The organism is Fictibacillus barbaricus, assembly GCF_014635025.1.
GTDB lineage: Bacteria > Bacillota > Bacilli > Bacillales > Fictibacillaceae > Fictibacillus > Fictibacillus barbaricus.
Genome location: NZ_BMCE01000001.1, coordinates 1,613,936 through 1,671,606 on the forward strand (window position 1 = coordinate 1,613,936; position 57,671 = coordinate 1,671,606).

62 protein-coding genes and 1 other annotated feature (2 of these 63 running past the window's edge) are annotated in these 57,671 nt (G+C 40.4%); of the genes, 47 read left to right on the forward strand and 15 right to left on the reverse strand.

The window, feature by feature from the left end:
- The 6 genes from dxs to spo0A all read left to right on the forward strand — a co-directional run.
- A protein-coding gene (gene dxs, locus IEV52_RS07985) for a 1-deoxy-D-xylulose-5-phosphate synthase (protein WP_188402299.1) crosses the window boundary here: on the forward strand, nt 1-423 show its 3' portion. 1,476 nt of this gene lie to the left of the window's left edge; only the last 423 of its 1,899 coding nucleotides appear in the window; its start codon lies off the left edge, out of view; its stop codon occupies nt 421-423.
- Nucleotides 420-1,238 (forward strand): TlyA family RNA methyltransferase, encoded by an 819-nt coding sequence (locus IEV52_RS07990; RefSeq protein WP_188401920.1) that lies wholly within the window; start codon nt 420-422, stop codon nt 1,236-1,238. Before dxs ends, IEV52_RS07990 begins: the two co-directional genes overlap by 4 nt.
- A 105-nt stretch (nt 1,239-1,343) precedes the next feature.
- Nucleotides 1,344-1,793, forward strand: coding sequence for a transcriptional regulator AhrC/ArgR (gene ahrC / locus IEV52_RS07995; RefSeq protein ID WP_188401921.1), 450 nt, complete (start codon nt 1,344-1,346; stop codon nt 1,791-1,793).
- Between the two features lie 23 nt (nt 1,794-1,816).
- A complete protein-coding gene (gene recN / locus IEV52_RS08000) occupies nt 1,817-3,508 on the forward strand; it encodes a DNA repair protein RecN (RefSeq protein ID WP_188401922.1) in 1,692 nt (563 codons plus the stop codon).
- Between the two features lie 133 nt (nt 3,509-3,641).
- Nucleotides 3,642-4,928: a SpoIVB peptidase gene (gene spoIVB / locus IEV52_RS08005; protein WP_188401923.1), complete on the forward strand. Its 1,287-nt coding sequence runs from the start codon at nt 3,642-3,644 to the stop codon at nt 4,926-4,928.
- Nucleotides 4,929-5,203: 275 nt separating this feature from the next.
- Nucleotides 5,204-6,007 (forward strand): sporulation transcription factor Spo0A, encoded by an 804-nt coding sequence (gene spo0A, locus IEV52_RS08010; RefSeq protein WP_188401924.1) that lies wholly within the window; start codon nt 5,204-5,206, stop codon nt 6,005-6,007.
- A gap of 350 nt (nt 6,008-6,357) precedes the next feature.
- Here the strand turns inward: spo0A and IEV52_RS08015 are convergent, their stop codons facing one another.
- Entirely contained in the window at nt 6,358-6,594 is a 237-nt protein-coding gene (locus IEV52_RS08015) for a DUF2627 domain-containing protein (RefSeq protein ID WP_188401925.1), read from the reverse strand.
- A gap of 154 nt (nt 6,595-6,748) precedes the next feature.
- Here IEV52_RS08015 and IEV52_RS08020 point away from each other — a divergent pair, with 154 nt between their 5' ends.
- From IEV52_RS08020 to IEV52_RS08060, 9 genes are all read left to right on the forward strand, one after another.
- Nucleotides 6,749-8,812, forward strand: a complete 2,064-nt coding sequence (locus IEV52_RS08020; protein WP_229754215.1) for a sigma-54 interaction domain-containing protein — start codon at nt 6,749-6,751, stop codon at nt 8,810-8,812.
- Between the two features lie 130 nt (nt 8,813-8,942).
- Entirely contained in the window at nt 8,943-9,854 is a 912-nt protein-coding gene (gene yqiS / locus IEV52_RS08025) for a phosphate butyryltransferase (protein WP_188401927.1), read from the forward strand.
- A 13-nt stretch (nt 9,855-9,867) separates the two neighbouring features.
- Entirely contained in the window at nt 9,868-10,968 is a 1,101-nt protein-coding gene (gene bcd / locus IEV52_RS08030; RefSeq protein ID WP_188401928.1) for a branched-chain amino acid dehydrogenase, read from the forward strand.
- A 28-nt stretch (nt 10,969-10,996) separates the two neighbouring features.
- Nucleotides 10,997-12,109 (forward strand): butyrate kinase, encoded by a 1,113-nt coding sequence (buk, locus tag IEV52_RS08035; protein WP_188401929.1) that lies wholly within the window; start codon nt 10,997-10,999, stop codon nt 12,107-12,109.
- A 21-nt stretch (nt 12,110-12,130) separates the two neighbouring features.
- The gene (gene lpdA, locus IEV52_RS08040) at nt 12,131-13,552 is read left to right on the forward strand and encodes a dihydrolipoyl dehydrogenase (protein ID WP_188401930.1); all 1,422 of its coding nucleotides are present in this window, start codon (nt 12,131-12,133) and stop codon (nt 13,550-13,552) included.
- 14 nt (nt 13,553-13,566) lie between these two features.
- Complete coding sequence (locus IEV52_RS08045; RefSeq protein ID WP_188401931.1) at nt 13,567-14,559, forward strand: thiamine pyrophosphate-dependent dehydrogenase E1 component subunit alpha; 993 nt, start codon at nt 13,567-13,569, stop codon at nt 14,557-14,559.
- Nucleotides 14,560-14,573: 14 nt separating this feature from the next.
- On the forward strand, nt 14,574-15,557 hold the full coding sequence (locus IEV52_RS08050) for an alpha-ketoacid dehydrogenase subunit beta (RefSeq protein WP_188401932.1): 984 nt from the start codon (nt 14,574-14,576) through the stop codon (nt 15,555-15,557).
- Between the two features lie 18 nt (nt 15,558-15,575).
- Complete coding sequence (locus IEV52_RS08055) at nt 15,576-16,904, forward strand: dihydrolipoamide acetyltransferase family protein (RefSeq protein WP_188401933.1); 1,329 nt, start codon at nt 15,576-15,578, stop codon at nt 16,902-16,904.
- 166 nt (nt 16,905-17,070) lie between these two features.
- Entirely contained in the window at nt 17,071-17,508 is a 438-nt protein-coding gene (locus IEV52_RS08060) for a BrxA/BrxB family bacilliredoxin (RefSeq protein WP_188401934.1), read from the forward strand.
- 170 nt (nt 17,509-17,678) lie between these two features.
- Here the strand turns inward: IEV52_RS08060 and IEV52_RS08065 are convergent, their stop codons facing one another.
- Complete coding sequence (locus IEV52_RS08065; protein WP_188401935.1) at nt 17,679-18,110, reverse strand: NUDIX domain-containing protein; 432 nt, start codon at nt 18,108-18,110, stop codon at nt 17,679-17,681.
- A 127-nt stretch (nt 18,111-18,237) separates the two neighbouring features.
- Between IEV52_RS08065 and IEV52_RS08070 the strand changes: the two genes are divergently transcribed.
- The 5 genes from IEV52_RS08070 to IEV52_RS08090 all read left to right on the forward strand — a co-directional run bounded on the left by IEV52_RS08070 (nt 18,238) and on the right by IEV52_RS08090 (nt 22,039).
- Nucleotides 18,238-19,026: a transporter substrate-binding domain-containing protein gene (locus IEV52_RS08070; RefSeq protein ID WP_188401936.1), complete on the forward strand. Its 789-nt coding sequence runs from the start codon at nt 18,238-18,240 to the stop codon at nt 19,024-19,026.
- Nucleotides 19,027-19,044: 18 nt separating this feature from the next.
- Nucleotides 19,045-19,704, forward strand: a complete 660-nt coding sequence (locus IEV52_RS08075) for an amino acid ABC transporter permease (protein ID WP_188401937.1) — start codon at nt 19,045-19,047, stop codon at nt 19,702-19,704.
- Nucleotides 19,697-20,410, forward strand: coding sequence for an amino acid ABC transporter ATP-binding protein (locus IEV52_RS08080; RefSeq protein WP_188401938.1), 714 nt, complete (start codon nt 19,697-19,699; stop codon nt 20,408-20,410). Before IEV52_RS08075 ends, IEV52_RS08080 begins: the two co-directional genes overlap by 8 nt.
- Before the next feature lie 117 nt (nt 20,411-20,527).
- Nucleotides 20,528-21,475: an aromatic acid exporter family protein gene (locus IEV52_RS08085; protein ID WP_188401939.1), complete on the forward strand. Its 948-nt coding sequence runs from the start codon at nt 20,528-20,530 to the stop codon at nt 21,473-21,475.
- Nucleotides 21,476-21,541: 66 nt separating this feature from the next.
- Complete coding sequence (locus IEV52_RS08090; protein WP_188401940.1) at nt 21,542-22,039, forward strand: L,D-transpeptidase; 498 nt, start codon at nt 21,542-21,544, stop codon at nt 22,037-22,039.
- A gap of 44 nt (nt 22,040-22,083) precedes the next feature.
- Here the strand turns inward: IEV52_RS08090 and prli42 are convergent, their stop codons facing one another.
- Complete coding sequence (gene prli42, locus IEV52_RS08095; protein ID WP_188401941.1) at nt 22,084-22,176, reverse strand: stressosome-associated protein Prli42; 93 nt, start codon at nt 22,174-22,176, stop codon at nt 22,084-22,086.
- Nucleotides 22,177-22,358: 182 nt separating this feature from the next.
- Between prli42 and IEV52_RS08100 the strand changes: the two genes are divergently transcribed.
- The 7 genes from IEV52_RS08100 (at nt 22,359) to IEV52_RS08130 (ending at nt 30,189) form a co-directional block, all read left to right on the forward strand.
- On the forward strand, nt 22,359-23,999 hold the full coding sequence (locus IEV52_RS08100) for an acyl-CoA mutase large subunit family protein (RefSeq protein WP_188401942.1): 1,641 nt from the start codon (nt 22,359-22,361) through the stop codon (nt 23,997-23,999).
- Between the two features lie 22 nt (nt 24,000-24,021).
- Nucleotides 24,022-24,861, forward strand: a complete 840-nt coding sequence (mce, locus tag IEV52_RS08105) for a methylmalonyl-CoA epimerase (RefSeq protein WP_188401943.1) — start codon at nt 24,022-24,024, stop codon at nt 24,859-24,861.
- Nucleotides 24,862-24,864: 3 nt separating this feature from the next.
- A complete protein-coding gene (locus IEV52_RS08110) occupies nt 24,865-26,412 on the forward strand; it encodes an acyl-CoA carboxylase subunit beta (protein WP_188401944.1) in 1,548 nt (515 codons plus the stop codon).
- An 18-nt stretch (nt 26,413-26,430) separates the two neighbouring features.
- Nucleotides 26,431-27,561 (forward strand): M20/M25/M40 family metallo-hydrolase, encoded by a 1,131-nt coding sequence (locus IEV52_RS08115; RefSeq protein WP_188401945.1) that lies wholly within the window; start codon nt 26,431-26,433, stop codon nt 27,559-27,561.
- A 197-nt stretch (nt 27,562-27,758) separates the two neighbouring features.
- The gene (locus IEV52_RS08120; protein ID WP_188401946.1) at nt 27,759-28,256 is read left to right on the forward strand and encodes a MarR family transcriptional regulator; all 498 of its coding nucleotides are present in this window, start codon (nt 27,759-27,761) and stop codon (nt 28,254-28,256) included.
- 82 nt (nt 28,257-28,338) lie between these two features.
- Nucleotides 28,339-29,514, forward strand: coding sequence for a DNA polymerase IV (locus IEV52_RS08125; protein ID WP_188401947.1), 1,176 nt, complete (start codon nt 28,339-28,341; stop codon nt 29,512-29,514).
- Between the two features lie 18 nt (nt 29,515-29,532).
- Nucleotides 29,533-30,189: a phosphatase PAP2 family protein gene (locus IEV52_RS08130; protein WP_188401948.1), complete on the forward strand. Its 657-nt coding sequence runs from the start codon at nt 29,533-29,535 to the stop codon at nt 30,187-30,189.
- Nucleotides 30,190-30,628: 439 nt separating this feature from the next.
- Here IEV52_RS08130 and namA read toward each other — a convergent pair whose 3' ends face one another.
- The 3 genes from namA to IEV52_RS08145 form a co-directional block, all read right to left on the reverse strand.
- Nucleotides 30,629-31,654, reverse strand: a complete 1,026-nt coding sequence (gene namA / locus IEV52_RS08135) for an NADPH dehydrogenase NamA (protein WP_240460880.1) — start codon at nt 31,652-31,654, stop codon at nt 30,629-30,631.
- 53 nt (nt 31,655-31,707) lie between these two features.
- Nucleotides 31,708-32,472 (reverse strand): glycerophosphodiester phosphodiesterase, encoded by a 765-nt coding sequence (locus tag IEV52_RS08140; RefSeq protein ID WP_188401949.1) that lies wholly within the window; start codon nt 32,470-32,472, stop codon nt 31,708-31,710.
- Nucleotides 32,473-32,577: 105 nt separating this feature from the next.
- On the reverse strand, nt 32,578-32,757 hold the full coding sequence (locus IEV52_RS08145; RefSeq protein ID WP_188401950.1) for a hypothetical protein: 180 nt from the start codon (nt 32,755-32,757) through the stop codon (nt 32,578-32,580).
- Between the two features lie 137 nt (nt 32,758-32,894).
- Between IEV52_RS08145 and IEV52_RS08150 the strand changes: the two genes are divergently transcribed.
- Nucleotides 32,895-33,239: a DUF3889 domain-containing protein gene (locus tag IEV52_RS08150; protein WP_188401951.1), complete on the forward strand. Its 345-nt coding sequence runs from the start codon at nt 32,895-32,897 to the stop codon at nt 33,237-33,239.
- On the opposite strand, the gene proC is transcribed toward IEV52_RS08150, so the two are convergent.
- On the reverse strand, nt 33,236-34,057 hold the full coding sequence (gene proC, locus IEV52_RS08155; RefSeq protein WP_188402301.1) for a pyrroline-5-carboxylate reductase: 822 nt from the start codon (nt 34,055-34,057) through the stop codon (nt 33,236-33,238). The genes IEV52_RS08150 and proC overlap by 4 nt on opposite strands.
- Before the next feature lie 51 nt (nt 34,058-34,108).
- Nucleotides 34,109-34,322, reverse strand: a binding site (T-box leader).
- Between the two features lie 93 nt (nt 34,323-34,415).
- Between proC and IEV52_RS08160 the strand changes: the two genes are divergently transcribed.
- Nucleotides 34,416-35,393 (forward strand): MBL fold metallo-hydrolase, encoded by a 978-nt coding sequence (locus IEV52_RS08160; RefSeq protein WP_188401952.1) that lies wholly within the window; start codon nt 34,416-34,418, stop codon nt 35,391-35,393.
- Nucleotides 35,390-36,181 (forward strand): SDR family NAD(P)-dependent oxidoreductase, encoded by a 792-nt coding sequence (locus tag IEV52_RS08165; protein WP_188401953.1) that lies wholly within the window; start codon nt 35,390-35,392, stop codon nt 36,179-36,181. Before IEV52_RS08160 ends, IEV52_RS08165 begins: the two co-directional genes overlap by 4 nt.
- Before the next feature lie 69 nt (nt 36,182-36,250).
- On the opposite strand, the gene IEV52_RS08170 is transcribed toward IEV52_RS08165, so the two are convergent.
- Nucleotides 36,251-36,451 carry a YqzH family protein gene (locus IEV52_RS08170; RefSeq protein ID WP_188401954.1) on the reverse strand — a complete coding sequence of 67 codons (201 nt, stop codon included), beginning with the start codon at nt 36,449-36,451 and terminating at the stop codon, nt 36,251-36,253.
- A 165-nt stretch (nt 36,452-36,616) separates the two neighbouring features.
- Here IEV52_RS08170 and IEV52_RS08175 point away from each other — a divergent pair, with 165 nt between their 5' ends.
- Nucleotides 36,617-37,873 (forward strand): Y-family DNA polymerase, encoded by a 1,257-nt coding sequence (locus IEV52_RS08175; protein WP_188401955.1) that lies wholly within the window; start codon nt 36,617-36,619, stop codon nt 37,871-37,873.
- 15 nt (nt 37,874-37,888) lie between these two features.
- Nucleotides 37,889-38,218, forward strand: a complete 330-nt coding sequence (locus IEV52_RS08180; protein WP_188401956.1) for a YolD-like family protein — start codon at nt 37,889-37,891, stop codon at nt 38,216-38,218.
- Nucleotides 38,219-38,382: 164 nt separating this feature from the next.
- Here the strand turns inward: IEV52_RS08180 and IEV52_RS08185 are convergent, their stop codons facing one another.
- Nucleotides 38,383-39,114: a ZIP family metal transporter gene (locus IEV52_RS08185; protein ID WP_188401957.1), complete on the reverse strand. Its 732-nt coding sequence runs from the start codon at nt 39,112-39,114 to the stop codon at nt 38,383-38,385.
- Nucleotides 39,115-39,253: 139 nt separating this feature from the next.
- Here IEV52_RS08185 and IEV52_RS08190 point away from each other — a divergent pair, with 139 nt between their 5' ends.
- On the forward strand, nt 39,254-40,648 hold the full coding sequence (locus IEV52_RS08190; RefSeq protein WP_229754217.1) for an N-acetylmuramoyl-L-alanine amidase: 1,395 nt from the start codon (nt 39,254-39,256) through the stop codon (nt 40,646-40,648).
- Between the two features lie 90 nt (nt 40,649-40,738).
- On the opposite strand, the gene IEV52_RS08195 is transcribed toward IEV52_RS08190, so the two are convergent.
- Entirely contained in the window at nt 40,739-40,987 is a 249-nt protein-coding gene (locus IEV52_RS08195) for an HPr family phosphocarrier protein (protein ID WP_188401958.1), read from the reverse strand.
- Nucleotides 40,988-41,080: 93 nt separating this feature from the next.
- Here IEV52_RS08195 and IEV52_RS08200 point away from each other — a divergent pair, with 93 nt between their 5' ends.
- Nucleotides 41,081-41,734, forward strand: a complete 654-nt coding sequence (locus IEV52_RS08200; protein ID WP_188401959.1) for a TVP38/TMEM64 family protein — start codon at nt 41,081-41,083, stop codon at nt 41,732-41,734.
- 3 nt (nt 41,735-41,737) lie between these two features.
- Here IEV52_RS08200 and IEV52_RS08205 read toward each other — a convergent pair whose 3' ends face one another.
- The gene (locus IEV52_RS08205; RefSeq protein ID WP_188401960.1) at nt 41,738-41,998 is read right to left on the reverse strand and encodes an HPr family phosphocarrier protein; all 261 of its coding nucleotides are present in this window, start codon (nt 41,996-41,998) and stop codon (nt 41,738-41,740) included.
- Between the two features lie 174 nt (nt 41,999-42,172).
- Entirely contained in the window at nt 42,173-45,319 is a 3,147-nt protein-coding gene (locus IEV52_RS08210; protein WP_188401961.1) for an efflux RND transporter permease subunit, read from the reverse strand.
- A gap of 148 nt (nt 45,320-45,467) precedes the next feature.
- On the opposite strand from IEV52_RS08210, the gene IEV52_RS08215 reads away from it, so the two are divergent.
- Complete coding sequence (locus tag IEV52_RS08215) at nt 45,468-46,013, forward strand: PadR family transcriptional regulator (RefSeq protein WP_188401962.1); 546 nt, start codon at nt 45,468-45,470, stop codon at nt 46,011-46,013.
- 7 nt (nt 46,014-46,020) lie between these two features.
- Complete coding sequence (locus IEV52_RS08220) at nt 46,021-46,359, forward strand: iron-sulfur cluster biosynthesis family protein (RefSeq protein WP_188401963.1); 339 nt, start codon at nt 46,021-46,023, stop codon at nt 46,357-46,359.
- An 11-nt stretch (nt 46,360-46,370) separates the two neighbouring features.
- Here IEV52_RS08220 and IEV52_RS08225 read toward each other — a convergent pair whose 3' ends face one another.
- Nucleotides 46,371-47,276 carry a hydroxymethylglutaryl-CoA lyase gene (locus IEV52_RS08225; protein WP_188401964.1) on the reverse strand — a complete coding sequence of 302 codons (906 nt, stop codon included), beginning with the start codon at nt 47,274-47,276 and terminating at the stop codon, nt 46,371-46,373.
- 145 nt (nt 47,277-47,421) lie between these two features.
- Between IEV52_RS08225 and IEV52_RS08230 the strand changes: the two genes are divergently transcribed.
- The 4 genes from IEV52_RS08230 to IEV52_RS08245 are packed head-to-tail and all read left to right on the forward strand — an operon-like array spanning nt 47,422 to nt 51,213.
- Nucleotides 47,422-48,621: an acetyl-CoA C-acetyltransferase gene (locus tag IEV52_RS08230; RefSeq protein WP_188401965.1), complete on the forward strand. Its 1,200-nt coding sequence runs from the start codon at nt 47,422-47,424 to the stop codon at nt 48,619-48,621.
- A 14-nt stretch (nt 48,622-48,635) separates the two neighbouring features.
- The gene (locus tag IEV52_RS08235; protein WP_188401966.1) at nt 48,636-49,328 is read left to right on the forward strand and encodes a CoA transferase subunit A; all 693 of its coding nucleotides are present in this window, start codon (nt 48,636-48,638) and stop codon (nt 49,326-49,328) included.
- Between the two features lie 16 nt (nt 49,329-49,344).
- Entirely contained in the window at nt 49,345-49,998 is a 654-nt protein-coding gene (locus IEV52_RS08240) for a CoA transferase subunit B (protein ID WP_188401967.1), read from the forward strand.
- A gap of 42 nt (nt 49,999-50,040) precedes the next feature.
- Complete coding sequence (locus IEV52_RS08245) at nt 50,041-51,213, forward strand: thiolase family protein (protein ID WP_188401968.1); 1,173 nt, start codon at nt 50,041-50,043, stop codon at nt 51,211-51,213.
- 46 nt (nt 51,214-51,259) lie between these two features.
- Here the strand turns inward: IEV52_RS08245 and IEV52_RS08250 are convergent, their stop codons facing one another.
- A complete protein-coding gene (locus IEV52_RS08250; protein WP_188401969.1) occupies nt 51,260-52,171 on the reverse strand; it encodes an aldo/keto reductase in 912 nt (303 codons plus the stop codon).
- A gap of 159 nt (nt 52,172-52,330) precedes the next feature.
- Complete coding sequence (mciZ, locus tag IEV52_RS08255) at nt 52,331-52,465, reverse strand: Z-ring formation inhibitor MciZ (RefSeq protein ID WP_188401970.1); 135 nt, start codon at nt 52,463-52,465, stop codon at nt 52,331-52,333.
- Between the two features lie 97 nt (nt 52,466-52,562).
- On the opposite strand from mciZ, the gene IEV52_RS08260 reads away from it, so the two are divergent.
- The 7 genes from IEV52_RS08260 to deoB form a co-directional block, all read left to right on the forward strand.
- Entirely contained in the window at nt 52,563-53,111 is a 549-nt protein-coding gene (locus IEV52_RS08260; protein ID WP_188401971.1) for an NUDIX hydrolase, read from the forward strand.
- Nucleotides 53,095-54,294, forward strand: a complete 1,200-nt coding sequence (locus IEV52_RS08265; protein ID WP_308464566.1) for an endonuclease Q family protein — start codon at nt 53,095-53,097, stop codon at nt 54,292-54,294. Before IEV52_RS08260 ends, IEV52_RS08265 begins: the two co-directional genes overlap by 17 nt.
- A 70-nt stretch (nt 54,295-54,364) precedes the next feature.
- On the forward strand, nt 54,365-55,003 hold the full coding sequence (gene spoIIM, locus IEV52_RS08270; RefSeq protein ID WP_188401972.1) for a stage II sporulation protein M: 639 nt from the start codon (nt 54,365-54,367) through the stop codon (nt 55,001-55,003).
- A gap of 120 nt (nt 55,004-55,123) precedes the next feature.
- Nucleotides 55,124-55,594 carry a ferric iron uptake transcriptional regulator gene (gene fur / locus IEV52_RS08275; RefSeq protein ID WP_188401973.1) on the forward strand — a complete coding sequence of 157 codons (471 nt, stop codon included), beginning with the start codon at nt 55,124-55,126 and terminating at the stop codon, nt 55,592-55,594.
- Nucleotides 55,595-55,757: 163 nt separating this feature from the next.
- Complete coding sequence (locus tag IEV52_RS08280; protein ID WP_188401974.1) at nt 55,758-55,985, forward strand: YqzK family protein; 228 nt, start codon at nt 55,758-55,760, stop codon at nt 55,983-55,985.
- 11 nt (nt 55,986-55,996) lie between these two features.
- Entirely contained in the window at nt 55,997-56,887 is an 891-nt protein-coding gene (gene xerD, locus IEV52_RS08285) for a site-specific tyrosine recombinase XerD (protein WP_188401975.1), read from the forward strand.
- Between the two features lie 113 nt (nt 56,888-57,000).
- Nucleotides 57,001-57,671: the 5' portion of a phosphopentomutase gene (deoB, locus tag IEV52_RS08290; RefSeq protein WP_188401976.1), read on the forward strand. 514 nt of this gene lie beyond the right edge of the window; 671 of the gene's 1,185 nt are visible here — the first part of the coding sequence; the start codon lies at nt 57,001-57,003; its stop codon lies off the right edge, out of view.

Below are 57,671 nucleotides of genomic sequence, written 5' to 3' on the forward strand. Positions count from 1 at the left end.
GGTTCTTGGGAAGTTCTGAAAGAAGGCGATGATGTTGTGATCCTTACCTTCGGAACGACGATACCTATGGCCCTTGAAGCTTGGGAAATCCTTGCAAAATCAGGAATCTCTGCACGTGTTATCAATGCTCGGTTTATTAAACCGCTTGATTCTAAGATGCTAAATCAGCTATATGCGGAAAATATGCCGATTCTAACACTAGAAGAAGCGGTTTTACAAGGTGGGTTTGGGAGTGCGGTCTTAGAACATGCTGCTGACAGCCATGCAAACGTAATGATCGATCGAATGGGAATCCCAGATTGTTTTATTGAGCATGGAAGTGTAACAAAGCTTTTAGAAGAGATCGGCTTAACAACACCTGATCTTGTTAACCGTGTGAAAGAGCTGGTTAAGAGAAAGACAGAAAAGGGTCTTCTTACATGAAAAAAGAACGAGTAGATGTTTTACTGGTTAACCGGGGATTATGTGAAACGAGAGAAAAAGCAAAAAGGTCTGTTATGGCAGGTCTTGTATATTCAGGTACGACCCGGATGGACAAACCAGGAGAAAAGATAGAACAGGATGCACCCTTACACGTTAAAGGTGATGTCATTCCTTATGTAGGAAGAGGCGGTCTGAAGCTTGAAAAAGCATTACAGGTCTTTTCTTTTGATGTAAAAGAGAAAATCGGGATGGATATAGGAGCTTCAACGGGTGGATTTACAGATTGTGCCCTTCAAAATGGTGCCAAATTTATTTATGCTATTGATGTTGGCTATAATCAGCTAGCCTGGAAGCTTAGAAACGACCCAAGAGTATCTGTAATGGAGAGAACGAACTTCCGATATGTAACGCCTGATCAATTGAAGGAAGGCGTTCCTGACTTTGCGACGATTGATGTATCGTTTATTTCCCTTCGAATCATTCTTCCTGTCATGGCACAACTGATGCCAAAAGGAGAAGTTATTGCTCTCATCAAACCTCAGTTTGAGGCTGGAAGAGAAGAGGTTGGCAAAAAAGGAATCGTCAGAGATCCGAAAGTACATGAAAGAGTCATTGAGGAAATAACTGATTTTGCTCGTAAAACAGGTATAAGCCCTGTCGGCTTATCTTTTTCACCAATTACTGGCGGAGACGGGAACATTGAGTTTTTGTTGCATGGAAAAGTGAAAACAAGCGAATCCTCATCAGTGACTGCTGAGAAAATTACTGAAGTTGTAAAGGAAGCGCATGAAACCTTAAAGAAAGAGCGGGAATAATTTCTCCGCTCTTTTATTGTTCTCATAATGAAAAATTTACATCCTATGCACAATAGTATAAGATAAAGGCAGAATGTGACAGTGTAAATTGAGGTGGAATTTCTAGTGAATAAAGGACAACGACATATTAAAATTCGTGAAATGATCAGCAATCATGATATTGAAACACAAGATGACTTAGTAGAATTATTGAAAAAAGCAAATTTTAATGTAACTCAAGCGACAGTCTCCCGTGATATCAAAGAGCTGCATCTTGTTAAAGTTCCAATGAACGATGGACGGTACAAATACAGTCTTCCGGCTGATCAGAGGTTTAACCCTCTGCAAAAATTAAAAAGAACACTTACAGACAGCTTTATAAGCATAGATTATGCAGATCATTTGATCATCATGAAGACCCTTCCTGGTAATGCAAATGCAATTGGCGCGTTAATTGATAAGCTGGACTGGGAAGATTTAATGGGAACGATTTGTGGCGATGATACGATTTTAATTATTTGTCGTTCTAAAGATGTAAGTTCAGATGTTTCGCAGCGCTTTTTAGATATGCTGTAATTTTTATATAAGGTGTGATGTAATTGCTGGCAGAATTAAGTATCCGTAATTTTGCTATTATAGATTCCTTAAGTGTTTCTTTTAAAAAAGGACTTACCGTCTTAACGGGTGAAACAGGTGCAGGGAAGTCCATCATCATCGATGCGATCGGGCTTTTGATCGGAGGCCGCGGATCTACTGAATTTGTTCGTTACGGTACACAGAAAGCTGAGATTGAAGGATTGTTTCATATCCATACCGGACATCGCGTTTATGATAAATGTGAAGAGGTAGGAATTACGATTTCAGATGAGATGGTCGTACTTAAAAGAGATATAACGGAAAACGGTAAAAGCATTTGCAGGGTTAACGGCAAGCTTGTAACACTTTCTGTTCTAAAAGAGATCGGACAAGCATTGGTTGATATTCATGGACAGCATGAGACTCAATATTTAATGCAGCCTGATAAACATCTTTTTCTCTTAGACAGTTTCGGAGATAAGGTTTTCAAGAAAGAATTGTTTACTTATGAAGAGACGTTTAAAGAGTTTAAAGAGATCCAAAAGCAGCTCTCCGAACTTTCAAAAAACGAACAGGAAATCGCTCAAAGAATTGATCTATTGGATTACCAGTATGAAGAGATCTCCGGTGCTAACCTGATTCCAGATGAAGACATCAGACTTGAAGAAGAAAAGAGGATGTTAGGTAATTTTGAGAAGATCCACGGGTCTCTTCAAGATGCTTATCACAATTTATATGGAGAAGGAAAAGGGCTTGAACTAATTTCAAGTGCTTTAGCTGATTTTTCCCAAGTAGCAGCACTAGATGAGTCTTTGAAAACTGATGAAGAGCAATTTGGAAACAGTTTTTATGTTCTAGAAGAACTTACATATAAAATACGTGATATGTTGGATTCTTTAGAATATAACCCCGAAAGACTTAACAGTATTGAATTGCGCCTTGATGAAATAAGCAAGCTCAAGCGGAAATACGGTTCTTCGGTCAAAGAGATAATCGACTATGGCGAAAAGATTAAAAATGAACTGGAGCTTATACAAAACAAGGATAACCATATTGAAGAACTAAAGAAGAAGCAAGCGAAGGTCGTATCAAAGCTTGAGAACTCCGGAAAAAAACTTACGAAAAAAAGGACAGAAACAGCAAAAACATTAAAAACAGAAATCCAGCAGCAGCTTAAAGAGCTTTATATGGAAAAAACTAAATTTGAAGTGATCGTAAAGCAAAACAATGATTACCAATTCTTAAAAACAGGAATGGACACGGTAGAATTCTTTATTTCCCCGAACCCAGGAGAACCATTGAAACCTTTATCAAAAGTAGCTTCTGGCGGAGAATTATCAAGAATCATCTTAGCTTTAAAAACCATTTTCTCTGAAAACCAGGGAATCACTGCTATTATTTTTGATGAAGTGGATACCGGTGTATCAGGCCGTGTGGCTCAAGCGATAGCAGAAAAGATCTATCGTGTTTCTATCGGTTCACAAGTACTTTGTATCAGTCACCTTCCACAGGTAGCTGCTATGTCAGATACACATCTTCATATTTCTAAAGATACTTATCATGGCAGGACAGTTACGAAGGTTCTTTCTTTAAAAACGGACGAAAAAGTAAATGAAATTGGCAGGATGATCTCGGGAGTTGAGATAACCGATTTAACCAAGCAGCATGCCAAAGAACTATTAGAACTTGCTGAATCCATCAAAAAAACATCATAAACTTTATTCATGAAAAGCTATCCAATTAAGGAATAGCTTTTTCTTTTTTAGCGGTTATAAACTCAAGGTCCATAGGCTAAATTAAAGGTACAGCCATGGTGAGGGTGTGAGCTAGGAGCGAGGAGAGTGTATGATGTATAGAGATTTACTTCGGCGAATGATCGGCGTTATTCTCCTTGGAAGTTTAGTGGGAATCGGTTTTTTGTCTCCTGTGCGTGAATATGTAAAAATGCCTGAATCGATTACCTTTTTTGAAGGACAAAATGTACTGCAATCCCTTCCTGCGGGTACAAACATGCAACAGGAAGAAACCAATATTTATACGACTGAAATGGAAAGCGAAAAAATCGTTTCGATACAAGCCAAAACAAATGGTGATAGCATGGCAACTCTCGAAGCAGCAAGTTTTCCCATAAAGAAAATGAATGTAAAAGTACTGTCTGATCTAAAGGTCGTACCAGGCGGACAATCCATAGGTGTTAAGCTAAATACACTCGGAGTCCTTATTGTTGGGCATCATCTTGTTAATACGACTGCAGGAAAACAATCCCCAGGTGAAATTGCTGATATTCAAGTAGGAGATATTATTACCAAAATTAACGGAAAAAATATTAAAAAGATGGGTGATGTTAGCCCGTTCGTTAAACAATCTGGGGAGTCTCGAAAACCGTTAGATGTAACGATTATTAGGGACGGTAAGACTTTTCATAAAACACTTACTCCACTTCAGGATAAAAATGACCAATCTTATCGAATTGGATTATACATTCGAGATTCAGCAGCTGGAGTAGGCACGTTAACTTTCTATGATCCGGCATCATTCAAATATGGTGCACTAGGACATGTTATATCTGATATGGATACAAAGAAACCCATAAAAGTGAATAATGGAGAAATACTCGGATCAACTGTAACCTCGATTGAAAAAGGTTCAAATGGTCATCCGGGAGAAAAATTAGCTCGCTTTTCAAATGACCAAAGAGTTTTAGGTGATATTTCCAAGAACAGTCCCTTTGGTATTTTTGGAAAGTTAAACGATAAATTATCAAACGGAAGCTGGAACAAGCCCCTGCCAATTGCACTTTCAGATCAAGTTAAAGAAGGACCAGCAAAGATTTTGACTGTAGTCGACGGTTCAAAGGTACGTGAGTTTGACGTAGACGTTGTCAGTTCAGTTCCGCAAAAGTTTCCCGCAACCAAAGGTATGGTAATAAAGATAACTGACCCTGAATTATTAAAGGTAACCGGGGGAATCGTTCAGGGTATGAGCGGAAGCCCAATTATTCAGAATGGAAGAATAATCGGTGCAGTAACACATGTGTTTGTAAATGATCCAACTTCAGGGTATGGTGTTCATATTGAATGGATGCTTGATGAAGCAGGTATAAATATTTATGAGGAAACAAAACAGGCAAGTTAAATCTGCCTGTTTTTTTTGTGAAATATTTTTCCAGATAATTTAGACAATCCTTAGGAATTTTTGTATAATGGTTGTTATAAAGAAAATTCGACAAAACTACAATGGTACATACCAATAACTGTCGAAATTCAAAGTAAAATGAAGAAAATGGCTATATCTGCTACAAAAACAAAATAATTTTAAAAAATTTACAACAAAATAAAGGGATTTAAGATTTATTGTTGAAATGTTACATTGGGAAAAACAAGAAATTGTTGGATGGGGAGGAAATAATGGTGCAAAAAATTAAAGTTTGTCTAGCTGATGATAATCGTGAGTTAATAAGTCTTTTAAGGGAATATCTTTCAAGTCAGGATGATATGGAAGTAATCGGGGTAGCTTACAACGGTCAAGAATGTTTATCCGTTTTGGAAAATAAAGATCCAGATGTCTTGGTTCTTGATATTATTATGCCTCATCTAGACGGCTTAGCTGTTCTCGAAAAAATCAGGTCCAGTGATGATCTGCCTCAACCTAATGTTATCATGTTAACTGCGTTTGGTCAGGAAGATGTGACAAAGAAGGCGGTGGACTTAGGTGCTTCCTACTTTATCTTGAAGCCATTCGATATGGACAATCTTGCAAGCCAAATCCGCCAAATATGTGGAGCTGAAAAATCTACTGTCCAACGTGCTGCGAACAATAACAGAAGCAATTACCAAACAACAACAATTAACAAGCCCCGAAACTTAGACGCGAGTATTACGAGCATCATTCATGAGATCGGAGTTCCTGCTCATATTAAAGGTTATATGTATCTAAGAGAAGCGATTTCTATGGTATACAATGATATTGAACTTTTAGGATCGATTACAAAAGTTCTTTATCCAGATATCGCTAAGAAATTTAACACCACTTCAAGCCGTGTTGAACGAGCGATCCGTCATGCGATCGAAGTAGCTTGGAGCCGTGGAAACATTGACAGCATCTCATCATTATTCGGCTATACAGTGTCAATGACAAAAGCAAAACCAACAAATTCAGAGTTCATCGCGATGGTCGCTGATAAATTAAGGATTGAACATAAGGCAATGGCATAACGCATAACCACGCTAGTTTGACGTTAGCTTAATCGGAAGTTTGTCCGAAAGTTTATCGGAACCTCCGTAAATCGTTCCGATAAGTTAATCGTCTGCAATACCGATAAAGTTGTCCAAACTTTACAACGCCATTATAATCTAATTCCGAAAATAATCGAATATATTTCGTTAGAGGCCGCCAAGATAATGGCGGTCTTTTTGCGTAATTTTAAAAAAAAGAATAAAATATATAGAACATTAGTTCTAATAATTAAACGGTAAAGTTTATCGGAAACACCTTCAATGGAAGTTGTTTTTTTTATTTAAAGCAATCATAAAAAAATGACCAACTCTCTGTTTAAGACGATTGATCATTTTTTTCTATATTTCAATTGTACTTTATTCCTTTTGCGGTCTCTGTAAAAAATAAATCCTCCAACAAAGGTAAGGCCTAATAAAAAGCTGATCAACCCTGTAATAAATTGAAGCCATAAGACGGGAAAAGGAAACTGTAAGACCCCGAATAAAGTATCTCTCATCCATTTAATGCCCATTACGGCCATGATTCCTGGGATTAGAACAATCACCAAAGCTGCATATCTACTCATGGAAAATCCCACTCCTTTACAAGTATTGTACATAAACTTCAAAACCTTGTCGATGTAAAATAAGTTTGCAAACCCTTTCATGCTACGTTATGATAAATGTGTGAAAAAAATTGCATATTACATAGTGAATGATAAAAAGACGGGAGGGGTAGCGTTGCAAAGGGTTCTGTTGGTTACAGAAAAGAAAGAGACATTGCAGCTACTTCATCAAATCGAATTAGAGGATGCTTTTCAGCTTGTTGGAGTCCATCAAAAAAATCATTATCCATTGCCGAGTCCGTTTGGGGATATCCCGATTTTTACTGATCCGCCTGTTCCTGGTTTAAATGTGGACTTACTTATCTTTTCGCCTTCATTAAAAGAAAGAGCGGATTATTTGCATGAAAATGAATACCCAAATTCAGGTAAGCTGCCTGTTTCTCAGTTTCAGGAATTATTATCTCAGTTTAATGAGAAGAAAATAGCTGTTACAGATTTGGGTCACCTGCAACAGCTAAAAACAATCTTGGACAATACACATGATGGCATGATCGTTATTGATCAGCATTTAACTATAACGATCTTTAATAAAAGCGCTGAAAAAATGACCGGGTTATCTAAGGAAGATGCGGTCGGAAAGTCAATCCTTGAAGTAATGCCTAACAGCCAGCTGCCCAGAGTTCTTGACTCAGGGGTAGAGGAAGTGAATCAAGAACAAATTTTAGCAAACGGAACAAAAATCTATACTACAAGAACGCCAATACTAGACCTAGAAGGACGTAAACAAGGAGCGTTTGCCGTTTTTAAAGATATTACCGAAATCGTGGACCTTGCAGAAGAAGTAACAAACCTAAAAAGTATTCAGAGTATGTTAAGTTCTATCATTCAGTCATCTGAAGAAGCAATCTCTGTTGTTGATGAACAGGGAAAAGGTATCATGATCAATCCTGCTTATACAAGACTGACTGGGTATACAGCGGAGCAAGTGATTGGGAAACCAGCTACCACTGATATCTCTGAAGGCGAAAGTATCCATATGCAAGTTCTTAAGACGAGAAAACCTGTCAGAGGTGCTCGGTTACGAGTTGGTCCGAACCGGAAAGATGTGATCGTAAACGTTGCTCCTATAATAGTAGACGGACTTTTGAAAGGCAGTGTGGGAGTTATACATGATGTATCTGAAATAAAAGGTTTAACAGAAGAGTTGAATCGTGCAAGACAGATCATCCGAACACTCGAAGCAAAGTATTCTTTTGAAGATATCGTAGGAAATTCAGAAGAGATGAATTTTGCGGTAGACCAAGCAAAACTTGCAGCATCCACTCCAGCTACCGTTCTGCTTCGCGGAGAATCAGGTACGGGTAAAGAGCTTTTTGCTCATGCTATTCATAACGCGAGCAGCAGAAAGTTCAACAAGTTTATTCGGGTAAACTGTGCTGCACTATCAGAATCTTTATTAGAGAGCGAACTTTTTGGTTATGAAGAAGGAGCGTTCTCTGGGGCCGTAAGAGGCGGAAAACGAGGTCTTTTTGAAGAGGCGAACGGAGGAAGTATATTTTTAGATGAAGTCGGTGAACTCTCTCAAAACACCCAAGCAAAACTCTTGCGGGTCCTGCAGGAGAATGAGATCAGGCGGGTAGGAGGTACAAAAGCGATACCGATTAATGTACGAGTGATTGCTGCTACAAATGTGAATCTCGAAAAAATGATAGCTGATGGTACATTTAGACAAGATTTGTATTACAGGTTGAACAGGATGCCTATCTATATTCCGCCTCTAAGGTCGAGAAACAATGACATCATATTGCTTGCCTATCATCTTTTGCAGAAGTTAAATCAAGATTACGGACGGAATATTGATTTTATAAGCAAAGATGCAGAAGAATTTTTACTCGCTTATCATTGGCCGGGAAATGTTAGGGAGCTCGAAAACGTCTTAGGAAGAGCTATTATTCATATGAGCCATACGGACTCACAGATCAACAGAAGTCATGTTTCGTTACTTTCTCGAGAGGATTCAAAGCCAAAGCAAGGAACTTCTATGAACGGTCTTAGTGATGAAGATGTTTCCAAACCACTTGCTGAACAAATAGATGAGTTTGAAAAAAATATTTTAACAGAAGCTATAGAGAGGTGTAATGGGAATAAGACTAAGACTGCAAAATCGTTAGGTATCTCATTGCGTAACTTTTATTATAAATTAGAAAAATATGGTCTTGATGAAAAACTGCGCAAATAATTTCATGCAAAATTTTGCGTGGTACATGCAAAAAAATGCATGGAATAGTACAAATTTTATTCATTTGTTAACGGATAAAGTTGGCACAAAAATTGCATTAACTATGTAGTGGTAAACAAGGGGGGATAGCATGCGTTTGCAAAACTTGGTTAGCCAAGCCAAAAATCAGCAAGTGAAACCAGTCATCGCAGTGGCAGAAGCGGGCGATCAAGAGGTTTTGGAAAGCGTACTGAAGGCGTATAAAGATGGTTTAGCCCATTTTATATTGTTTGGGAACAACGATAAAATATCTGCCTGGTTAAAGGAAAATGAAGCTGATTCATTATCTGGAATTGAAATTGTACCCACAGATCCTGCTTCTGCTGCATTACAAGCGGTAAAAGCAGTTCACGATGGTAAAGCAGATATTTTGATGAAAGGGCTCGTTTCGACATCTGCTCTTTTAAAAGCAGTGCTTAATAAAGAATTTGGTCTTAGAACGGGTAAGGTATTATCGCATGTAGCGGCTTTTGAAGTGGAGGGCTTTGAAAAACTGATCTTCATTACGGACGCGGCTATGAATATTAACCCAGATTTAAATCAAAAAGGTCAAATTTTGCAAAATGCGATTGATTTTGCATTACAAACCGGAATTGAAATGCCAAAAGCAGCAGTACTTGCCGCTGTGGAGAATGTTAATCCGGCTATGCAGGCTACATTGGATGCAGCAAGCCTTACCATTATGGGGCTCAGGGAACAAATTAAGGGCGGGATCGTTGAAGGTCCACTCGCACTTGATAACGCTATTTCCAAAGAAGCTGCAGCGCATAAAGGGATCTCTGGGAAAGTCGCAGGAGATGCAGATATCTTGTTAGTTCCTACCATTGAAACCGGTAATGTTCTATATAAATCTTTAATTTATTTTGCTCGGGCAAAAGTTGGAGCTGTCATCTGCGGTGCAAAAGCGCCAATCGTTCTAACTTCACGAGCGGATTCTGCGGAAAGTAAATATTACTCCATTGCCCTAGCTGTAAAATCTGTCATCACTGATAACAAACATTAGGAGGAAAACAAAAATGGAAATCTTTAAATATATGGAAACTTACGATTATGAGCAAATGGTAATCTGCCAAGATAAACAATCAGGTCTAAAAGCAATCATCTGTATTCACGATACAACGTTAGGGCCTGCTTTGGGCGGAACGAGAATGTGGACGTATGAAACGGAGGATGCAGCGATTGAAGATGCCCTTCGACTTGCAAGAGGAATGACGTATAAGAACGCTGCTGCTGGATTAAACCTTGGTGGAGGAAAGACAGTTATAATTGGAGATCCGAAAAAAGACAAGAATGAAGAAATGTTCAGAGCATTCGGCCGCTATATTCAAGGATTGAACGGCCGCTATATCACGGCAGAAGATGTGGGTACAACTGTAGAAGACATGGATCTTATCTATCAAGAAACACCGTTTGTAACTGGTGTATCTCCTGCCTTCGGTTCAAGTGGCAACCCATCTCCTGTAACAGCTTACGGAGTTTATCGCGGTATGAAAGCAGCGGCGATGGAAGCTTTTGGAACGGATTCTTTAGAAGGAAAAGTAATTGCTGTTCAAGGTGTTGGACATGTAGCATACACACTTTGTAAACACCTGCACGAAGAAGGTGCTTCCCTGATCGTTACTGATATTAATAAAGAAGCTGTACAACGCGCTGTTGAAGATTTTGGAGCGAAGGCAGTAGAAATTGATGAGATCTATAGCGTGGATTGCGATATTTTCGCTCCATGTGCACTTGGAGCTATCATCAACGATGATACGATCTCAAAGATTAAAGCAAAAGTTGTAGCGGGTGCTGCAAACAATCAGCTTAAAGAGACACGCCATGGAGATGCACTTCATGAGATGGGAATCGTTTATGCACCAGACTATGTAATTAACGCTGGTGGAGTTATAAACGTTGCAGATGAGCTGAACGGATATAACCGTGATCGAGCACTGAAGAAAGTTGAAACGATCTATGACAACATCGCAAGTGTTATCGAGATCTCAAAAAGAGACAACATCCCAACTTATCTTGCAGCAGATCGTCTTGCTGAAGAGCGTATTGAGAGAATGAGAAAATCTAGAAGTCAGTTCTTGTTAAATGAAAGACATATCTTGTCTAACCGAACTCGATAATGAGTTCTAAGTAATGGAGGTTTGAAACGTGCATCAAAAAGAATTCCGCATACTAGTGATCAATCCGGGCTCAACCTCTACCAAGATTGGTATTTTCGATAACGAAAGGCCTGTATTTGAAAAAACAATTCGTCATAATACAGAAACGATCCATCAGTTTGAATCTGTAATCGACCAATATGCATTCAGAAAAGAAACGATCTTAGAAGCTCTCGATCATGAAGGGATTAATATCTCAAAGCTAAGCTGTGTTGTTGGCCGGGGCGGCTTATTAAGACCGATCGAAGGCGGAACATACAGTGTAAACGAAGAGATGCTCAAAGATTTGAGGACGGGTTATGCCGGGGAACACGCATCCAATTTAGGCGGAATACTTGCCTATGAAATTGCAGAAGGATTAAATATACCTTCATTCATTGTAGACCCTGTTGTTGTTGATGAGATGGATGAGATAGCTCGGGTATCAGGTGTTCCAGAGATGGAAAGAAAGAGTATATTTCATGCGTTAAATCAAAAAGCCGTAGCTCGCCGAGTCTCTAAAATGCTTGGTAAATCCTACGAATCACTTCGTCTTATTGTTGTCCACATGGGCGGAGGGATTACAGTAGGTGTTCATAAAGGCGGACGAGTGATCGACGTTAATAATGGACTGCATGGGGAAGGCCCTTTTTCTCCTGAAAGAGCAGGTACCGTACCGATCGGTGACTTAGTATCTCTATGTTTCTCTGGCGAATATTACGCTGATGAAGTAATGAAGAAATTAGTCGGACAAGGCGGGCTTGTTGCTTATCTCGGAACGAATGATGCCAGAACGGTCGAAGAAAGAATCGCGAACGGGGATAAAAAAGCAAAGCTGATCTATGATGCGATGGCCTACCAAGTCGCAAAAGAAATTGGTTCTGCAAGTACTGTTCTGCATGGACGAGTGGATGCGATCATCCTTACTGGTGGTCTAGCGTTTGGCAAAGAATTTGTAAAAAAGATCACAGATCGAGTTGAATGGATTTCAGATTGTATCATACAGCCAGGAGAGAACGAGCTTCAGGCGTTAGCAGAAGGTGGACTTCGCGTTCTTAGAGAAGAGGAGCAAGCGAAGAATTATCCAGGAGAAAAAACTCCAGCAGGTGTATCACTGGATTAACAGCAAAAGGAGATATGAGCGATGTCAAAAGATTTTGATTTGGTCATATTGGGTGGGGGGACTGGCGGCTATGTAGCCGCCATCCGTGCTGCTCAATTAGGTAAAACTGTAGCAGTTGTTGAAAAAGGAAAGCTTGGAGGCACTTGCTTACATAGAGGCTGTATCCCTAGTAAAGCATTGTTAAGAAGTGCTGAAGTATATAAGACAGCGAAAAAAGCAGCTGACTTTGGTGTAGATATTGAAGGATTAGGCTTGAATTTTGCCAAGATGCAAGAGCGTAAGCAATCCATTGTTAACCAGCTTCACATGGGTGTACAGAGCCTGATGAAAAAAGGCAAGATCGAAGTGTATGAAGGAACAGGCCGTATTTTAGGACCATCCATCTTTTCTCCGATGCCTGGAACGATTTCAGTAGAATTTAATGACGGAACAGAAAATGAAATTTTAATCCCACAAAACGTAATCGTTGCTACAGGTTCAAGACCACGTTCATTACCAGGTCTAGAGATTGACGGTAATTATGTTATGTCAAGTGACGAAGCTCTTGAGATGGAGTCATTGCCAGAATCCATCATCATTGTTGGGGGCGGAGTGATTGGGATCGAATGGGCTTCCATGTTAAACGATCTTGGGGTAGAAGTCACAGTACTGGAATATGCTGACCGTATTGTTCCTACTGAAGACGAAGAAATTTCTAAAGAAGCAGCACGCGTTTTAAAGAAAAAAGGAATAAAGCTTGTAACTTCAGCAAAAGTACTTCCTGATACTTTAGAAAAAGGTAAAGGCGTAATGATCTCAGCTGAACATAAAGGGGAAACGAAACAATTCAGTGCGGAGAAGATGCTCGTTTCTGTCGGCCGTATGGCGAACACAGAAGGTATCGGAATCGAGAACACAACCATTAAAGTTGAAAACGGATACATCGAAACAAATGAATATTATCAGACAGCTGAAAGTCATATCTATGCGATTGGAGATGTAATCGGTGGACTGCAGCTTGCTCATGTTGCATCTCACGAAGGAATTACAGCTGTTGAGCATTTAAGTAACCTAAAGCCTGATCCGATCAATTACGACAACATTTCAAAATGTATCTACTCAAGTCCAGAAATGGCGAGCGTGGGTCTTACTGAAAAACAAGCGAAAGATAAAGGCTATAATGTTAAAGTTGGTAAGTTCCCGTTTAAAGCAATTGGAAAAGCGCTAGTATACGGAGAGAGTGACGGTTTTGTTAAGATCGTTGCCAATAAAGATAATGATGACCTGCTAGGTGTTCATATGATTGGTCCGCACGTAACGGATATGATCTCAGAAGCAGGATTAGCAAAAGTATTGGATGCGACACCATGGGAGATGGCTCATACCATTCATCCGCATCCATCTCTATCTGAGATATATGGAGAAGCAGCACTCGCTGTTGAAGGAAAAGCGATTCATTTCTAAGGAGGTATAAACAAATGGCAGAAACACGTCATGAACAAATAGGTTTAACGAATGAAGATGTTATCCACATGTTTAAAACCATGCTGTTAGCTAGAAAAATAGATGAGCGTATGTGGCTTTTAAACCGCGCAGGAAAGATCCCTTTCGTCATCTCCTGTCAAGGTCAAGAAGCTGCACAAGTTGGCGCAGCAATGGCTCTTGATAACGAAAAGGACTATGTATTGCCTTACTACCGGGATATGGGTGTTGTTTTACAATTTGGTATGACGGCAAAAGACCTAATGCTTTCTGGTTTTGCCAAAGCGGAAGATCCAAACAGCGGCGGTCGTCAGATGCCGGGACACTTTGGTTCTAAGAAGCTTCGGATCGTAACAGGTTCTTCACCAGTTACAACACAAGTTCCACACGCTGTAGGTATCGCTCTTGGCGGAAGAATGGAAGGGAAAGACATCGTAACGTTTACAACGTTTGGAGAAGGTTCTTCCAATCAGGGAGATTTCCATGAAGGAGCAAATTTTGCTTCGGTTCACAAATTGCCTGTTATCTTTATGTGTGAAAACAATAAATATGCGATCTCCGTTCCGATCTCAAAACAATTAGCATGTGCAAACGTTTCTGATCGTGCGATCGGCTACGGTATGCCTGGGGTTACTGTTGATGGAAACGACCCGTTAGCCGTCTATGAAGCAGTAAAAGAAGCTGCAGACCGCGGCCGTCGCGGTGAAGGTCCAACTCTTATTGAAACGATCGCTTATCGTTTAACGCCTCACTCTTCAGATGACGATGATCGTGCATACAGAACACGTGAAGAAGTAGAAGAAGCAAAAGCGAAAGATCCGATCTATACATTTGCAGTTTACCTAAAAGAAAATGGTATCTTAACCGATGAGTTAGAAAAACAAATTGCTGATGAAATTCAAAAAGAAGTGGATGAGGCTACAGAATACGCAGAGAACGCAAAATATGCTGATCCTGAGAGCGCACTTCTTCATGTATACGCAGAGTAAAGGGGGAAAACAAGATGCCGGTTATATCATATATTGATGCTGTAACACAAGCTATCCGCGAAGAGATGCAGCGTGATAAAAGAGTGTTTGTTGTAGGAGAGGATGTTGGGGTCCGCGGAGGTGTTTTCCGTGCAACAACTGGATTGATCGAAGAATTTGGTGAACAAAGAGTGATCGATGCACCGCTAGCTGAATCGGCTATTGCTGGGGTAGGTATTGGAGCGGCTATGTATGGGATGCGCCCGATTGCCGAAATGCAGTTTGCTGATTTTATTATGCCAGCTGTGAACCAAATTGTATCTGAAGCGGCTAAAATTCGTTATCGATCCAATAACGATTGGTCATGTCCAATTACGATTCGTGCTCCATATGGCGGAGGCGTACACGGTGCATTGTACCACTCACAATCTGTTGAAGCTCTATTTGCTAATGTGCCTGGTTTAAAAATTGTTATGCCATCAACACCTTATGATGTAAAAGGTCTTTTAAAGGCAGCCATTCGTGATGAAGATCCGGTTCTTTTCTTTGAACATAAACGTGCTTACCGTTTGATCAAAGGTGAAGTACCTGAAGAAGAGTATGTACTGCCGATCGGTAAAGCTGATGTGAAGCGCGAAGGTGAAGACATCACCGTTATTACTTATGGACTTTGTGTACATTTTGCTCTACAGGCAGCTGAAAAGTTAGAAAAAGACGGTATTTCAGCTCATATATTAGATCTTCGTACGGTCTACCCATTGGATAAAGAAGCGATAATTGAAGCAGCATCCAAAACAGGTAAAGTACTTTTAGTAACAGAGGACAATAAAGAAGGAAGCATCATGAGTGAAGTTTCAGCTATTATTGCTGAGAATTGCTTGTTTGAATTAGATGCACCGGTTCAGCGTCTTGCAGGCCCTGATGTTCCGGCAATGCCTTATGCACCGACAATGGAAAAGCACTTTATGGTGAATCCTGACAAAGTAGAAAAAGCCATGAGAGATCTTGCGGCATTTTAACAATAGGAGGGGACTTTAATGGCTACAGAAAAAATTACAATGCCCCAGTTAGGGGAGAGTGTAACAGAAGGAACAATCAGTAAATGGCTGGTACAGCCTGGAGATACGGTAAAGAAATATGATCCATTAGCAGAAGTTATGACAGATAAAGTGAATGCGGAAGTTCCATCTTCTTTCAGCGGAACAATTAAAGAATTAGTTGCTGGTGAAGGTGACACGCTTTCTGTTGGTGAACTCATCTGTTATATAGACACAGAAGGAGAAGGCGGCGGTGAACCGGCACCTGCTCCTCAGAAGGAAGAAAAACAATCAGAATCTGTTTCAGCTTCTTCTGCTCCAAGCTCGAGTACAGCACCTGCTGCAAAAGCTGCTCGTGGAGCGGGAGGACGATTTTCACCGGCTGTTGTTCGCATGGCTTCTGAGCATGGAATCGACTTGAACCTAGTTGAAGGAACTGGCCAGAGCGGAAGAATTACACGTAAAGATCTTCAGAAGATCATTGATTCTGGTCAAATTCCTACTGCTGAGAACAAACCAGCTGCTGCTTCGGATAAAGAAGCACCAGTCAGAGAGCGTAAACAAGAAACTGTGCAGCAAAAAGAAACGGCAACTGGGTTAAAGCCCGTTGCAATCGAGTCTATGCCTGGTGATATTGAGATTCCTGTTTCCGGTGTTCGTAAAGCGATCGCTCAGAATATGGTCCGCTCAAAACATGAAGCACCGCATGCATGGACGATGGTAGAAGTAGATGTTACAAACTTAGTGGAATACCGTAATTCTGTTAAAGGTGATTTTAAATCAAAAGAAGGCTACAACCTTACGTTCCTGCCTTTCTTTATCAAAGCAGTCGTTGAGTCATTAAAAGAGTTCCCGCAATTGAATTCAATGTGGGCTGGAGATAAGATCATCCAGAAAAAAGATATTAACATTTCGATCGCTGTTGCAACAGACGATGCGCTTTATGTTCCTGTTATTAAGCATGCTGATGAAAAGTCCATCAAAGGCATCGCACGCGATGTTAAAGAGCTTGCTGACAAAGTTAGAACAAATAAACTTGCTGGCGATGATATGAAAGGCGGCACGTTTACCGTAAATAACACTGGATCGTTTGGATCTGTGATGTCAACACCGATCATCAATTATCCGCAAGCCGCTATCCTTTCAGTAGAATCAATCGTTAAGCGCCCAGTTGTTATGAACAATGGCATGATCGCTGTCCGTGATATGGTAAATCTTTGTTTATCATTAGACCATCGTGTTCTTGATGGTTTAGTATGCGGGCGCTTCTTAGCCAGTGTAAAAGAGCGTCTTGAAAACATGACGAAAGAAAACACATCAATTTATTAAAAAAATGTGTTAAACAGGTTTATGACGGTTTTATTGGGGGTAGAGATAACTATCAACACCTCCAAACCCCATAACCCCCTAAGAAAAGTGCCGTAAATGTTACGGCATTTTTCTTTTTTATATTTGTTTTATTGAGTACAATAAGAATGAAAGGAGCTGAACCTGAATGAATTTTCAATTCAATTTATTTAATGATGTAGTAGAAACGGCTCGTAAAGAAATGGTTGAAGCGGGATATACACAGCTTTTTAAAACGGAGGATGTTGAAGAGGCACTCCGTAAAGAAGGAACAACACTTGTTATGGTCAATTCGGTATGTGGATGTGCTGGTGGTATCGCACGTCCTGCTGCTTCATATTCAGTAAAGCAAGATGTGCGCCCGGATCACCTTGTTACTGTGTTCGCAGGACAAGATAAAGAAGCGACTGAGACAGCCCGCTCTTATTTCACGGGGTATCCTCCATCCTCTCCTTCCTTTGCGTTACTAAAAGACGGTGAGATCCAAATGATGGTAGAACGTCATGAAATTGAAGGGCACGAACCGATGGAAGTAGTAAATAAATTAAGAAGTGCCTTTGAAAAGTATTGCAAAAAGGACGCATAAATAAGGAAAGCTGGCTCTTAGGATGAGCCAGCTTCTTTTTTAGCTCATAAATGAGGGGGAACCTTAGATTTATGAGCGTTCGCAGAGATTTATGCTCGTTCACGGAGATTTATGAGCGTTCGCGAGGAATTATGCTCGTTCACGGGAACTAATGCTCACCCCAAGAAATTTTATGCTTTCCCGGCACGGCACGCCTTTTTAACAGCCCAAACGTGTGAGGAATGAAATAATATATCTGCTGCATCATCTATTTCCATCCACAAAAGCTTATGATCATCATCTACAGGTTGACTTACAAATTCTCCAAAGCTTCCTGTATAAAAATACCCATTATTCATTAAGTATTCTCCCTGTCTGGTTTGAAAATACTGCTCTGCATGACCAACATACTGGTTCAATTCGAATATAAAGCCTGTCTCTTCCATACATTCTCTTTTTAAAGCAGTATGCTGTTCTTCTCCAATCTCTAAGCCGCCACCGGGTAAAAATCCCTTACCGTTCTGAACGATAATGGCTACTTTCTTATTTTTTTCTAAAACAACTGCATATACAGCTTCTCGTCTACGGTAATATACATCTGGTATCTTTTTGCCAAATTCCATACTACTGACCGCCTTTGATTGAATAAAAATGCATTCAGAATTATTAAAATACTTAATTTTGCATATTTATGTGTTAATATTCATTTTATCTAATAAATATAAACACTTTATACAGGGGGATCTACAAATGAAACGAAATCTATTTAGCCTTTATTTTATCATAGTACTTGCATTATTAGCGGGATGTGGAGCAGTGGAGGAAAAGAGTTCTTCAGGCACTGGCAGCGAGTCTTCTGAAAAAACATTAATCATGGCTACATCTGCTGATTATCCGCCGTATGAATTTGTAGAAACAGCAGAGGGCGGAGAAGTTGTAGGTTTTGATATTGATGTAGCAAATCACATCGCAAAGAAATTAGGATATAAAGTTGAGATTAAAGATATGGACTTTAACGGATTGATCCCGGCATTAGACAGCGGAAAAGCTGACTTTGTAATTGCTGGTATGACACCTAACGAAGAGCGTAAAAAAACAGTAGATTTTTCAGATGAATATTATGCAGCTCAGCAATTAGTTGTTACAAAAGATAAATCTATTCAAACAGTAGAAGACCTCGAAGGTAAGACACTAGGAGTACAGTTAGCCTCTATTCAAGAAAAAGAAGCTGATAAACTATTAAAAGATCATTCTTTTAAAGTTGTCCAGCGTAATAAAGTAACTGAGCTGGTTCAAGAGATGAAATCAAACCGTGTGGATGCAGCAATTATTGAAGACGCTGTAGCTTATGAATTTTTAAAGAAGAATAAAGAGCTATCATCTTTTGCTGTGCCGAATACAGATGCAGCAGGTTCTGCGATCGCGTTTCCAAAGGACAGCGAACTGACAGAAGCGTTTAATAAAGAGTTAAAGAAAATGAAAGAAGATGGGACATTGGACAAACTCGTTGAGAAGTGGTTCGGTGTGAAAAAACAATAAAGAAAGAGAGTGGTAGGCATGAACTTGGATTTTGCCCAGCTCGTGCCTTCTATTCCGTACATTTTGTATGGAGTATGGGTTACGTTGCAGTTCGTGGCTGTATCTTTAGTACTTGGCTTTTTGTGGGGGACAGTTCTTTCCCTGTTTAAAATAGGAAAAATTACAATCTTAAGATGGTTTGCCGATGCATATACGTCAATTTTTAGAGGTACGCCTTTAATTTTACAGATGCTTCTAATCTATTATGCGATTCCACAGCTTACTGGTGTTGATATTGGAGCATTTACAGCAGGTGTACTGACCTTTGCACTGAATTCAGCAGCATATATTTCAGAAATTATACGTGCAGGTATTAATGCCGTTGATAAAGGACAAAAAGAAGCGGCAATGGCGTTAGGCGTCCCGTATCGCACGATGATGTTAAAGATCATACTGCCTCAAGCGTTTAAGAATATTTTACCGGCACTTATGAATGAATTTATAACACTAACAAAAGAATCAGCTATCGTTTCTGTTATCGGAGCGCTTGATATTATGAGACGTGCTCAAATCGTTGGAGCAAGCAATTACCGCTTTTTTGAGCCGCTATTATTAGCAGGTTTAGTCTACTATCTGCTTGTCATGCTTCTGACTCTTGCAGGTCGTGTCTTAGAGAGGAGGCTTGCTAAAAGTGATTGATGTGAATAGCTTAAAAAAACGCTTTGGCAGCAATGAAGTGTTAAAAGGGATAACAACAAAGATAAACAAAGGAGAAGTCATCGCGGTTATTGGCCCATCCGGGTCAGGGAAATCCACTTTTCTCCGTTGTTTGAATCTGCTTGAAAAACATGATGAAGGTTCTATAAAAATAGAAGGCAGCGACATCAGATCAATGGAAGTGCACCTTCGTAAAAAGGTAGGCATGGTGTTCCAGCATTTTAATCTTTTTCCGCATCTTACCGTTCTTGAGAATGTCACATTTGCACCTCAGCAGGTTTTAAAGGTCGGAAAAAAAGAAGCTGAAAAAGATGCTTTAGAATTACTGAGTGCTGTTGGCCTTAGTGATAAAGCTGACAGCTACCCTTCTAACCTCTCTGGGGGACAAAAGCAGCGTGTGGCTATCGCTAGAGCATTGGCCATGAAACCAGAGGTTATGCTCTTTGATGAACCAACTTCTGCACTTGATCCTGAGATGGTGAAAGAAGTACTTCAGGTTATGAAAAATCTTGTGAAAACAGGAATGACGATGGTCATTGTTACACATGAGATGGGTTTTGCGAAAGAAGTTTCAGACCGTGTTCTATTCATGGATGACGGAAGATTAGTAGAGGATCAGGACCCGGCGATATTCTTTGAGAATCCAAGAACAGAAAGAGCTAAAGCTTTTTTAGAAAAAGTGCTATAATAATTTTCATGGACTTCATTAGGAGTCCTTTTTTTAATTTAAAAAAGCTTGATTTTTATAAGTAGTCCATAAGGGAAAAGATGAAGTAAGAACTATGAAAGAAGGCGTACTATTTTTATGAAATTTACGATTGGATACCGAACCTTAAAAACAGCAATAGGTGCTGGCCTTGCGATTGCCATCGCACAATGGTTTAAGCTGGACTTTTTTACGTCTGCTGGTATATTAACAATCCTTTGTATAAAAATTACAAAAAAACGTTCGATCATCAGTTCATGGGAGCGTTTTGCTGCGTGTTTGCTCGGTATCGTGTTTGGTGCTGTGATCTTTTCGTTAGTCGGTTATCATTTTTATTCGTTAACTATTCTTTTAATTCTTTTCATTCCAACACTGGTTGCCTTTAACCTTAAAGAAGGAATCATAACCTCATCTGTTATCATTCTTCATTTGTACACACTTCAGAAGGTCTCATGGGCAATCGTACTGAATGAAGTAAGCCTTATTGTGATTGGGATCGGTATGGGGCTTGTCATGAACCTATACATGCCTTCAATGGAAAAGAATCTCTTACATATGCAGAAAGAACTGGAAAAAAGATACAAGAAAATTTTCCGTGAATTTCACCTTTATCTTGCCCACGATAAACACGAATGGGATGGAAAAGAAATCACAGAATGTGCAGATCTTATAACGAATGCTAAAAGTCTGGCTTTTCGGGACGTTGAAAACCATTTTTTGCGTTATGAGAACCAATATTATCATTACTTTAAGATGAGAGAAAAACAGTTTGAAATTATTCAGCGCATGCTTCCGATCATCTCTTCCATCGATAAGACTTATATTCAATGTGAAAAATTGGGCGGTTTTTTTGAACGATTAGGAGCGGCTGTTCACCCGGGCAATACTGCTGCACTGTTTCTTGAGGAACTTAAAAAGATGAGACAAGAATTTAGAGAGATGCATCTTCCAAAAGACAGGGAGGAATTTGAGACTCGATCTAAACTGTACCAATTGCTTAATGATATTGAAGATTATTTATTGATCAAAAAAGAGTTTAAAAAATAAATCTAACTGCTCATGAGTCACCCTGTCTTAACAAATACTAAACAAAAACTGACAGGGTGATGAAGAATGGTAAATCTAAGTATTGCTTTTCTTTTGTTATTTTCACCGATCTGGCCATTAGGCAATACCCATAAGTTAGGCGATCCTTATGTAATTGTAAATAAGGCGGCTAATAGACTTGCCTATATTGAAGAAGGTAAAGTGAAGGAAGTCTATAAAGTGGCAACTGGCAGGTCAAAAGAGTTAACGCCCGAAGGAGATTTTACAATCACTGTAAAAGCAGTAGATCCTTATTACCGAAAAAAAGACATCCCTGGCGGAGACAAGACGAACCCGCTTGGAACACGATGGATTGGATTTGATGCGCAGAATACGGACGGCAGAACTTTTGGTATACATGGGAATAATAACCCTTCTGCAATCGGCAGGTTTGTAACAGCGGGGTGTATAAGGATGTATGAAAAAGATGTACAAAAACTTTACACTAAAATAAAAATAGGTACGAAGATCAAAGTCATTCATAGTCAAAATAGCTTCGAAGAAATTCTAAGATCACAGGAATAAAGAAAAAAACCCCAGTCTAAACTGACTGGGGTTTTGTATGCTGTTTATAAGAAGAAAGCGACTCCTGTTAATAAACTGCTTACAACTAATGAGATAATCATAATATATACAATCGTTTTCATCATTTTTTGACTCACAGTAAATACCCTCCTATAACTTTTCCCACATCAATTGTATCGTGTTTAAGAAATAGAAACAAGAAATCCATGGAAGCTTTGCAATTTTCGTCGAAAATTTGCGTATTCAAGCAGGAAAAAGCGCTTACAAAACGAAAGATGTTATGTTGAGAATATTTTTCTTTGTTAACAGGAGGCTTCTAATGGATAAACAACAGCGATTAAAGAACTGGCAAGAAAAAACAGAGCAATCAATGAATAGATTTCCTGAACGAAAAGAACGGTTTCACACCTCGTCTGATATTGAGATCAAGAGATTATATGGTGCCGAGGAAGAACATTATCCGATGGATTCACTTGGGCTGCCAGGAGAATTTCCATATACACGCGGCTCCCAATCCACAATGTATCGCGCCAGATTTTGGACGATGAGGCAATACGCAGGATTTGGTTCTGCTGAAGAGACAAACAAACGCTTTCGATATTTGTTAGATCAGGGCCAAACAGGTCTATCGGTTGCTTTTGATCTTCCTACTCAGATCGGGTATGACTCGGATCATTCTATGGCACGTGGTGAAGTGGGAAAAGTAGGGGTTGCTATTGATTCATTGGAAGACATGGAAGCTCTACTAAAAGATATCCCACTTGATAGAGTAAGTACTTCTATGACCATTAACGCACCTGCCTCCGTTCTCCTGGCTATGTATATCGCTGTTGCCGAAAAGCAAGGAATTGGAGCTGATAAACTTTCAGGTACGATCCAGAATGATATTTTAAAAGAATACATCGCTAGGGGCACATACATCTTTCCGCCAAAGCCATCCATGCGTCTGATTACTGATATTTTCAGCTATTGCCAGAAACATGTTCCGAAATGGAACACGATCAGCATTTCCGGCTACCATATTCGAGAAGCTGGAGCGAACGCAGCACAGGAACTTGCTTTCACGATCGCAAATGGGCTAGCGTACGTAGATGCTGCATTACATGCTGGTATGGATATTGACGATTTCGCACCACGTTTAGCCTTTTTCTTTAACGCACATAATCAGTTCTTTGAAGAGGTTGCTAAATTCAGAGCAGCAAGAAGAATGTGGGCAAAGCTTATGAAAGAAGAATACGGCGCAAAGAATCCAAAATCTTGGCAGCTTCGTTTTCATACACAAACAGGAGGATCAACTCTCACTGCTCAGCAGCCTGATAATAATATCGTGCGTGTTACGACTCAAGCTCTTTCTGCAGTTCTTGGTGGAACACAAAGTCTTCACACAAACTCTAGGGATGAGGCATTAGCTCTTCCGACTGAAGATTCTGCAAGGATCGCACTTCGCACGCAGCAGATCCTAGCGCATGAGACAGGAGTTGCCGATACAGTTGACCCTCTAGCTGGTTCTTACTACGTAGAACATTTAACAGATGAGCTAGAAAGAAAAGCAAACGAATATATTGAAAAGATTAATCAGATGGGCGGAGCGGTCTCTGCTGTTGAGCAAGGCTATATGCAGCGTGAGATCCATCACACATCCTATGAAACACAAAAAAAGATCGAGAATGGGCAGGAGATCATTGTTGGCATGAATAAGTTCACGATTGAGAACGAACCCCAGCCAGAACTATTAAGAGTCGATCCTGCCCTTGGTGAAAAACAGAAAGAAAAATTGCACGCCTTAAAATCAAGGAGAGACCAAAACCGAGTGAGCGCTCAGTTGGAAACACTTAGGACCGCAGCAAAAGGTCAAGAGAATCTAATGCCTATTATCGTTGAGTGTGTGAAATCATACTGCACGATAGGAGAGATATGCGGCGTACTTCGTGAAGAGTTTGGCGAGTACACGGGCGTATAAGAAAGATAAGGAGTGGAGAGAGATGAATAAAACAATACGTGTTTTGATAGCTAAGCCAGGGCTGGATGGCCATGATCGAGGAGCTCTTGTTATCTCACAAGCCTTACGAGATTATGGGATGGAAGTCATTTATACAGGGTTAAGACAAACACCAGAACAGATTGCTGCAGCAGCTGTCCAGGAAGATGTAGATGCGATCGGATTGTCTTGCCTCTCTGGGGCACATAATGAACTTTTTCCAGAAGTGATGAGGCTTCTTCAAGAAAAAGGGGCGACTGACATTATCGTAGTTGGCGGAGGTGTTATTCCTTGGGAAGATATACCGTTCTTAGAGTCAAAAGGGATCCAAAAAGTATTTACTCCGGGAACACCGACGATTGAAACAGCTAAATTTATTGAAAAAGCAGTTTTAACTCGTGATGGCATGAAAAAGGCTGCTGAAGTTGCACCAGAGAGAATCGACCATATCGGAATTGCTGTTGAATCGCTTGACAGTACCCTTCCTTTTTATGTGAATGTATTAGGCCTTACACTCGAAGCCATTGAAGAAGTGCCTTCGCAAAAAGTAAAAGTGGCTTTTATTAAGATTGGAGAAACAAGATTAGAGCTTCTCGAAGCATTGTCATCTGAGAGTCCGATCGCTCAATTTATTGAAAAGCGAGGACAGGGAGTGCATCACGTTGCTTTGGGAGTGACAAACATTCAAGAACGCATTGATGATATGAAAGCAAATGGAATCAAGATGATCCATGATGCAGCCGTTCCAGGAGCGGGCGGTGCTGCAGTAGCCTTCATCCATCCTTCTTCCACTCATAAAGTGTTGTTTGAACTTTGTGAAAAGACAAAGAAGGAGGAAGCATAACAAATGGACATCTATGACAAAATTAATGAGCTGTATGAAAAAAAGACAGAGATCGAGCTTGGCGGCGGTGATGACCGGATTGATAAACAGCATGAAAGAGGAAAGCTTACCGCTAGAGAGCGAATCGATCTTTTATTAGATGAGGGAACGTTCGTAGAGCTTAATCCTTTTATGGAGCATCGATCACATGATTTTGGCCTGTCTGGCATGAAGGCACCTGGAGAAGGTGTTGTAACGGGATATGGAAAAATACATGGACGCCCTGTTTACTTGTTTGCTCAGGATTTTACGGTGTTCGGCGGTGCGCTTGGAGAGATGCATGCTAAGAAGATCAGTGCGGTTATGGATCTTGCAGCTAAAAACGGCACACCTTTTATTGGACTGAATGACTCGGGCGGGGCACGTATTCAAGAAGGTGTTATGTCACTTGACGGGTATGGTCACATCTTTTACCGAAACAGCATCTATTCAGGTGTGATCCCTCAGATATCTGTGATCATGGGACCTTGTGCAGGAGGGGCTGTCTATTCTCCCGCTATTACGGATTTTGTTTTCATGGTGGAAAAAACAAGCCAGATGTTTATTACGGGACCAAAAGTGATCGAGACCGTAACGGGTGAGAAGATCTCTTCAGAAGATTTAGGCGGTGCAGAAGTTCACGGATCAAAAAGCGGGAACGCACATTTTACTGCTCCAACTGAATCAGAAGTATTAGAAGATGTTAGAAGATTAATCTCCTACCTACCGCAGAATAATAAAGAGAAGACACCTGTACTGCCTTGGGGAGATGAAGAGGATGACCGTCCTGATCTGACCGAGATCATACCATTTGATTCAACTCGCCCTTATGACGTGAGAACGGTTATACAAGAAGTGGTGGATAAGGATTCCTTCATGGAGGTACATGCGCAATTCGCAAGAAATATAGTTGTAGGTTTTGCAAGGATAAAGGGTGAAGTGATAGGATTAGTATGTAATCAGCCAAAAGTCATGGCTGGAGGACTTGATATTGATTCTTCAGATAAAGCATCACGTTTTATCCGTCTATGCGATTCGTTTAACATACCCATCATCACCTTTGAAGATGTAACAGGTTTCTTCCCAGGTGTTAAACAAGAGCACGGCGGCATTATCCGCCATGGAGCAAAAATTCTATATGCCTATTCAGAAGCGACTGTTCCTAAGATAACAATCATTCTTCGAAAAGCCTATGGCGGCGCATATGTTGCACTTAATAGCAAGTCTATTGGAGCTGACTTGGTATTTGCATGGCCTAACGCAGAGATTGCTGTTATGGGACCTCAAGGGGCAGCTAATATTATCTTCTCAAAAGAGATTGAAAGAAGCGAAGATCCTGAAGCTACAAGAGCGGCTAAAATAGAAGAATATCGTACAAAGTTTGCTAACCCCTACATCGCTGCTGCGAACGGAATGGTAGATGATGTTATTGATCCGAGAGAAACAAGAATCAAGTGTATTCAGGCGCTTGACATGCTGCGAAACAAGAGTGAAGAAAGACCATACAAAAAGCATGGAAATATACCACTATAAGAAGCGAGGGAATACATAATGGTAAACGCTGAACGTTTATTAAACGAATTTTTAGAGCTCGTTCAGATCGATTCTGAAACAAGACATGAAAAAGAAATCTCTATCGTTCTCAAGAAAAAATTTGAAGAGCTTGGAGTAGACGTATTTGAAGATGATGCGGAGTCTAAAACAGAACACGCTGCAGGAAATTTAATCTGCACGTTAAAAGGGAACAATAAAGACGCAGATACGATCTATTTTACATCTCATATGGATACTGTAACGCCTGGAAATGGAATCAAACCTTCCATTAAGGACGGTTATGTAGTAACTGATGGTACAACCATTCTTGGAGCAGATGACAAAGCAGGGCTAGCGGCAATGTTCGAAGCGATTAAAGTGCTAAAAGAGCAGAATATTTCTCATGGAGATATTCAGTTCATCATAACGGTAGGAGAAGAATCTGGGCTCGTCGGGGCAAAAGCGATGGATGCTTCAAAGATTACAGCTAAATATGGTTTTGCACTAGATAGTGACGGGCCTGTTGGTGATATTATCGTAGCGGCTCCCACACAGGCGAAAGTGCGAGCAACAATCTATGGAAAATCTGCACACGCAGGTGTAGCACCTGAAAAGGGAGTATCTGCTATTACGATCGCTGCAAAAGCCATTTCCCGTATGCCGCTTGGTCGAATCGATGAGGAAACTACTGCGAATATCGGCCATTTCCACGGTGGAGGAACAGGGGAGCAAACAAACATCGTGTGTGATACTGTATTTGTTTTAGCAGAAGCTCGTTCTTTGATTCAAGAAAAGATGGAAGCTCAAACTCAAAAGATGAAAGAAGCATATGAATCTGCTGCTGCTGAAATGGGTGGGCGTGCTGATGTGAAAATTGAAGTGATGTATCCTGGCTTTAAGTTTGGTGATGGAGATCACGTTGTTGAAGTTGCTAAAAAAGCAGCTGAGAAAATTGGACGTCCTTACAGACTGCTTCATAGCGGGGGCGGAAGTGATGCTAATATTATCGCGGGTCATGGTATTCCTACGGTAAACCTGGCTGTTGGGTATGAAGAGATCCATACGACTAATGAAAGAATGCCGATTGAAGAATTGACAAAAACAGCAGAAATGGTTTTGGCTGTAATTGATGTTGCTTCTGGAAATTAAAAAAACATTGACGAAACTTGGCGAATTTCCGCCAAGTTTTTTTTCTTAGATAGGACATGATGCCTGTTTTTGTAACTGACAGAAATAAAATGTCGTTTAAAAGTTGACAGTCACTTCGTGGTTTATGTAAGATGTTTTTATCATGTAAATGAAAATATTGGAAATTAAAAGAATCTTATTTCGGGGGAGGAAATGGGATGAGTCAATTATCGGAAACACATATGATGATCAACTATATGCGTGGAGTATATAAAGTCTTAGAAGAAGATTGGCAAAAGTCCGCTAAATCAATCGGACTAACACAAGCAGAGCAGCATATCTTATGGATTGTATCTTTAGAAGAGGATATCACGATCTCAAAGATCGCTTATTATGGTTTGTGGGATGTTTCAACCGTTATGCAGGTCTTAAAGCGGTTAAAAGACAAAGGTCTTGTCACATTAGAGAAAAAGAATGATGACCGGCGCATCTCTTATGTGTATTTAACAGAAAAAGGGTTGGAAAAACATAAGGAATCAACAAGTTTCAGCTGCCAAATATACAGCTTCCTTCAAAAATGGCTCGAAGATGGAGACAAACAAGAGTTTTATCGTGACCTTATTCAATTACATAAAGATCTAAACAAGCATTTTCATGGCGAAGAATTTGTTGATTGGGTAGAGGATACTGGAAAAAGGCTTCATGAGGCAAGGTAGATACCTTGTCTTTTTTCTTTTGTTTTTAAACCCTGTCCGCTAACATATACTAATAAATAGGTTTATAAAAAGGAGTGTTCATGTGTATCAGTCTCCTGTATCTAAAAGAAGAATTATATTTCATGTGGACATGAACAGCTTCTATGCTTCTGTTGAAATGGCTAAAAACCCTGAGCTTAGAGGAAAGCCCCTCGCTGTTGCAGGGAATGTTGAAGAGCGTAAGGGCATAATCGTAACTTGCAGCTATGAAGCAAGGGAAAAAGGGGTAAGAACAACGATGCCCCTCTGGCAAGCTAGAAAACTTTGTCCAAATCTCGTCGTTGTCCCGCCAGACTTTGAAACCTATAAAATCTATTCATCGCGCATGTTTCAGGTTCTGCAAGAATATACACAAGAGGTCGAACCTGTCTCCATTGATGAGGGATATATGGATATGACAGAATGTGAGCGGCCGCTAGAAATCGCTAAAGAAATTCAGATGAGGCTGTTAAATGAGCTGAAGTTGCCGTGTTCCATCGGCATTGGCCCCAATAAATTTTTATCCAAAACGGCATCAGATATGAAAAAACCACTTGGTATTACCGTTTTAAGAAAGAGAGACCTCGCAAAGAAGCTATGGCCGTTAAAAGTGGGTGAAATGCACGGAATCGGCAAGAAAACAGAAGAAAAACTAAATAAGTATGGCATTATAACCGTAAAGGATTTAGCTGAGGCGGTAGATTATGAACTGAAGCACCGTTTTGGGATAAACGGGATCAAAATGAAAGAAAGAGCAAATGGCATAGATCCTCGTCCCGTTGACCCCAGTTCCGCAAGTGATTATCGGTCAATCGGAAGTTCTACGACATTAAGTGAAGACCTTGTCTCTGTAACTGAAGCCGAAAACGTCTTTAAAAAGCTTGCAGATAAAGTAACAGCGAGGTTAAAAGCAAAAGGCTATGTAGCTCTAACTATTGCGATCACCATTCGATACAGTGACCGTAAAACTATCACAAGAAGCAAAATGCTCCGTAATGCAACACATCGCCAAGAGGAGATCTGCAAAACAGCGTTGGACTTATTTCGCCGTCACTGGAACCACGAAGCTGTTCGTCTTCTAGGTATAACAGCTACTGAAGTAATAGAGAGAGAACATGCTACCTATCAGCTGGATCTATTCTCTGTTGAAAAAAATGAAAAGGATGCCTTGCTTCATGATGTCATGTCTTCGATCGAAAGGAAGCATGGTGAAGGAATCATTAAAAGGGGAAAAAATTAACAGGAGCTGAAAGGTATCATGAGTGAAAAAACAAGCGTGATAAGAACAGTTATGTTAATCGCCGTTCTATTTGGTGTTTTTATTTTATTTGCTTCATTTTATAAGCAAACAACTGTTAATGGATTAGATGTTTATGCGATGCAGAACGTTTCAGTGATCCACCACCCCACTTTAAGTGAATTCTTTACATCTATCACCAATGCCGCCTCCAGGCCTTATCAGTATGCGATTTATATCTTTTTTACGGTGATCTGGCTTGTTGTAGAAAGGAAATGGATAGAGCCTCTGGTTTTAGGAATCTGCCTTTTCGGGATACGATTTGAAAATCAATGGTTTAAGAGCTTGTTTGAGAGAGACAGGCCAATGTTTGATCGTGTGATAGAAATCAATGGCTATAGTTTTCCGAGTGGTCATGCAATGATTTCCATTGCCTTTTTTGGTTTTCTTGCTTATTTGCTTGTTCAAAATTATTCACTGATGCGTTCCTTTAAAAAAATAATCTATTGGCTGACCGCAATTTTTGTCGTGTTAGTCGGCTTTAGCCGAGTGTATCTAGGGGTTCATTATCCGACTGATGTTCTGGGGGGATTTGCAGCTGGCGGAACTTGGCTTCTTATTTGTGTTCTGCTATATAAGATGCTGGTTGGGCTTGTTAAGAGAAAAGTGCATGGATAGGTCTTGGTTTTTTTTTAGTGAGAACTAACTTGTTATATTCAGGGAATAGGGAAGCATTCTTCTCTGGGAAGACAGTTTCAAGTTATTATGATGATGAACACATCAAAACTGACCTCATCACATAAAGAATGAACCTTATCACATAAAAAATGAGCTCCAACACATAAAAAGAAGCTATCATCACATAATTTCAGATGTAATTCTAAAAAGTGTGCGTCTGAAAAAGACATACAAGTAAAATAGGGCACCATTTCACCCTTTAATTGGTGAAATGCTGCTTTTTTTATGGAACTACTATAAATTCCACAAAAAACATAGATAGTTCCATGGGTTTGTGCAATAAATCCACAAAATTTTGCCGTAGATCCGCGAACCTACAAACGTCGATTCATACACAGAAAAAGCTGGCTCTATCAAAAGAGCCAGCTTTAAGGGGCCGTTACCAACCACGTTCATATTGTTTCGGACTTTGAATATCTGTTCCTAGATCTTTCGCAGCAGATCGAGGCCAATATGGATCTTTTAAGAATTCACGGCCGATAAAGATTAGATCCGCTCGGTTGTTCTGCAGAATTTCTTCTGCCTGGCTGCCTGTTGTAATCAAACCAACAGCAGCTGTAGCGATTTCTGCTTCACCTTTAATCTTGTCTGCAAAAGGAACCTGATATCCGGGGAACGTATTAATTTTTGCGGGTACAACAGCTCCTGAACTGCAGTCGATCAGATCAACACCATCTTCTTTCATCCATTTTGCATAAATTACAAAATCTTCTGGTGTATTGCCTTCAGGATGGTAATCACTAGCTGAGATTCTCACAAACAGAGGACCGTCCCATTCAAGTCTTACTGAAGCAATAACCTCTTGCAAGAAACGATATCGGTTTTCCTGGCTGCCTCCATAAGAATCTGTTCGTCTATTCGAAAGCGGGGATAGGAACTCATTGATCAGATATCCATGGGCACCGTGTATCTCAATCACGTCAAAACCAGCTGTCTTTGCTCTTTTAGCAGCAGCTCTGAACTGATTTACAGTTTCTTCAATCTGTTGCAGCGTCATCTCTTCTGGTGTTTTCATCTTATCTGAAAACGCAATGGCAGACGGCGCGATGATCGGTCCATCAATCATTGCTTTCCGGCCAGCATGGGCAATCTGAATAGCTGCTTTAGAGCCGTTTTCCTGAATCGATTTTACAAGGTTCGCCAAATCCTCAACATGGCTGTCGTCCCAGATCCCCAGATCTTCCGCGCTGATTCTTCCTTGGGGACTCACAGCTGCTGCCTCTGTCATGATCAATCCTGTCTGGCCGACTGCTCTAGACGTATAATGCGTTACATGCCATGGCGTTACTCTGCCATCTTGTTCATAACAAGAATACATACACATAGGTGACATCACAATACGGTTCTTTAAAGTAACGTCACGAATGGTTAACGGCTGAAACAATAATGGTTGAATAATAAACATCTCCTTTTTTCTTTAAAAGAAATATCCCGTGTTCTGGTTCATTGTAAAACGTTTTACCACCATTTTTGAAGGAATTTGCTCTTCGTTTGTGGTGATTTACCGCTATACACTTCTTTTGCATGAATCGGATAGTCAGTAATAATAGCTTGTGTGCCCCATTCAAAAAAATAGCTCATCCATTTTGGACTGTTTACCGTATAAGGACGTACCGGTATATTGTTTTGTTTAAAGCCTTCCATAATGTATGGATGGAGAGACTTGTAGTGGGGGTGTGCGCTCTGGGAACAGACAGCTTTTACATATTCCCATGGTTCAAAAAGTCCTGAAGAATAAAGTGGAGCTGTTTCTATATAGCTATTCATCTTTCGGATCTTTACCAAGCTGTAATGATTAAATGAAGAGATAACCGTTCGTTCCTCCATCCCATAATGACGCAAGAGCTGCAATACCTTTTCTTCTAGACCGTCATATTCAATGATGTTGTTCTTTAATTCGATATTAAGAAGCATCGGAAGAGGAGCAATCCACTCTAATAGTTCTTGGAGAGAAGGAACAGGCTCACCAGCGAAGGTTTTTGAAAACCAGCTTCCTGCATCTGCCTTTGTAAGTTCGTTATATGCATAAGAAAAAACATTGCCTTTTTTATTCGTGGTCCGGTCTAATTTCTCATCATGAATGATAACAGGGATGCCGTCTTTTGAAAGCTGCACATCCAGTTCGATTCCATCTGCTCCATCTTGATAAGCTTTCTTAAATGCAGCCATTGTATTTTCAGGACAATCTTTACTGGAACCCCTGTGAGCAAAAATATAAGTCATGATCAATAGCTCCTTTCCAAACCAGATCTTAGATTAAAGTTAGTATAGGCGAAAATGAAACGGATTGGAAATGAAAGAAACCCTTCCTGATTAGGAAGGGAAAGTTTATTTTCTACGTTTGGTACGTTTCTTTTTTTCTTCTACTTTATGTTCTTCAACACTGGCCCCTTTTTCTGTCAGCCAGTGGATGAAAACAAGCTCTTTTTCTGTAAGAGATCGTTTTGTGAACTTTTCAAACTGAACGCGCAATTCAAGGTATCTTTGGGAAATTTCCGTTTCTGCCACATACATCCCTCCCTAAATCTAGCTCTACAATAAATGATAAAGACCAAGACAAGAGCTTGTCAATTTTTTCTAATCGTCAATTTCTGCAGAGAAATGTAAGGAATTGGAGCAAAATAACGAAAAGGAGTTGATAGGTTTTGAAGATCTCTATTAAATTACGTTCCCTGGTACTATCATGTTTTCTTCTATCTTCATTCACCCCGTCAGCGGTTCTGGCAGCACACCCAGGAATGCAAGAACCTGCTTATGCAAAATGGGGCAGACTCGCTATCTTTGAAACAGGAAAACGTTACCCTGATCACGACATTGTAGATTATTTATATGTTGGCCGATCAACCGCTCAAAATGAGGATATTGTCGAAAAGTTTAAGTTGTGGCTCAAGAAAGGCTCATCTGAAAAAGGAGTGATTGTGACCATCACTTTAACTCCAAGCGGTGTTTTTAAAAGTATTTCTTATCAAGAAACAGATCGGAAATCCTAATTCACACTACCTAACTCTTCTGATCGTTTGACCGCTTTTTTAATGCAGGCTAGGAAAGCATCTTGAACTTGGTATTGATCGAGCTTGCCGATTCCCGCCTCAGTTGTACCGCCAGGACTGGTCACCTTTTTTCTGAGCTCGATTGGGGATTCGGATGTTTGTTTAAGCATAAGAGATGCTCCTAGCAATGTCTGAGAAATTAGTGTTTTCGCTTCTTCATGCGAAAGGCTCAATTCTTCAGCAGCTTTTTGCATGGCTTCAGCCACATAATAGATATAAGCTGGACCGCTTCCAGAGAGTCCTGTTACGATATGAAGCTTTTCCTCTGGCACGAGTGTAACTGTTCCGATCGTCTCAAACAGTTCAAGGGATTTTTCTACATGTTCTGCTGTCGCGAACCTACCCGCAGATAGGGCAGTTGCTGAATGTCCAATAGCCGCTGATGTATTCGGCATGGCCCTGATGAGAGGATTTTCATTCTTGATCCATTCTGTAAGTGTATGTGTCGAGATACCTGCCATCACAGAAATAAGAAGCTGGTTCTTTCGAATAAATGGCTTGAGGCCTTTTACAGCATCCATAGCATCTTTTGGCTTTACTGCAAGAATGATGATATCTGCATCTGTGACGGCTTCTTCTATGGTCGATGCTGGCATTACGCCATATTTATAATGGAGTTCTTTGACCCGCTCTGTGTTATTTCGATTTTTAATCGTTATTAAATTTGCATTGCATTTTTTTGTTTTAATTAAACCTTCCATAATGGCCTCCGCCATTGCACCGGCCCCAATAAACGCTATTCTTTCTTTTTCCACAATAGATCCCTCCTCGAGTTTTTAAGTATAAAAAAACTCCCAGTCCAGTCCTAATCAAAGGACGGATGGGAGTGATCCGTGGTACCACCTTTATTGGCAAAATGATTTGCCCGCTCAAAACTGTCTCTATCGCAGAACTGCGCCAGGTTTCTCTGGATTGCTCCAGGGCAGGTTCGGCAATTCCTTTCCGGTGAAATCTTTCAGCCTATGGATTTCACTCTCTAAAATCGGGGGAAGATTGCTTACTGATCCCTTTCAACGCATTTTTATTGGCATAATTGGTATTTCTTTTATATTTTAAAAAACATTATGCTATGATTTCTATATGTATGTCAACTAGTTATTTTATTTGGAGGAAAAGATGACAAAACCATCCACCATTATCCCGATTACTCTTCCTACTCCATTTGATGTAGGTCCTGTCAACTGTGTCCTCCTAAAAGGGGATGCCGTTACACTTATTGATTCCGGTGCAAAGACCGAAGAAAGCAGAGAAGTTCTTCTTTCCTCGCTAAAGGAAAACGGAGTCACACTTGCAGATTTAGATCAATATATCTGTACACATTATCATCCAGATCATGCTGGTCTTTCAAAAGAGATCCAACAAGCAGGTGTTCAAACACTTATGCTTCAAGAAGCCGTTCCATATGTTAGCGGAAACAGTGAATTTATTGAATGGGGAGAATCATTCTATACAGAGCTATATCGTTCTTTTGGCGTACCCGATGCATTGGGAAGGCTAGAATTATTAAAGCTTCGAAAATACAGAACGTTCTCAGCTCCTTTTGTGCCAGACATCACACCGATGCCAGGGGATGCTGTGCTTGGTCATGAAGGATTCACTTTTCTAAAGACTCCCGGTCATGCACCAGATCACCTATCACTTTATAATGAGGAGCAAGGTATTATGATCGGCGGGGATGTCCTCTTGCCGCATATCTCATCCAACGCTCTTTTAGAACCCCCTGCATTAAATGACGCGGAACGGCCTAGAACACTGCTTCAGTACCGGGACACTCTTCACTATCTTTTAACTTTAAACTTGGGGTTGGTGTATCCTGGGCATGGCGAACCTTTTTCGAACGCTCATGATTTAATCAGAAAAAGACTTCAAGACCATCTGGAGCGCGCGAAAGCGATTGAACATTTATTAAGTGATGAGCCTTTAACCGTTTTTGAACTGTGTGCACGTCTTTTTCCGAAGGTATATGAAAAACAATTAGGATTAGTAGTATCAGAAGTTGCGGGACATCTTGACCTTCTTCATTCTGAATCAAGAGTTTCACATGATAAAGAGAATCATGTATTTTATTTTCGCAGAACGGGAGCTATACGATGAGTACACTCAAAGGTAAAGTGATCCTGATTACAGGAGCGTCTGGTGGACTGGGGGCCCACCTTGCTATGGATGTGGCTAAAAAAGGGGCTACTCCTATCTTGACCGCAAGAAGAGAAGAGCAATTAAAAGTGGTCCAGGATGCGATCCTAAAAGAGACAAATAGGATGGCCCCTTATTATATACTAGATGTTTCGAATCCTGACAGCGTAGATAAGGTTGTTTCCCAGATTTTGCAGGAGCATCAACGTATACATATTTTAGTCAACAATGCGGGTTATGGGATCTTCGAAGAGTTTGTTGAAGCACCTTGGAAGAATATCGAGGGGATGTTTTCAACCAATGTATTGGGACTGATGGCCTGTACGAGAGCTGTTCTGCCCCATATGCTTCAAAAGGGAAGCGGGCATATCATAAATATTGCTTCTCAAGCCGGTAAGATTTCAACACCAAAATCAAGTGTGTATGCTGCTACAAAACATGCTGTACTAGGGTTCTCGAACGGGCTGCGCCTGGAAGTGGCACATAAAGGTGTTGATGTAACAACTATCAATCCAGGACCGATCGCGACTGATTTCTTCACGCTGGCTGATCAGTCAGGCAATTATGTGAAAAACGTCCAAAAACTGATGCTGCGGCCTTCCCGTGTTTCAGAAAAAATCGTTAAAGCGATGGAACGTCCCGTACGTGAGATCAACTTGCCGTGGTGGATGAACGTAGGGAGCACCATGTATCAAGTGATGCCAAAATTAATTGAAACGCTAGGCGGAAAATCATTCCGCCAAAAATAAAGCAACCATAATAACATTATGTAAACTATCGAGCGAAACAGGTCCTGTTCTTAGAGGCAGAGCCTGTTTTTATTTTGTTGTGAAATACTCATAAACCACATCTTGGATAATAGTGTATATGGCTTCCTCCTGATCGGTCTCACTCATCTGCCCTAGTATTTTTGTCTCGAGTTCAGTCCATTCTTCTTCTGTTAATATGCAGTCTTCTTCTTCCCATAAATAATTTTTTAAGGTCTGCAGGATCATTTTCCTTAACAATGAGCGGTTCATGATTTTCACCCTTTCTTTCCTTATAAATCCTAGACTTTTGGAATAAAAACGTCAATCTGCAAAATTTGCTGAAAAAATTACCATTGTTATAGGAACATACATTCGGTTAAAATGGGTATACATATAAAGAACAGATGTTCGTAATATTGAAGGAGGTTGTGACAAATGGACTATGATGAAATGCCGAAGCGTACCATCCTGTGCATGGATATGAAGAGTTTTTATGCAAGCTGCGCAGCTGTACGCTTAGGGTTAAATCCGCTGACGTGTCATTTGGCAGTAGTGGGGGATACAGAGAGGCAGGGCAGTGTCGTTCTGGCTGCATCTCCGCGTCTAAAAGCTGATTTCGGCATCCGGACAGGAAGCAGGCTGTTTGAGATCCCGAAAAATAAAGGCATCATGATCGTAAACGCACAAATGGCTTTTTTCCTAGAGAGATCGATGGAAATCACGAAACTGCTGCATCGTTATGTCCCGCCTGAATCCATCCACACATACAGCGTAGATGAAAGTTTTCTTCAAGCAGATGGAACAGAAAAATTATGGGGAAGCGCACAAGATCTTGCAGAACGGATTCGCCGGGATATTTGGAGAGAGTTCGGATTACCGTGCGCGATTGGAATCGGTCCGAACATGCTCATGTCAAAGCTTTGTCTTGATCTTGAGGCAAAGAAAAAAGGCGTAGCCGAGTGGAGATACGAGGACGTAGAGACTAAACTTTGGCCGCTGGCTCCCCTTAGCAAGATGTGGGGAATCGGATCCCGAGTGGAGCGGGCGCTGAACAGGATGGGAATCGTGACGGTCGGTGATCTGGCGCACTATCCGCCCGAACTTTTAGAGAAAAAGTTCGGCATCATGGGAAGTCAGCTCTACTACCATGCATGGGGAGTGGATCTGTCTGAAATTGGTGCTCCTATTATGCAGGGACAGATCAGTTACGGGAAAAGTCAGATCTTACTCAGGGATTACACAGACTTAAACGAGATCAAACATGTCATTTTAGAGATGTGTGAAGAGGTGGCGAGGCGTGCAAGAAGGGCAAGAAAAGCAGGAAGAACGGTCAGCTTTGGCTTAGGATACAGCAAGGATGAAGGCGGAGGAGGCTTTTACCGGTCCAAGACGATCGACCAGCCATCCAATATCACGATGGAGCTTTACGGAGTCTGCCTCGAGTTGCTTCAAACCTTTTACCAGGGAGAGACGGTAAGAAAGATCTCCATTACTCTTTCCAACGTGTGTGAGGATACGGAAACACAGCTCACTTTGTTTTCTTTAGATCATCCACAAAAAAGAAAAATCGGCTATGTGATGGATGATATCAGGCAAAAATACGGATCTAACTCTCTTTTGCGGGCGGTTTCTTATACAAAAGGAGGAACAGCTTTATACAGAAGCCGTCTATTAGGCGGACATAAGGCTTAAGGAGGGGGAAGAACAGTGATTCGTGACAGAGGAACCATTAAGTGGACGGCAATGATGCTGCCAGAACACGTCAAAATGCTGAGAGACCATCAAGACGGTCTGGATTACGGAAGAAAACCCGAACTAGATGAACAAAAATATGAAGAATTTAATGAGGCGATCTGTATCGCGATGGAGGAGAATCACACACTGAAGTTTACGTATTTTGAAAGAGGAAGAAGTGCTGAAATAAAAGGCCGTGTTCACTACGTGGATGAATTTAAAAAGGAACTGCGCGTGATGGATGAAGCAGACAGAGTGCATATCCTTAAGGTGACAGATATTATGGATATTGAATTCACATAAAAGCGGCTCGCAGCAAAAGGATAACGGATTTGTCCTTTTGCTGCCGGTCTGTTTTTGCGGAGCGGATCTATCTAGATATTTGCTGGATTACCAAGTTTGTACATAAGTTTGATTATCATCACATTAAAAAAAACTGGCCGAATTTACTGAACCAGCTTTTTTCATCATCCGAAAATCTGTATTAAGTAGATCATGATCAACAACCCGGCAATAAAAGATAAGGTCGCTGAACGGGCGTGGCCATCGCCATGGCTTTCTGGGATAAGCTCTTTATAAACGATAAAAAGCATAGCACCAGCAGCAAAAGAAAGGCCATAAGGTACAAGGTTCTCAACATATGAAGTCAAGATAAACCCTAGCATCGCCGTTACGATTTCAACCGCTCCTGTTAACGTCGCAATAATGAAGGCTTTTACTCTGTTCATATTTTGTTGAATCAAAAAGAGCGCAACAAGCATCCCCTCTGGTGCGTTCTGAAGTCCGATCGCAAACGCAATCAAACCGCCTAGCGCATTATTATCACTCGCATAACTGACACCAACAGAAAGCCCTTCAGGCAAGTTGTGCAACGTGATGGCAGCGATCACGAGAAAAGCTTTAGCGTCAATGCCTTTGAAAATTTTAGAATGATCTAAATCAACATGCGGAACGAACCTTTCTAAAAGTAACAGTGTCAAGGTACCAAGGATGATACCGATTGTAAGAACGGTTAAGCTTGATAATTTTAAAGCTTGTGGAATCAAACTAAAAGTAGATGCAGCGACCATGATGCCTGCTGTAAGGGCAAGTAAAATGTCGCGGAACCGGTGTGTAACCTGTGACCAGAAGAGAACAGGCAAAGCACCAAACCCGGTTGCTAATGCAGATAAAACACTTCCTAATAAAGCAGCTTCCATTCAGTTACCCACCTTAGTCAAATATCCATTTTCTTAAAAATGGTCATATGGCTCTTTTAGTATACCGCCTTTTCCTTTTTAATAGAAGTAAGCACGTTTTAAGCGTGTTTTTTAAACGGAAGAATAAGAAGGTGACAACTTGAAAGTTATTATAATTGACCCGGGCCATGGAGGAAATGATCCAGGCGCGGTGAATAAAGATAATTTTGAAAAGGCATATAACCTGACAATCGCAAAGAAAGTTCAATCTTATCTTCAAGCAGACTATGAAGCTACGGTAATTTTGACGCGTACAGCTGACACGGCATTATCGTTAGATGCAAGAACAGATTTAGCAAACAGAAACAATGCAGATCTGTATGTGTCCATACACCAGAACAGCGGTGGTGGAGAAGGCTTTGAGAGCTACGTATATCCAAGTGCTGGAGCTGAAACAAGAAGGATTCAAAATGCTATACATGTACCGACTGCAGCAGTAATGACGAAATACGGTGCTAGAAATAGAGGAGAAAAACAGGCGAATTTTCATGTCCTCCGTGAGACCAAAATGCCTGCTGTCTTATTAGAAGTTCTATTTTTAGATAACGAGAAGAATATCGCCCTTTTAAAAAGAGAAGACTTTCAAAACGAAGTATCTAGGGCGATCGCCACAGGTATAGCCCAGGGTCTTTCACTCAAAAAAAAGCAGCCACAAACAAAAGGGGACTTTGCCGTTATCGCAGGTGCATTCGAACAAAAGCAAAATGCAAGTGATAGAGCCGCTTTTTTGGCAAATCAAAAGATTACAACATTTATAGATGAGGTATTAATAGGAAATAAAACCTATTACAGAGTACAAGCCGGAGCTTTTCAAGAAAGGTTGAATGCTGAGAACTTTGTCAGGAAGATTCGTTCTTTAGGCGTACCAGATGCATATGTCCTCGTAAAAGATGAAATTGCTGCTCCAGCGCCGGCACCGAATCCGCCGGCACCACTACCTCCAGATCCAGCACCTCCTAAAGGGCTGACGATTGAAGGGGAAACATTATTGTCTGCGGTTGAGATGGAGAGGGTTGTTCAAAAGGTAAATCCGAGCGCGCCATCATTAGCAGCTCTTTATGAGCAGATTGGACAAGTGTACGGAATAAGAGGAGATGTCGCGTACGCTCAAGCTATACATGAGACAGGGTATTTCCGCTTTCAGGGCAGTGTCAAGGCCTCTCAGAACAACTTTGCCGGAATCGGAGCAACGGGTAAGAATGAATCAGCAGTGTTCCGCACACCACAAGAAGGCGTATTAGCGCATATTCAGCACTTGTTTGCATATAGTTCCACAAAACCGTTACCACCGCAATATCCTCTTGTTGACCCTAGGTTTCAACTCGTACAAAGGGGAAGTGCAATAACCTGGGCACAGCTAAATGGGAAATGGGCTGTGCCGGGAACAACGTACAGTACTATGATATTTGAAATATACAAAAAGATGCTTGTTGATACGAAAACATCGCTTCAGGCAAGAATCAATACATTCAACACAAGACTAAATGAATTATAAAAAGCCGGTTTTATCTACCGGCTTTTTCTAGTTATGAGGAAAATTAGCCAAAAAGGAATGAGATATTATAAAATAATAGCGAAATACCTCCTAAGATTTGCAGCTTGCAAATAGTCCTGAAGCAAGTATTCTTTCTTTCAGCTGAGTACTTGGTGGATCACAAATAATTTCGATCGGTTCATCCGGATAGATGGATAGTGCAATAATACCTAAAAAGCTCTTCCCATCAGCTGTCCGATCTCCTTTTTTAATATAGATCGATTCTTTGAAGCTGCCGGTTAGTTCAACGAGTTTGGCAGCACGCTCTGCATATATAGGTGCAGTTGCTTTTACGATCATTATAAATAACCTCCTTTGCCAATCACACTATGTATGGATATGTGCAGAAGAAGGAAAAATGCTTACTAAATGAATAATTTTATGGAGGAGAAAATGAAATTTACAAAAAAGTGGCTATTCATCGCCTTTTTTGTGGTGATCATAATGGTCTTGATTCTTTGGCTGCAAAAAAACTATAAAGGATTTAGTCCTGAAGAATTTAGAAATTGGATCTTACGGTGGGGATGGGTAGCACCGTTTATCTTTGTTGTACTCTATACCTTGAGGCCATTTGTGTTATTTCCATCTTCCATTTTTGCTATTACAAGCGGCTTATCTTTTGGTTTTTATTGGGGATGTTTATATACATATCTTGGATCGCTAGGGGGAGGACTCCTAACCTATTATGCGATTAACCGTTTTGGCCGGTTTAAAAAGAATAAACAATGGAAAAATGAAAAGTACGAGAAAGTCCGAAGCAAAATAGAAAGAGAAGGGTTTCGTTATGTTCTGTTATTGAGATTGTTACCGGTATTAAATTATGATCTTGTAAGTTATCTAACTTCATTAACTAAGGTAAAGTTCAAGGATTATGCGATGGCAACAGCGATCGGCATCATTCCCGGTACAATCGCTTATACCTATCTGGGTACTTCCATGACATCAGGAAGCAAGGAAGTCATATGGATCGGAACAACCTTGCTTTTTGTAATTATAGGTTTGCCTCTTGTCTTTAAGAAAAAGATGAAGGCGAAGGTAGGTTTATAAAAGTTAAGAAACAAGTTCTTTTGTGATTAGGCTCATGGCAGACTCTGCATCCGAACCTTCAAAAATATAAAGGAATGAATCTCCTTCTTTTAGTGTTAAAAAGAACGATACAAGCTGAGATAATCCAGAAGCTTTAACAGTTATGCCGTCTTTGCATAAGAAGAGCTGACTATTAATCTTTTTAGCAGATTGCATAATTTCAATTGCTTTATTAACTGTATATTTTGCTGTTACTTTTACTTTTCGTGAGCAGATTTGTTTCATATGAATTAGCCTCCTGAAATGTATGATTGCTTGATTGCTGATATATTTCCCATAAGTAAGCAGGACAAAACAGGGTCTTTAGTCCTAATGTGCCATTTTGAAAAGAAGATCGAAGTAAAAAAGAGTACCGACGCCAAAAATGGCAGCAGTACTCTTTTTTATTTATGAAGAATATTACTTTGCTTTTTCACGCTTTGCCTGTCTTCTAAAGAACAGTTCATATAGAACAGGCACGATGATCAATGTTAAAAGGGTAGAAGTCGTAAGTCCACCGATTACAACAATCGCGAGTCCCTTAGAAATCAATGTTCCGGAGGATGTAGTCAATGCAAGCGGAATTAATGCTGCAATGGTAGCGAACGCTGTCATTAAGATCGGTCTTAAGCGGGTTTTACCAGCTTCTAGAAGCGCTTCCCGGACTGGCATTCCTTTTTTATCACGGTTCTGTCCAATCCGGTCAACGAGTACGATGGCATTCGTTGTAACGATGCCAATCAGCATCAGTATTCCGATCATAGCACTTACAGAAAGTGGTTCATTGATCAAATATAGACCACCGATCGCTCCGACAGGAACAAATAAGAGAGAGGAAAGGATGATAAACGGTATACGTGCACGACCGAATGTAATCAGCATCGTTAAGTAAACGAGACCGATAGCAACAATCATCGCTAACCCTAAATCTTTAAACGTATCCATTGTTTCTTCGCTTCCTCCACCGCCGTCAGTCGAAACAGAAGATGGAAGATCAACGTTATCTTCAACGCCTTTAATAACATCTTGAGTAACCTTTTGAACATTGTCTCCTTTAACTTGTGCAGAGACTTGAGCATAAATTTTACCCTCTAATTTTTGAATCCCGGTAACTGTTTCTTTTTCAGATACATCTGCAACGTCTGAAATCTTTACAGGACCAGTTGTGCCAAAAACAGTTAGGTCTTTAATCTCATCAAGTGATTTTACAGATTCTTCATACTCGACCTTAACGTTCTTTTGAGCTCCATCTAAAGTAAGTTCACCTACTTCAACCGGCTTTGTTACATCAGAGACAGCGCCTAAAATGGCAAACCCTGATACACCTTTTTCAGCCGCTTTTTCTGTATCGATGGAAACAGCCCATTGCTTTTGTGTATCTTTAAAGTTGTTTGAAACATATTTGATTGAATCGAGGGTCTTCATGTATTCTTCCACCTGGCCGGCGGCTTTTTGAAGATCCTCTAAGTTATTAGAATACAGATCGATATTTACTTCATTATTTGCCGGAGGTCCGCCGCTTGAAACTTCTTGTAAGCTGATCACTGTTCCTTCGGCTTTTTCATCTGTAATCTCTTTAATGTCTTTTTCAAGTTCTTTTAATTCTGTTTCAACATTTGCTTCTTTTTTCAGATTTACAAAATAGTTTGCTACGTTCTGACGTTTCAGGCCTGTTTGGAAATCACGGGAACCTATGCCTGCTGTAACATCCCTTATCGTATCTCGTTCTGCTAGATAATCCTCAACCTCAAGTGAGATCTCATTCGTCTTTGTAACATTTGTACTTGCAGGCAGTTCAACATTGACGGTTAATGTTTTTTGTTCTTCATTTGGAAGGAAAACCATTCCAAGCTTTGAAGCAAGGAAGAATGATCCTCCAAGGAGAATAAATGATGTAAACAGAACAAGGAACTTATGGTTAAGAGATGCTTTGATGAGCTTTTCGTAACCACGCTGCAATGGTCCATCGTTCTTCTCTGGTTTTACTCTCTTAAACGCATATTTTGCAAGGATTGGAACAATCGTAATAGCAACGATCAATGATGCCAGCAACGCAAAGACAACTGTTAAGGCAAACGGCAAGAAGAACTCGCCCGTTATACCGCCAACAAGACCGAGCGGTAAAAATACAACTACTGTTGTAATGGTTGAAGAGACGATCGCTTTTAGGATCTCACGTGTTGAATCGATGATCAACTCATCCCGATCGTAAACACCATCTGCTTTTCTGATCCTTCTAAAAATATTTTCAATAACAACGATGCTATCATCTACAACCCGGCCGACCGCAACAGCCATTCCGCCTAATGTCATAATATTTAATGTAATATCAAGACGGTCTAGGAAGATCGCTGAAACGAGCAGTGAGAGCGGGATAGAAATGATCGCAATAATAGTCGCTCTAAAATTACGAAGAAAGATCAGAACCGCCAATGAAGCGAATAGGGCTCCGAACAGACCTTCTTTAACAAGCGTGTTTACGGAATCTTTGATGCCTTCAGCCTGACCGAATCCAATCGCGTAATTCAGTTTATCATCGTATTTTTCTTTATCCAGCACTTCAATAACTTTTTCAGCTACTTCTACTGTGTTCGCATCTTGTTTTTTTGTTACCGCCATAGAAAGTGAAGACTTCTGGTTATATCTTGTAATTTCACTTACATCGTCTGTTTCTTTTACTTCAGCAATGTCACCAATTTTTAAGCTTGCTTTCGCTTGTATTTGTGAAGGAGCTCCTTGGCCGCCTAATGTTTCGGGACCGCCAGCTCCGCCTGGTGCCCTATTGCCTTCCGTACTCCCGGCACCGTCTGGAGCTTGAGTCAATGCACCTTGGCTGTTTGAAATCGTGATTTCTTTTAATTCAGAGACTGTATCAACTGCTTCTTCAACACGAACGGGAACCGTAAGAGAGTCATCAGTTACTGTTCCTGCAGGGAAGGAGAGATCACGGCTGTTGATCGCTTCTTTTACTGAGTTTAATGTTACGCCGGCCGCTTTTGCTTTCTCACGGTCTAATGTAATGGAAACGAAGGTTTCTTTTACCCCGCCTACTGAAACGTTGTTAACACCTTGGATCTTTTTAAGCTCTGGAACCAATTCGTCATTTACAAACCCTTGAATATTTTCTCCTTCTTTTTCAGGGAATAAAGAGATATTATAAATGGGTATCGTACCGAAAGAAAAACGGCTAACTTCAGGTTCTACATCCTCAGGAAGATCGGTTTCTGAAACGATGGATTTCACTTGATCTTCAACCTCATCCATGTCTGCAGTAAACGGAAAGTCCATACTTATGATCGAAACACTTTCAAGTGAAGAGCTCTTTACCGTTTTTACATCTTCAACTTGTTTTAATAGAGTCTCCAGCTTGTCTGTCACTTGTTCGTTGACATCTTCAGGTGATGCCCCAGGATAAACAGTTTGAATGGTCAATTGTGGAAACTCAACATTTGGGAGCAAATCCACTTTTAAGTTAGTGAACGAGAAAACCCCGCCAACGATGAGTAAAAATGAAAAAATAAAGATAGCTGCCGGGTTTTTTAGACTAAATCTAGTTAACCAGTTCATTGTTTCCTCTCCTGCCTATTATGTTTCATATGTGTATTTTCACTTATGTTTATCTATAATATAATAAATGAATAAGATTTATTTCAAGTTATATGGATAAAAAATATGTTACAATGCAAAACAGTACAGGTAGAAAGAAGGGTAACAAATGGCGTTAAGGTATGCGCTGTTAGGTTTATTGGCGAAAAATGAAGCGACAGGATATGAGCTTACGCAGCAATTTAAAGAAACAGTTATTCATTTTTGGACAGCCCATCATACTCAGATTTATCGTGAACTTTTGAAAATGGAAGAAGAAGGCTTAACTCATTCTAAGACTGTCCAGCAAAGTGATTATCCGGATAAAAAAATATATACGATTACAGATAAAGGGTTTGAAAAGCTGCTCGAATGGATGCTCAACAAGCCTGTAAGTGTTCCAAAGCTAAAAGATGATCTTTTATTAAGGGTCTCGATGTTTCACTTTATTCCTGCAGAAAAAGCGATTGCTTTTTTAGAAAAAAGTAAGGAACACCATCAAATGGGACTTATGATGACAAAGAAATGGCAGGATGAACATTTTCCCGAAGGCAGGTATGGTCAAAACGAACTCGGTGAGTATTTAACGAGTGAGTATGGCATTCGATACATGGAGAGCTGGTTATCCTGGTGTAACTGGGCCATAAAGGTATTGAAAAAGAAAGGTGTGTCTTAATTAAAGGATGGATATCATTTTTACAGATAGAGCATTAGCACGGCTGCAAAATAAGACAGAAGGAAAAGAAGGATATATAAAATTAAAGCATGATACGGAAGGTTGTGGATGTGTCGTTAGCGGAGTGGCTGCGATCTGGCTTATTGATCAGCCGGAGGAAAACGATACGAAGGTAAAGACAAACGGTCCTGATCTTTATCTGGACTATAACACGGAGGTTTTCTTTGATGAAAAAATGACGATCGATGCTCCTCGGGGCAATCACTTTTCATTAAAAAGTCCAAGTGAGATCTTGAACCATTCCATGAAATATTATGATAAAACGAAACTAAACACGGGCCGTTAAGCCCGTGTTTTTTAATGTTGAGGAACACTCCGCATTAATTGAAATTGTTTGCTTGCAACAGGCTTAGAAAGAAGAGGAGAAATGTATGCAGCGGCTTCTAACAATTTATCCAGATGAATACCTGTTGAGATTCCCATTTGAGAAAGCATATAGACCACATCTTCTGAAGCCACATTACCAGTAGCGCCTGGTGCAAAAGGACAGCCGCCAAGTCCGCCTGCAGATGTGTCAAAACGGTCTATTCCTGCCTGTAAACTAGCAAATATATTGGCTAGCGCCATCCCGCGGGTATCGTGGAAATGAGCAGTCAGCAAAGTTGTAGCACGCAGATGATGCTTTAATAGTGTAAACAGTTCATAGCACTCTGATGGATTTGCCATGCCGATTGTGTCAGCAACACTCAGTTCGTCTACACCCATATCCTCAAATTCCTGGCAAACCTTCAGCACATCTTGTTCATCGATCTTTCCTTCGAACGGACAATAGAAACTGGTAGAGATACAAGCTCTTACAAAATATCCTTTGCGTTTTAGATCATCAATAAGCGGCCTTAGTTCATTCATGCTTTCTTCTGTTGTTTTATTAATGTTTTTTTTGTTAAACGTATCACTTACACCCACGAACACCGCAATATGTTTCACGCCTGATCCAATGGCTAGATCAATCCCTTTTTTATTAGGTGCAAGAACAAAATTTCGAGAATCATCCAAACAGTTCTCGAGAACGATTGAGGCGTCCTGCATTTGAGGAACCCACTTTGGTGAAACAAATGAAGTCAGTTCCATCTCTTGAAAACCTGCATTTTTCAACAGCGAAATAAATTCGATCTTATTATTTGCAGGTATAAGATTTTTTTCATTCTGAAGTCCGTCCCGCGGTCCAACTTCAATTAGTGTGACTCTCTCAGGTAAGTCCACCTTTTAATAACCCCTTTCTTGAAAGCGTTTTCCTTAGTTTATTGTAACGAATTAAAAACGTGAGTTGCAACACATTTCAATAAATATGGTATGATAAAAAGGAATTTTCAGAAATTTTAGGAGTTTAATGAGGAGGAGACTAAGAATGGTTTCAAGAGAGAGAGATGCCGTTATTGTAAGCGCTGTCAGAACGCCGATCGGAAGTTTCATGGGAAGTTTTAAGACGGTTTCTGCGACAGAACTAGGAGCAATTGCCATTAAAGACTCATTAAAGAAAGCAGGAGTTCCACATGATTCAGTAGATGAAGTGATCATGGGAAACGTACTGCAAGCAGGACTTGGTCAGAATCCTGCACGTCAGGCTGCCATTAAAGCTGGGCTGCCAAATGAAGTATCAAGTATGACGGTGAATAAAGTTTGTGGCTCAGGGTTAAAAGCCCTTCATCTAGCATGCCAAGCGATCTGGCTGAACGAAGCGGATACAATCGTTTGCGGTGGTATGGAAAACATGAGCCAAGCTCCTTATCTATTGAACGGAGCAAGAGATGGTCTTCGTATGGGGAACGCACCAATGGTCGATTCGATGATCCAAGATGGCCTGTGGTGTGCGTTTGGCGATTATCATATGGGAATTACAGCTGAAAATCTATGTGAAACACATTCTTTATCTCGTGAAGAACTGGATGAATTTTCAGCTGAAAGCCAAAGAAAGTGTGCCGAAGCACAAGAACAAGGAAAATTTGATGATGAGATCACTCCGGTGGAGATCCCTCAGCGCAAGGGTGATCCCGTAATAATAGATAAAGATGAATATCCAAAACCTACCTCTACCGTTGAAAAATTAGGCAAGTTAAGACCTGCCTTTAAAAAAGAAGGAATGGTAACTGCAGGTAATGCTTCAGGCATCAATGACGGTGCAGCTGCACTTGTTGTGATGAGCAGAAAGAAAGCAGAAGAACTGGGATTAAAACCGCTTGCTGTCGTTAAAGCAAATGCGAGTGCTGGTGTTGCTCCAGAAGTGATGGGAATCGGTCCTGTTGAAGCTGTAAAGAAAGTGTTGAAAAAAGCTGAACTAGAGATGAAAGATTTAGATCTTGTAGAAGCAAACGAAGCATTTGCAAGCCAATCACTGGCTGTTGGCAAAGATCTAGAGTTTGATAAAGAAAAACTTAATGTGAACGGTGGAGCTATTGCGCTAGGACATCCAATCGGAGCCAGCGGTGCCAGAATTGTAGTTACCCTGCTCCATGAGATGAAACGAAGAAATTCAAAAAGAGGTCTTGCAACGCTCTGTATCGGTGGAGGCCAAGGTGTAGCATCAATCTTTGAAAACGAAGAGGCGTAAAAGGAGAGATAACTATGAAACCAATATTGAATTCAGCACTTGAAGCTGTAGAGGACATTAAAGACGGATCGACCCTGTTGGTTGGTGGGTTTGGATTAGTTGGAATCCCTGAAAACTTAATCCTTGCTCTGGTTGAAAAAGGAACGAAAGATCTTACAGTTATCTCGAACAATTGCGGTGTAGATGACTGGGGTCTGGGGTTATTGTTAAAAAACAAACAGATCAAAAAGATGGTCGGATCTTATGTTGGTGAGAACAAAGAGTTTGAAAGACAAGTATTATCCGGTGAAATAGAAGTAGATCTAATCCCTCAAGGAACACTTGCTGAGAGAATCAGAGCAGGCGGAGCAGGAATTCCTGCATTCTACACACCAGCAGGGGTAGGGACTCCGATTGCAGAGGGGAAAGAAACACGTACGTTTAACGGGAAAGAATATTTGCTTGAAGAAGGAATTGTTGCTGATTTCAGCTTGATCCGTGCGGCTAAAGGTGATAAAGCTGGCAATCTTATCTATAACAAAACAGCCCGTAACTTTAACCCGATGATCGCAGCGGCTGGCAAAGTAACGATAGCTGAAGTAGAAGAAATGGTGGAGATCGGCGACCTGCACCCGGATTACATACATACACCAGGTGTATATGTACAAAAGATGATCGTAGGAACACAAGAAAAACGCATCGAGCGTTTAACGGTAAAACAAGGGTAAGAGGAGGGAAACCATAATGAATATTAGAGAAAGAATCGCAAAGAGAGCAGAGAAAGAAATTGAATCAGGGTTCTATGTAAATTTAGGTATTGGGATGCCTACAATGGTTGCAAACTTTATCTCAGATAATAAAGAGGTTGTGCTGCAATCAGAAAACGGTCTTTTAGGAATTGGACCATATCCACTTGAAAGTGAAGTAGATCCTGATCTTATCAATGCGGGGAAAGAAACCGTAACAGCTATAAAAGGAGCTTCCTATTTTGACAGTTCGGAGTCTTTTGCGATGATCCGCGGAGGTCATATCGATATTGCGATTCTAGGTGGGATGGAAGTTTCAGAGAACGGCGACTTAGCAAACTGGATGATTCCTGGGAAGATGATAAAAGGAATGGGCGGTGCAATGGATTTAGTGCATGGCGCTAAGAAAATTATTGTTATTATGGAACATGTAAACAAAGCCGGAGACAGTAAGATATTAAAGCAATGTCAGCTTCCGTTAACAGGTAAAGGTGTCGTTGAACGAATCATAACGGACCGTGCCGTTATGGATGTTTCAGATCAAGGGCTAGTCTTAAGAGAAGTAGCGGAAGGCTACACAGTTGATGATGTCCTAAAATCAACCGAAGCAAAGCTCATTGTTTCAGAAGATGTGAAACTGGACGCTTATTAAAAAAACAAGGCCTTTATTCTTTAATGAGAAGGTGATAAAAGCATGGGGATGTATGTAATAGACGGTGCTAGAACACCATTTGGGTCGTACGGCAAATCATTAACTGATATAAACCCAACACAGTTAGGCGAAATAACAGCCATTGAAGCTATTAAACGAGCACAACTAACTCCTGGTGAGATAACCGATGTTGTCTATGGGAACGTAATTCATTCTAGTAAGAATGCAGCATATGTGGCTCGTCATACAGCTTTAAAAGCAGGGGTTTCCTCAGATGTTCCTGCTATGCTGGTTAATCGTTTATGCGGATCTGGCATGCAGGCAGTCGTTTCTGCTATTCAGAACCTTCGAGACCATGAAGATGGGATAGCACTTTGCGGAGGTATCGAAAACATGTCGCAGTCTCCGCATGCTTCGTTCACTCACCGTTTTCACAATCAGAAGTTTGGGGCGATCTCTTTTGAAGATATGCTTCTACAGACCTTAAGTGATGAGTATATTGGATCCGGAATGGGGATCACGGCTGAAAACCTTGCAAATCAATATAACATTTCGAGGGAAGAACAAGATGAATATGCGAGTTTAAGTCATCGTAAAGCTGCGGAAGCTAGAGCACATGGCAGGTTGAATGAAGAGATCGTCCCTGTGCCGTTAGTTCGCGGGGAGCTCTTTTCAGAGGATGAAGGGATAAAGCCCGATACATCTGTATCTTTGCTCGGACAATTAAGACCTTCCTTTCTGAAAGATGGAACAGTAACAGCAGGCAACTCTTCTTCTATTAATGATGGTGCTGTATCTCTTATAATTGCTCACGAAAAACAAGTTAAAAAGAAAAAGCTGACACCGATCGCTGAGATTGTTTCTTGGTCAGTAACAGGTGTTGATCCATCAATTATGGGAATAGGTCCTGTTCCAGCTATTCAAAAACTGCTTCAAAGAGAGAACTTATCTTTAGATGAGGTTGGCTTGTTTGAGGTTAATGAAGCATTTAGCTCCCAATTCTTAGCTGTTGAAAAGGAGCTTAAACTGGAAAGAAGCCGAACGAACGTTAACGGCGGGGCCATAGCACTTGGCCATCCTGTAGGCGCGAGCGGGGCAAGATTACTCTTGACATTGGCGTATGAAATGAAACACCGCAACGAAAAATATGGGGTAGCAAGTCTTTGTATTGGCGGAGGACAAGGAATCGCTATGCTTCTTAAACTAGTTAAGTAATAAGAAAAAGTCCCGACAGCATCAGCTGAATGGGACTTTTATCTTTTTACGCACGATGCGTTTCATAGATCTCTGCAGGAAACAGTGAGTCTAATTGTTTGATCATATCTTCTGTCAGCGGTGGAGCGCTCAAAGCTTCAATATTTTCTGAGAGCTGTTCTACTGAACTTGCACCAGCAACTGCTGTTGCTACCACTGGGTGACTGAGCACGAACTGAAGTGCTGTGTGGATCGTGCTTTTATTCTGTATGAACATTTTAGCTTCAGCCAATTTCTCCTGTATATCTGAGCCTCTATGAGATAAGTAATCTTCTTCTGGATTCTTACTGAACGCTTTCTCACTAAGCCATCCTTTAGCAACAGGGCCTCTTGCGACCACGCTTATGTTCTTTGAAGATAGATAGGAAAAAAGTTCCTCAGGACGTCTATCCAATAAGCTATATTGCATCATAACACTCTGAATATTTGAGTGTTCAGCATAGTACTTTATCGTGTTTGGACGAATGGACGATATGCCGTAATAACGCACAAGACCTTCTGAGACGAGCTCCTCAAAAGCTTCAATGGTCTCATCCATCGGATCATCAATAGTTCCTCCATGAAGCTGATAAAGGTCGATATAATCCGTTTGCAAACGTTGAAGACTGTGTTTGAGGGCAGATTTAATATATTTTTTTGAAGGGTTCCAATTCCAGCTATCTTTTGACTGATTCCATTCGTTTCCGCCTTTTGTTGCGAGAATAATATCATGTCTTACATCTTTTAGAGTTTTTCCGATGAACTCTTCATTCCAGCCAAAGCCATATAGATCTGCAGTATCGAAGTAGTTAATCCCTTTTTCAAGTGCGGTTTTAACGATTTTTTCATTTTCGTTTCCAAGCTTTGGAGATAATGACATGCATCCTAGACTGAGTTCACTTACATAGAGATCAGAGGATCCCACTCTTCTTTTGTTCATCATACAAATCACCTCTATACTATGAGTTTACGTTATTTATTTGTCTTAAACGTACCATACTGCTAGATAAAATAAAAAAAGTAAGCACAACCGTTTATTGCATGATTAAAACAAAAAAAACCGATGCGTTCATACGATCGCACCGGTTTACGTTTACACTTATTTTTTGGGAGACGCAGCGTTAATCCAATCCTGAACGAGCTCATGCTGTCTCATATAATTTCGTAGCATGTATTTAATCTGCCATGCTTTGCCTACTAAAGTGATCCCTTTTGGCTGAAGGTAGATCTTCACCCTCATTACCCCCTTCATCTCCTAGTAATTGCAGTATTCCAAAGTATGATAGACTTTATGTAGTGAAGAAGATAAATAGACCATTGGAGTGTGAAAAATGGAAAACCTATACGAAAAAACCTTAAGCAAAGAACAAATTTACAGTGGCAAGATTATTGATCTATATATAGAAGAAGTTGAACTGCCAAACAAGAAGAAGGGGAAACGAGAAATTGTAAAACATCCTGGTGCAGTAGCAGTTCTGGCTGTAACAGATGAAGGGAAAATGCTGATGGTTGAACAATTCCGGAAACCTCTTGAAAAGACGATCATAGAGATACCAGCAGGAAAGCTTGAAAAAGGGGAAGATCCGCTCTTATGCGCAAAACGTGAATTGCTGGAAGAGACAGGCTTTAGCTGTGAAGCGATGGAATCTATCGGCTCGTTCTACACATCCCCAGGGTTTGCTGATGAATTGATCCATCTTTATTTTACAGATTCACTCGTAAAAGAAGGGGAACAAATGACAGATGAAGATGAGTTTTTAAATGTTCTGGAAGTCAGTGTTGATGAAGCGAAAGAAATGATGAGTACACAAAAAATCCATGATGCCAAAACAGCTTACAGTGTCATGTATATGGAGTTAGCTCGTGCACTCAAAAAATAAGCTATCGCCTTACTTTGCTGATATGCATATTCATATCGGCTCATCCAGAACAGGTAAGGCTATCAAAATAACAGGTTCACGTTCGCTAACTCTTTCAAACATATTAGAAGAAGCAAAAAACAAAAAGGGCATGAACATGATAGGGATCATTGACTGTCATGCACCTGAAGTAATTGAGGAATTAAAGCAGCTTAAGAAAGATGGACGACTTATCGAGTTAAAAGGCGGGGGCTTAGATATTGACGGACTCACACTGATTCCGGGAGCGGAAATTGAGATAAATGACCAAAACTGTCAAGGGCCGATCCATGTTCTTGCCTACATGCCTTCCATAGATAAGATGGAACAATTAAGTGATTGGTTAACATCCCGAATGAAAAATATTAATCTAAGCTCACAGCGGATGTATGGTAGTGCTATCGAACTGCAGCAATTTGTAAAGAAATTAGGCGGACTTTTTATTCCTGCCCATATTTTTACCCCGTTTAAAAGTTTATATGGAAAAGGGGTCAAAGCATCTTTAACTGAAGTGCTTGATCCGGCCAAAATTGATGCTGTTGAACTTGGACTTAGTTCAAATACTGAAATGGCATCCCGAGTGGACGAACTTACGCCTTTTACGTTTTTAACTAATTCTGATGCTCACTCCCTGGAGAAGATTGCACGTGAATACCAGATGATTTCTTTAAAGGAAGCTACTTTTGATGAATTTAAAAAGGCACTGCAAGAGATAGAGGGAAGAGAAATTATTGCAAATTATGGTCTGAACCCATACCTTGGTAAATACTACAATTCTGTTTGTGAGAAATGTTTGCATGTCTATCAAATAAACAGCAGTAGTTGCAGTGGATGTGGAAGTAATAGGTTTATTAAAGGAGTAAATGACCGGATCAATGAGCTCCAAAGCATTGGTAATACTAAAAGAAACCGTCCTCCTTATATTCATCAGATTCCACTAGAATTCATACCAGGACTCGGGCCGAAAACATTGGCTAGATTACGCCATGCATTTGGAACTGATATGGATATTATACACGCGGTGCCAAGAGAGAGATTGCTGCAGATTGTAAAGCCGGTGCTTGCAGATCATATTCTTTCTGCCAGGAGTGGTGAACTTTCCATCCAAATCGGCGGCGGTGGAACCTATGGAAAGATTATCTCAAGTAAACCTAGTAACTCGTAAAAAATGAGACATACCTCTTCTGCTGATTCATAGAATAGAATTAAGAGTTTCGGTGGAGGAGGCATCTCATATGGACAGTTTACGCTATTACATGCATCGTCATCTTGAGGAAAATAAAACACTGTATGCGTTTGTAGGTGTTCTATTCTTAATGGGTGTTATTTTTGGAGCTATTATTGTAAATTCCCTGAGTTTAAATCAAAAACAAGATCTTTATACGTACTTATCCCGTTTCTTCGTACAAGCAGCAGAAGGGGGCTTTACCAGCCGATCGGATATGTTTTTTCAAAGTTTTGGCCATTACTTGAAATATATGGGTCTGATGTGGGTGCTCGGCTTATCTGTTATTGGTTTGCCAGTGATTTTGGTTATGCTGTTTTTAAAAGGGGTAGTTATAGGTTTTACGGTAGGGTTCTTGGTTAATCAGATGGGTTGGTACGGTTTTTTATTATCATTTGTTTCAGTTCTGCCGCAAAACGTACTATTAATTCCCGCCTTTATCATTGTTACAGTCGCAGCTGTTGCTTTTTCTATCAAGATGATCAGGCAGCTTGCATTCAAAAGACATCATATGCCTTTTTTACCGCAGCTTATGAGATATACTCTTTTAGTTGCTGGCGTAGGAGTCATGGTGTTCTTAGCGTCAACTCTCGAAGCTTTTTTCACACCGGCTTTAATGGAACAGGTGATTAAATGGTCGATCGGATAGATTTCTATAATAACTATTTTTTTATAATAAGTTTAAATCGTTATTTAAAATGACTTTAAATTGACAACTTTTTTCTCCATGCTTATAATTGTCTTGTGTATACATAAGGAGGAAACGGGTATGGAAAGCAGAATCGACCGTATCAAAAAACAGCTGCATTCACAAAGTTATAAGCTGACTCCACAGCGTGAGGCGACCGTGAGAGTCCTCCTCGAAAACGAAGAAGATCACTTAAGTGCGGAAGATGTTTATCTGCTCGTAAAAGAAAAGGCGCCGGAGATTGGTTTGGCGACCGTTTACCGTACTCTGGAACTCTTAACCGAACTTAAAGTAGTAGATAAAATTAACTTTGGTGATGGAGTTTCCCGCTACGATCTTAGAACAGAAGGTGCTGATCACTTTCATCATCATCTTGTATGTATCGAGTGTGGAGCGGTGGATGAGATACAAGAAGACCTTCTTGGCGATGTGGAAAAAGTTGTTGAAGAAGGCTGGAACTTTAAAATTAAAGACCATAGGCTGACATTTCACGGAATCTGTCACAGATGTCATCCAAAGGATCATAAAGAAAGTGAAGGAAGCGAAGAATAGGAGCTTCCTTCTTTTTGTTTTTTACATTCTTTTGAAAATAGGTAAAGAAATATTTACAAAGTCCAGAGAATCGGGTAACGTATGATGTGTAGTTTCAACTTTTATGTATAATCAGGGAACATGTGGGCATAACCTGTACTATATGAGGACAGGGGTGGACACGATGATTTCCTGGTTGAAAATCGTTTGGAATACAACAAAGGTATTCTTTGCTTTTTCTATCTGCACGCTTGTTTTTTATTTTGGTTTGCTTTGGATCAATCAAGAATACGAGAACTATCATAGATATGACGAACCTAAAGGAAAAGCGGTTAAAGTTTTTAATTTAAGTTCTGAGAAAGATTCAAACCTTGTGAAAAGGCTTTTCTACTTTTACCAGACGGGTGAGTAAGGAGGGGTATAGTGAACGATCATGTTCAGAATTTTCTTCAATACATTATTGTAGAACGAGCCCTCTCAAAAAACACAATAGACTCTTATAAAAGAGATTTGACTCAATATGTACGTTACTTAGAAAAAGTGGAATCCGTTGAAACGATGGATAAGATCGACCGTAATCACATTATGGGATATCTCTTATTTTTAAAAGAAAATGGTAAGGCTTCCACAACACTTGCCCGTAATATCGCATCGATCAGATCATTTCACCAGTTTCTTTTTAGGGAGAAGGCTTCCGTTAATGATCCTTCTGTACATATTGAAACACCAAAAACAGAAAGAAAGCTGCCTAAAGTCTTGTCGACACAAGAAGTAGAGGCATTGCTCGAAACACCTGCTTCGAACGATCCTTTTTCACAGCGTGATAAAGCTATGCTGGAACTTCTTTACGCTACAGGCATACGGGTATCTGAACTCGTGCAGCTAAATATCTCGGATGTACATTTAGATATGGGATTTATACGCTGCATCGGGAAAGGGAACAAAGAACGAATCATTCCGCTTGGGAAGATGGCACAAACCGCCATTGAACGTTATTTACATAATGGACGTTCAACCATGTTAAAAGGTAAAAAAACAGAAGCACTTTTTTTGAATCACCATGGGAACCGGTTATCACGGCAAGGGTTTTGGAAAATATTAAAGCAGCTAGCTAGAAGAGCTCATATCGAGAAAGAGTTGACACCGCATACGCTTCGGCATTCCTTTGCGACACATCTTTTAGAGAATGGAGCTGACTTGCGGGCTGTACAAGAAATGTTAGGTCATGCTGACATCTCAACTACACAAATTTATACACATGTAACCAAAACAAGACTTAAAGATGTTTACTCCGCCTTCCATCCGAGGGCGTGAGCTTTCTTTTTCAATTTAGTTGTCAGACTTCCGACATCAGTTGGGTTTTGTTTGTTGTTCCTATTAAAAGGAAATAGTAAATATAGTGTATGTATGAAATTCAGGAGGAAAAAATGAAACAATCACGTTTTAAACGAACTTTTTTAATCGTAATGGATTCCGTTGGGATCGGTGAGGCACCAGACGCAGAAAGGTTTGGAGATAAAGGGGCTCATACATTGGGACATATCGCAGAACATATGAACGGCCTTAAAGTTCCTAATATGGAGAAACTGGGGCTTGGCAATATCGATTCTACGATGAAAGGGATTGAGCAGGCTGAGAAGCCACTTGGTCACTATGCAAAACTTCCTGAACTCTCAAACGGCAAGGATACAATGACAGGCCACTGGGAGATCATGGGCCTTCATATAAAAGAACCGTTTCAAACATTTCCGGATGGTTTTCCCGATGAACTGATCGACATGCTCACTGAAAAATGGGGAAGAGGGATTTTGGGGAACAAAGCGGCCTCAGGTACTGAAATTATTTCAGAGCTTGGGGAAGAACACGTAAAGACGGGGAAATTGATCGTTTATACTTCGGCCGATTCCGTATTACAGATTGCTGCACATGAAGATGTTGTTCCTCTAGAAGAATTATATGAGATCTGTGAAACAGCAAGGGAAATGACAAGAGAAGGAAAGTACATGCTAGGCAGAATCATCGCACGTCCGTTTAAAGGGGAGCCAGGGTCTTTTGAACGAACGTCTAACCGACACGATTATGCGCTTAAGCCGTTCGG

Excerpts from the sequence above, each read along its gene's own strand:
- IEV52_RS08200 (WP_188401959.1), top strand. The coding sequence starts at position 41,081 with ATGAAATTTACAAAAAAGTGGCTATTCATCGCCTTTTTTGTGGTGATC.
- IEV52_RS08235 (WP_188401966.1), top strand. The coding sequence starts at position 48,636 with ATGAAACCAATATTGAATTCAGCACTTGAAGCTGTAGAGGACATTAAA.
- spoIIM (WP_188401972.1), top strand. The coding sequence starts at position 54,365 with ATGGACAGTTTACGCTATTACATGCATCGTCATCTTGAGGAAAATAAA.
- IEV52_RS08115 (WP_188401945.1), top strand. The coding sequence starts at position 26,431 with ATGGTAAACGCTGAACGTTTATTAAACGAATTTTTAGAGCTCGTTCAG.
- IEV52_RS08280 (WP_188401974.1), top strand. The coding sequence starts at position 55,758 with ATGATTTCCTGGTTGAAAATCGTTTGGAATACAACAAAGGTATTCTTT.
- IEV52_RS08160 (WP_188401952.1), top strand. The coding sequence starts at position 34,416 with ATGACAAAACCATCCACCATTATCCCGATTACTCTTCCTACTCCATTT.
- IEV52_RS08055 (WP_188401933.1), top strand. The coding sequence starts at position 15,576 with ATGGCTACAGAAAAAATTACAATGCCCCAGTTAGGGGAGAGTGTAACA.
- IEV52_RS08170 (WP_188401954.1), bottom strand. The coding sequence starts at position 36,451 with ATGAACCGCTCATTGTTAAGGAAAATGATCCTGCAGACCTTAAAAAAT.
- IEV52_RS08260 (WP_188401971.1), top strand. The coding sequence starts at position 52,563 with ATGGAAAACCTATACGAAAAAACCTTAAGCAAAGAACAAATTTACAGT.
- IEV52_RS08140 (WP_188401949.1), bottom strand. The coding sequence starts at position 32,472 with ATGACTTATATTTTTGCTCACAGGGGTTCCAGTAAAGATTGTCCTGAA.
- yqiS (WP_188401927.1), top strand. The coding sequence starts at position 8,943 with ATGCGTTTGCAAAACTTGGTTAGCCAAGCCAAAAATCAGCAAGTGAAA.
- IEV52_RS08120 (WP_188401946.1), top strand. The coding sequence starts at position 27,759 with ATGAGTCAATTATCGGAAACACATATGATGATCAACTATATGCGTGGA.
- IEV52_RS08220 (WP_188401963.1), top strand. The coding sequence starts at position 46,021 with ATGGATATCATTTTTACAGATAGAGCATTAGCACGGCTGCAAAATAAG.
- IEV52_RS08240 (WP_188401967.1), top strand. The coding sequence starts at position 49,345 with ATGAATATTAGAGAAAGAATCGCAAAGAGAGCAGAGAAAGAAATTGAA.
- namA (WP_240460880.1), bottom strand. The coding sequence starts at position 31,654 with ATGTTTATTATTCAACCATTATTGTTTCAGCCGTTAACCATTCGTGAC.
- IEV52_RS08050 (WP_188401932.1), top strand. The coding sequence starts at position 14,574 with ATGCCGGTTATATCATATATTGATGCTGTAACACAAGCTATCCGCGAA.
- IEV52_RS08100 (WP_188401942.1), top strand. The coding sequence starts at position 22,359 with ATGGATAAACAACAGCGATTAAAGAACTGGCAAGAAAAAACAGAGCAA.
- IEV52_RS08195 (WP_188401958.1), bottom strand. The coding sequence starts at position 40,987 with ATGATCGTAAAAGCAACTGCACCTATATATGCAGAGCGTGCTGCCAAA.
- IEV52_RS08045 (WP_188401931.1), top strand. The coding sequence starts at position 13,567 with ATGGCAGAAACACGTCATGAACAAATAGGTTTAACGAATGAAGATGTT.
- IEV52_RS08065 (WP_188401935.1), bottom strand. The coding sequence starts at position 18,110 with ATGGAATTTGGCAAAAAGATACCAGATGTATATTACCGTAGACGAGAA.
- IEV52_RS08165 (WP_188401953.1), top strand. The coding sequence starts at position 35,390 with ATGAGTACACTCAAAGGTAAAGTGATCCTGATTACAGGAGCGTCTGGT.
- mce (WP_188401943.1), top strand. The coding sequence starts at position 24,022 with ATGAATAAAACAATACGTGTTTTGATAGCTAAGCCAGGGCTGGATGGC.
- IEV52_RS08185 (WP_188401957.1), bottom strand. The coding sequence starts at position 39,114 with ATGGAAGCTGCTTTATTAGGAAGTGTTTTATCTGCATTAGCAACCGGG.
- IEV52_RS08230 (WP_188401965.1), top strand. The coding sequence starts at position 47,422 with ATGGTTTCAAGAGAGAGAGATGCCGTTATTGTAAGCGCTGTCAGAACG.
- IEV52_RS08130 (WP_188401948.1), top strand. The coding sequence starts at position 29,533 with ATGAGTGAAAAAACAAGCGTGATAAGAACAGTTATGTTAATCGCCGTT.
- spoIVB (WP_188401923.1), top strand. The coding sequence starts at position 3,642 with ATGTATAGAGATTTACTTCGGCGAATGATCGGCGTTATTCTCCTTGGA.
- IEV52_RS08015 (WP_188401925.1), bottom strand. The coding sequence starts at position 6,594 with ATGAGTAGATATGCAGCTTTGGTGATTGTTCTAATCCCAGGAATCATG.
- IEV52_RS08210 (WP_188401961.1), bottom strand. The coding sequence starts at position 45,319 with ATGAACTGGTTAACTAGATTTAGTCTAAAAAACCCGGCAGCTATCTTT.
- IEV52_RS08215 (WP_188401962.1), top strand. The coding sequence starts at position 45,468 with ATGGCGTTAAGGTATGCGCTGTTAGGTTTATTGGCGAAAAATGAAGCG.
- IEV52_RS08090 (WP_188401940.1), top strand. The coding sequence starts at position 21,542 with ATGGTAAATCTAAGTATTGCTTTTCTTTTGTTATTTTCACCGATCTGG.
- IEV52_RS08110 (WP_188401944.1), top strand. The coding sequence starts at position 24,865 with ATGGACATCTATGACAAAATTAATGAGCTGTATGAAAAAAAGACAGAG.
- IEV52_RS08205 (WP_188401960.1), bottom strand. The coding sequence starts at position 41,998 with ATGAAACAAATCTGCTCACGAAAAGTAAAAGTAACAGCAAAATATACA.
- IEV52_RS08060 (WP_188401934.1), top strand. The coding sequence starts at position 17,071 with ATGAATTTTCAATTCAATTTATTTAATGATGTAGTAGAAACGGCTCGT.
- bcd (WP_188401928.1), top strand. The coding sequence starts at position 9,868 with ATGGAAATCTTTAAATATATGGAAACTTACGATTATGAGCAAATGGTA.
- IEV52_RS08245 (WP_188401968.1), top strand. The coding sequence starts at position 50,041 with ATGGGGATGTATGTAATAGACGGTGCTAGAACACCATTTGGGTCGTAC.
- IEV52_RS07990 (WP_188401920.1), top strand. The coding sequence starts at position 420 with ATGAAAAAAGAACGAGTAGATGTTTTACTGGTTAACCGGGGATTATGT.
- lpdA (WP_188401930.1), top strand. The coding sequence starts at position 12,131 with ATGTCAAAAGATTTTGATTTGGTCATATTGGGTGGGGGGACTGGCGGC.
- IEV52_RS08070 (WP_188401936.1), top strand. The coding sequence starts at position 18,238 with ATGAAACGAAATCTATTTAGCCTTTATTTTATCATAGTACTTGCATTA.
- IEV52_RS08250 (WP_188401969.1), bottom strand. The coding sequence starts at position 52,171 with ATGAACAAAAGAAGAGTGGGATCCTCTGATCTCTATGTAAGTGAACTC.
- fur (WP_188401973.1), top strand. The coding sequence starts at position 55,124 with ATGGAAAGCAGAATCGACCGTATCAAAAAACAGCTGCATTCACAAAGT.
- IEV52_RS08075 (WP_188401937.1), top strand. The coding sequence starts at position 19,045 with ATGAACTTGGATTTTGCCCAGCTCGTGCCTTCTATTCCGTACATTTTG.
- IEV52_RS08175 (WP_188401955.1), top strand. The coding sequence starts at position 36,617 with ATGGACTATGATGAAATGCCGAAGCGTACCATCCTGTGCATGGATATG.
- IEV52_RS08085 (WP_188401939.1), top strand. The coding sequence starts at position 20,528 with ATGAAATTTACGATTGGATACCGAACCTTAAAAACAGCAATAGGTGCT.